The organism is Stenotrophomonas sp. MYb238, from assembly GCF_009496535.1.
In the GTDB taxonomy this organism is placed as follows: Bacteria; Pseudomonadota; Gammaproteobacteria; order Xanthomonadales; family Xanthomonadaceae; genus Stenotrophomonas.
In genome coordinates, this window is record NZ_WIDL01000026.1 from 1 (window position 1) to 53344 (window position 53344).

The 53344-nt window shown below is 68.7% G+C and carries 44 protein-coding genes, 1 tRNA gene and 1 pseudogene; 23 read left to right on the forward strand and 23 right to left on the reverse strand.

Annotated elements, in window-relative coordinates; all coding sequences use genetic code 11:
• Positions 1 to 132: 132 nt before the first annotated feature.
• On the reverse strand, positions 133 to 3303 hold the full coding sequence (locus CQ393_RS15415; RefSeq protein WP_153192727.1) for an SIR2 family protein: 3171 nt from the start codon (positions 3301 to 3303) through the stop codon (positions 133 to 135).
• Positions 3304 to 3819: 516 nt separating this feature from the next.
• Here CQ393_RS15415 and CQ393_RS18435 point away from each other — a divergent pair.
• Positions 3820 to 4086 carry a SymE family type I addiction module toxin gene (locus CQ393_RS18435; protein ID WP_343200001.1) on the forward strand — a complete coding sequence of 89 codons (267 nt, stop codon included), beginning with the start codon at positions 3820 to 3822 and terminating at the stop codon, positions 4084 to 4086.
• 134 nt (positions 4087 to 4220) lie between these two features.
• Here the strand turns inward: CQ393_RS18435 and CQ393_RS15425 are convergent, their stop codons facing one another.
• From CQ393_RS15425 to CQ393_RS15435, 3 genes are all read right to left on the reverse strand, one after another.
• Positions 4221 to 5039 carry a nucleotidyltransferase domain-containing protein gene (locus CQ393_RS15425; RefSeq protein WP_153192728.1) on the reverse strand — a complete coding sequence of 273 codons (819 nt, stop codon included), beginning with the start codon at positions 5037 to 5039 and terminating at the stop codon, positions 4221 to 4223.
• A 74-nt stretch (positions 5040 to 5113) separates the two neighbouring features.
• Positions 5114 to 7003 carry a tRNA uridine-5-carboxymethylaminomethyl(34) synthesis enzyme MnmG gene (mnmG, locus tag CQ393_RS15430; protein WP_153192730.1) on the reverse strand — a complete coding sequence of 630 codons (1890 nt, stop codon included), beginning with the start codon at positions 7001 to 7003 and terminating at the stop codon, positions 5114 to 5116.
• Positions 7004 to 7563: 560 nt separating this feature from the next.
• Entirely contained in the window at positions 7564 to 8127 is a 564-nt protein-coding gene (locus CQ393_RS15435) for a hypothetical protein (protein WP_228114609.1), read from the reverse strand.
• Between the two features lie 139 nt (positions 8128 to 8266).
• On the opposite strand from CQ393_RS15435, the gene CQ393_RS15440 reads away from it, so the two are divergent.
• From CQ393_RS15440 to CQ393_RS15450, 3 genes are read left to right on the forward strand one after another with little or no spacing between them, the layout of a single operon-like run.
• The gene (locus CQ393_RS15440; protein WP_153192732.1) at positions 8267 to 9229 is read left to right on the forward strand and encodes a pyridoxal-phosphate dependent enzyme; all 963 of its coding nucleotides are present in this window, start codon (positions 8267 to 8269) and stop codon (positions 9227 to 9229) included.
• Complete coding sequence (locus CQ393_RS15445) at positions 9226 to 9828, forward strand: YdcF family protein (protein ID WP_153192733.1); 603 nt, start codon at positions 9226 to 9228, stop codon at positions 9826 to 9828. The genes CQ393_RS15440 and CQ393_RS15445 overlap by 4 nt, the downstream gene beginning before the upstream one ends.
• A gap of 25 nt (positions 9829 to 9853) precedes the next feature.
• On the forward strand, positions 9854 to 10282 hold the full coding sequence (locus CQ393_RS15450; protein WP_153192735.1) for a ketosteroid isomerase-related protein: 429 nt from the start codon (positions 9854 to 9856) through the stop codon (positions 10280 to 10282).
• Positions 10283 to 10625: 343 nt separating this feature from the next.
• On the opposite strand, the gene bioC is transcribed toward CQ393_RS15450, so the two are convergent.
• The 5 genes from bioC to bioB all read right to left on the reverse strand — a co-directional run bounded on the left by bioC (position 10626) and on the right by bioB (position 15555).
• Positions 10626 to 11513 carry a malonyl-ACP O-methyltransferase BioC gene (bioC, locus tag CQ393_RS15455; RefSeq protein ID WP_153192737.1) on the reverse strand — a complete coding sequence of 296 codons (888 nt, stop codon included), beginning with the start codon at positions 11511 to 11513 and terminating at the stop codon, positions 10626 to 10628.
• Positions 11514 to 11536: 23 nt separating this feature from the next.
• Positions 11537 to 12319 carry an SDR family oxidoreductase gene (locus CQ393_RS15460; RefSeq protein WP_153192751.1) on the reverse strand — a complete coding sequence of 261 codons (783 nt, stop codon included), beginning with the start codon at positions 12317 to 12319 and terminating at the stop codon, positions 11537 to 11539.
• Positions 12320 to 12379: 60 nt separating this feature from the next.
• Entirely contained in the window at positions 12380 to 13147 is a 768-nt protein-coding gene (gene bioH, locus CQ393_RS15465; RefSeq protein WP_153192753.1) for a pimeloyl-ACP methyl ester esterase BioH, read from the reverse strand.
• 16 nt (positions 13148 to 13163) lie between these two features.
• Positions 13164 to 14375, reverse strand: a complete 1212-nt coding sequence (bioF, locus tag CQ393_RS15470; protein ID WP_153192755.1) for an 8-amino-7-oxononanoate synthase — start codon at positions 14373 to 14375, stop codon at positions 13164 to 13166.
• Between the two features lie 151 nt (positions 14376 to 14526).
• Complete coding sequence (bioB, locus tag CQ393_RS15475; protein ID WP_153192757.1) at positions 14527 to 15555, reverse strand: biotin synthase BioB; 1029 nt, start codon at positions 15553 to 15555, stop codon at positions 14527 to 14529.
• 94 nt (positions 15556 to 15649) lie between these two features.
• On the opposite strand from bioB, the gene CQ393_RS15480 reads away from it, so the two are divergent.
• Together CQ393_RS15480 and CQ393_RS15485 are read left to right on the forward strand one after the other, a co-directional pair.
• Positions 15650 to 16333: a ComF family protein gene (locus CQ393_RS15480; protein WP_343199996.1), complete on the forward strand. Its 684-nt coding sequence runs from the start codon at positions 15650 to 15652 to the stop codon at positions 16331 to 16333.
• Between the two features lie 74 nt (positions 16334 to 16407).
• Positions 16408 to 16983: an HdeD family acid-resistance protein gene (locus CQ393_RS15485; RefSeq protein ID WP_153192761.1), complete on the forward strand. Its 576-nt coding sequence runs from the start codon at positions 16408 to 16410 to the stop codon at positions 16981 to 16983.
• A 55-nt stretch (positions 16984 to 17038) separates the two neighbouring features.
• On the opposite strand, the gene ubiA is transcribed toward CQ393_RS15485, so the two are convergent.
• The gene (gene ubiA / locus CQ393_RS15490) at positions 17039 to 17932 is read right to left on the reverse strand and encodes a 4-hydroxybenzoate octaprenyltransferase (protein ID WP_153192763.1); all 894 of its coding nucleotides are present in this window, start codon (positions 17930 to 17932) and stop codon (positions 17039 to 17041) included.
• A gap of 149 nt (positions 17933 to 18081) precedes the next feature.
• On the opposite strand from ubiA, the gene CQ393_RS15495 reads away from it, so the two are divergent.
• The 6 genes from CQ393_RS15495 (at position 18082) to CQ393_RS15520 (ending at position 24809) form a co-directional block, all read left to right on the forward strand.
• Positions 18082 to 18158, forward strand: a tRNA-Arg gene (locus tag CQ393_RS15495).
• 172 nt (positions 18159 to 18330) lie between these two features.
• Positions 18331 to 18633: a DUF3892 domain-containing protein gene (locus CQ393_RS15500; protein ID WP_153192765.1), complete on the forward strand. Its 303-nt coding sequence runs from the start codon at positions 18331 to 18333 to the stop codon at positions 18631 to 18633.
• A gap of 276 nt (positions 18634 to 18909) precedes the next feature.
• Positions 18910 to 19515 (forward strand): transcriptional repressor LexA, encoded by a 606-nt coding sequence (lexA, locus tag CQ393_RS15505; protein ID WP_153192767.1) that lies wholly within the window; start codon positions 18910 to 18912, stop codon positions 19513 to 19515.
• Entirely contained in the window at positions 19516 to 20139 is a 624-nt protein-coding gene (gene imuA / locus CQ393_RS15510) for a translesion DNA synthesis-associated protein ImuA (protein WP_153192769.1), read from the forward strand.
• A 9-nt stretch (positions 20140 to 20148) separates the two neighbouring features.
• The gene (locus CQ393_RS15515; protein WP_153192771.1) at positions 20149 to 21570 is read left to right on the forward strand and encodes a DNA polymerase Y family protein; all 1422 of its coding nucleotides are present in this window, start codon (positions 20149 to 20151) and stop codon (positions 21568 to 21570) included.
• Positions 21567 to 24809: an error-prone DNA polymerase gene (locus CQ393_RS15520; RefSeq protein WP_343199997.1), complete on the forward strand. Its 3243-nt coding sequence runs from the start codon at positions 21567 to 21569 to the stop codon at positions 24807 to 24809. The genes CQ393_RS15515 and CQ393_RS15520 overlap by 4 nt, the downstream gene beginning before the upstream one ends.
• Positions 24810 to 25287: 478 nt before the next feature.
• Here CQ393_RS15520 and CQ393_RS15525 read toward each other — a convergent pair whose 3' ends face one another.
• From CQ393_RS15525 to CQ393_RS15535, 3 genes are all read right to left on the reverse strand, one after another.
• Complete coding sequence (locus CQ393_RS15525; protein ID WP_153192773.1) at positions 25288 to 26811, reverse strand: hypothetical protein; 1524 nt, start codon at positions 26809 to 26811, stop codon at positions 25288 to 25290.
• A 618-nt stretch (positions 26812 to 27429) separates the two neighbouring features.
• Positions 27430 to 28944, reverse strand: coding sequence for a YifB family Mg chelatase-like AAA ATPase (locus CQ393_RS15530; protein WP_153192775.1), 1515 nt, complete (start codon positions 28942 to 28944; stop codon positions 27430 to 27432).
• Positions 28945 to 28954: 10 nt separating this feature from the next.
• Positions 28955 to 29209, reverse strand: coding sequence for an accessory factor UbiK family protein (locus tag CQ393_RS15535; protein WP_055773016.1), 255 nt, complete (start codon positions 29207 to 29209; stop codon positions 28955 to 28957).
• A 176-nt stretch (positions 29210 to 29385) separates the two neighbouring features.
• On the opposite strand from CQ393_RS15535, the gene CQ393_RS15540 reads away from it, so the two are divergent.
• Both CQ393_RS15540 and CQ393_RS15545 read left to right on the forward strand, forming a co-directional pair.
• Positions 29386 to 29724, forward strand: coding sequence for a P-II family nitrogen regulator (locus CQ393_RS15540; RefSeq protein WP_054662546.1), 339 nt, complete (start codon positions 29386 to 29388; stop codon positions 29722 to 29724).
• Between the two features lie 3 nt (positions 29725 to 29727).
• Positions 29728 to 30096 (forward strand): DUF6404 family protein, encoded by a 369-nt coding sequence (locus CQ393_RS15545; protein ID WP_153192777.1) that lies wholly within the window; start codon positions 29728 to 29730, stop codon positions 30094 to 30096.
• Positions 30097 to 30386: 290 nt separating this feature from the next.
• On the opposite strand, the gene speE is transcribed toward CQ393_RS15545, so the two are convergent.
• On the reverse strand, positions 30387 to 31244 hold the full coding sequence (gene speE / locus CQ393_RS15550; RefSeq protein ID WP_153192779.1) for a polyamine aminopropyltransferase: 858 nt from the start codon (positions 31242 to 31244) through the stop codon (positions 30387 to 30389).
• 247 nt (positions 31245 to 31491) lie between these two features.
• Between speE and speA the strand changes: the two genes are divergently transcribed.
• The gene (speA, locus tag CQ393_RS15555) at positions 31492 to 33381 is read left to right on the forward strand and encodes an arginine decarboxylase (protein WP_153192781.1); all 1890 of its coding nucleotides are present in this window, start codon (positions 31492 to 31494) and stop codon (positions 33379 to 33381) included.
• A 320-nt stretch (positions 33382 to 33701) separates the two neighbouring features.
• On the forward strand, positions 33702 to 34862 hold the full coding sequence (locus CQ393_RS15560; RefSeq protein WP_153192782.1) for a GGDEF domain-containing protein: 1161 nt from the start codon (positions 33702 to 33704) through the stop codon (positions 34860 to 34862).
• 35 nt (positions 34863 to 34897) lie between these two features.
• Here the strand turns inward: CQ393_RS15560 and CQ393_RS15565 are convergent, their stop codons facing one another.
• The 4 genes from CQ393_RS15565 to radC all read right to left on the reverse strand — a co-directional run bounded on the left by CQ393_RS15565 (position 34898) and on the right by radC (position 39700).
• The gene (locus CQ393_RS15565; protein WP_153192784.1) at positions 34898 to 35650 is read right to left on the reverse strand and encodes an SDR family NAD(P)-dependent oxidoreductase; all 753 of its coding nucleotides are present in this window, start codon (positions 35648 to 35650) and stop codon (positions 34898 to 34900) included.
• A gap of 550 nt (positions 35651 to 36200) precedes the next feature.
• Positions 36201 to 37064 carry an SPOR domain-containing protein gene (locus CQ393_RS15570; protein ID WP_153192786.1) on the reverse strand — a complete coding sequence of 288 codons (864 nt, stop codon included), beginning with the start codon at positions 37062 to 37064 and terminating at the stop codon, positions 36201 to 36203.
• A 19-nt stretch (positions 37065 to 37083) separates the two neighbouring features.
• Positions 37084 to 38772: an arginine--tRNA ligase gene (gene argS, locus CQ393_RS15575; RefSeq protein ID WP_343199998.1), complete on the reverse strand. Its 1689-nt coding sequence runs from the start codon at positions 38770 to 38772 to the stop codon at positions 37084 to 37086.
• A gap of 253 nt (positions 38773 to 39025) precedes the next feature.
• Positions 39026 to 39700 (reverse strand): DNA repair protein RadC, encoded by a 675-nt coding sequence (gene radC, locus CQ393_RS15580; RefSeq protein WP_153192790.1) that lies wholly within the window; start codon positions 39698 to 39700, stop codon positions 39026 to 39028.
• 94 nt (positions 39701 to 39794) lie between these two features.
• Here radC and coaBC point away from each other — a divergent pair, with 94 nt between their 5' ends.
• From coaBC to CQ393_RS15595, 3 genes are read left to right on the forward strand one after another with little or no spacing between them, the layout of a single operon-like run.
• Positions 39795 to 41048, forward strand: coding sequence for a bifunctional phosphopantothenoylcysteine decarboxylase/phosphopantothenate--cysteine ligase CoaBC (gene coaBC / locus CQ393_RS15585; RefSeq protein WP_343199999.1), 1254 nt, complete (start codon positions 39795 to 39797; stop codon positions 41046 to 41048).
• Positions 41045 to 41515 carry a dUTP diphosphatase gene (dut, locus tag CQ393_RS15590; protein ID WP_153192793.1) on the forward strand — a complete coding sequence of 157 codons (471 nt, stop codon included), beginning with the start codon at positions 41045 to 41047 and terminating at the stop codon, positions 41513 to 41515. The genes coaBC and dut overlap by 4 nt, the downstream gene beginning before the upstream one ends.
• Positions 41516 to 41530: 15 nt before the next feature.
• The gene (locus tag CQ393_RS15595) at positions 41531 to 43879 is read left to right on the forward strand and encodes a phosphomannomutase/phosphoglucomutase (RefSeq protein WP_153192794.1); all 2349 of its coding nucleotides are present in this window, start codon (positions 41531 to 41533) and stop codon (positions 43877 to 43879) included.
• A 615-nt stretch (positions 43880 to 44494) separates the two neighbouring features.
• Here the strand turns inward: CQ393_RS15595 and CQ393_RS15600 are convergent.
• The 3 genes and pseudogenes from CQ393_RS15600 to pyrE all read right to left on the reverse strand — a co-directional run.
• Positions 44495 to 44710 (reverse strand): annotated as a pseudogene (locus tag CQ393_RS15600) (hypothetical protein); the annotation flags it as partial.
• Between the two features lie 11 nt (positions 44711 to 44721).
• Entirely contained in the window at positions 44722 to 45354 is a 633-nt protein-coding gene (locus tag CQ393_RS15605; RefSeq protein WP_153192813.1) for a hypothetical protein, read from the reverse strand.
• 75 nt (positions 45355 to 45429) lie between these two features.
• Positions 45430 to 46089 carry an orotate phosphoribosyltransferase gene (gene pyrE / locus CQ393_RS15610; protein WP_153192796.1) on the reverse strand — a complete coding sequence of 220 codons (660 nt, stop codon included), beginning with the start codon at positions 46087 to 46089 and terminating at the stop codon, positions 45430 to 45432.
• A gap of 110 nt (positions 46090 to 46199) precedes the next feature.
• Here pyrE and CQ393_RS15615 point away from each other — a divergent pair, with 110 nt between their 5' ends.
• The 3 genes from CQ393_RS15615 to CQ393_RS15625 all read left to right on the forward strand — a co-directional run bounded on the left by CQ393_RS15615 (position 46200) and on the right by CQ393_RS15625 (position 48732).
• On the forward strand, positions 46200 to 47015 hold the full coding sequence (locus tag CQ393_RS15615; RefSeq protein ID WP_153192798.1) for an exodeoxyribonuclease III: 816 nt from the start codon (positions 46200 to 46202) through the stop codon (positions 47013 to 47015).
• 41 nt (positions 47016 to 47056) lie between these two features.
• Entirely contained in the window at positions 47057 to 48388 is a 1332-nt protein-coding gene (locus CQ393_RS15620) for an MFS transporter (RefSeq protein ID WP_153192815.1), read from the forward strand.
• A 113-nt stretch (positions 48389 to 48501) separates the two neighbouring features.
• Entirely contained in the window at positions 48502 to 48732 is a 231-nt protein-coding gene (locus CQ393_RS15625; protein ID WP_153192800.1) for a hypothetical protein, read from the forward strand.
• A gap of 231 nt (positions 48733 to 48963) precedes the next feature.
• On the opposite strand, the gene CQ393_RS15630 is transcribed toward CQ393_RS15625, so the two are convergent.
• Positions 48964 to 50088 (reverse strand): anhydro-N-acetylmuramic acid kinase, encoded by a 1125-nt coding sequence (locus tag CQ393_RS15630; RefSeq protein ID WP_153192802.1) that lies wholly within the window; start codon positions 50086 to 50088, stop codon positions 48964 to 48966.
• A gap of 75 nt (positions 50089 to 50163) precedes the next feature.
• The gene (locus CQ393_RS15635; protein ID WP_153192804.1) at positions 50164 to 51615 is read right to left on the reverse strand and encodes a peptidoglycan DD-metalloendopeptidase family protein; all 1452 of its coding nucleotides are present in this window, start codon (positions 51613 to 51615) and stop codon (positions 50164 to 50166) included.
• Between the two features lie 162 nt (positions 51616 to 51777).
• Between CQ393_RS15635 and tyrS the strand changes: the two genes are divergently transcribed.
• Entirely contained in the window at positions 51778 to 52989 is a 1212-nt protein-coding gene (gene tyrS / locus CQ393_RS15640; protein ID WP_343200000.1) for a tyrosine--tRNA ligase, read from the forward strand.
• Positions 52990 to 53344: the final 355 nt, after the last annotated feature.

The following is a 53344-nucleotide window of genomic DNA, read 5'->3' on the forward strand; positions in this document are numbered from 1 at the left end:
GTCGAGGAAGGGGCGGAGGGGGGGCATAGGTTAGTTGGGTATGAAAACGAACGAATAGTACGTGGTGGAAAATCGGTTTGCTGATGGAGAGATCGGGTCTTACCCAATAGCGGTCTTCTTATGACTGTAGCTTCAGTTGCTTGCCGCAACGTTGCGACAAGCAGCACTGACATCCCCTTGGCCGACGTAAAGCTTTACGTCCTTCGCAACTGGGCCACGGAATGAAAAAAAGACTGAGAACTCAAGTTGAACTCCTCTGTGCAGCTGTCCCCACAAACTGCTGGCCGCTCTCTTGGATATATATACGTCGCATCCGAGACCCACGCAACGCACGAATGAAAAGCTAGGCCTGACTGTGCCGATACTGCCCACAAATCTCCTCACTCGTCCCGCTTCCCTCACAGGCTCGGATGCAGTGTCGATTAGCTCAGGTGACACCTTTGCGCGAGCGAGAGATCTAAACAGATCCTCTGCTTTAGAGCGATCCCCGTAAAGGAAGCTAAATCGCGCAAAGAGGAACTGTGCCTGATATCTATTGTCACCGTCAGAGAAGCTCCGACGGAGATGTTCAATAATATCCTGTGCGCGATCTTCCTCAGCGAATGCCCGAATGGTTTCCGCTAACGCAAGATGTACCTCCTTATTAGGCCCGGCGGCACGAAGCGTCTCAGACAGAACCCGCTCGGCCTCATCAAACCGTCCCTCGGCTGTGTATCGTTCGGCCAAGCGAATGGCCAAGAAGCTTGTGTGCTTGTCTGTTTTGTGCGCCTGCTCAAGAATGAAGGTGGCCTTGGGGTGCTCACTCATGGCAGTTGCAAGTCTGGACTCAACCGTCGAAATAAAAGCATCACGTGGGAAGGACTGCCTGCAGCTGGATAGTACGGACTGAATATCACGAAGGAGGGTTGTTATAATATTTGCTGAGCTGTCAGATGCGTCATTGAGTCGATCCTCCAGCTCATCTATTAGTAGGTCAGCTTTTAGGACAAATGGGTAGGAGTCTCGGCGATCAGAGATCAGCCTATTAAGAATTGCAGAGGCTTCCTGTCTCCGTTTGTCCCGTTCAAGTACATTTTTGCTCTCTCTCGCTTGCCTCCTAAGAACAGAAGCTTTGACATGGAGCGTCGATTTGGTTGGCCGAAGATTTCTAGATGCGGCGATAGCCTGGTCAATCAGATGGCTTGCCCGCTTTACATCACCGTTCTTGTGCTGTAACTCAAATTGCGCAAGATGCTGATCAACCACCTCGTCTGGCACCCCAGCATCTCGCGCCGCCTTGAATACTGCGTATGCAAGAGACTTATCCGTGAAGTCTTTAGCTAATTGTCTCGCACGAATTAGCTTAGTTACGGCCTCATTGTCGGTATTATAGCCAGTGTTTAGAGACTGAATTATCCTTACGAGCTGCGCACTACGAGCATTTTCTCCAGGCACTGCAGCATCAAATACGATGTCTGCGATGCTTGGATGACGCGACTTGTACACGTAATCCCCAAGCGATCCCCAGAACTGCGTATGCACGACGTGCTCCAGAGGCTGAAAGAGTCGCTCGTGAAAGTCCTCCATCCTTATCCCGCTGACCCGCGATATCGTTCCAGCGCGGACGGGAACTCCCACTCGATGAACAGTGCAGATGTCCAAGTACAGTCTTTGAGCTTCCGTGGGGACGAGTTGGGTATATTCATCTGCGACAATTTCGGCAAAGGATCTGCCGGACGTAGCTTCGTGCAATGCGACAAGAAGTTGGTTGTTTAGCTTGGATTTTAGGTATACGACAGCATCTTCCAAGGTGAATTTGGCCATGTAGCCAAGACAATTTGATTTCTTTAATTTCAGTATTAACTCGCCAACTTCTGTCTCCGACAGGTCAAGGACGTCATATGTCTCATTAACAAAAGGCGTGAGCTCGGCGCCATCTACGTTCCATTGATTGGTTCTTTCAGCGCATACGATCTTCAACTCAAGTCGCTGCTTCTTGGCCTGTCGCATCAGCTCCGTTAGATCCTCAACATGATCTAAGGCTTCGTCTACAACAATATAGATCGGCTCATCTATTAACTGGTAAAGCTCTTTCACAAGATCAAAATTAATGCGCGAGCCCTGCGAAACGTAGAAGGTTGGCTTGCCATAGGTGATCGCAGCTTCCCACGCAAAACGCTTGAGCGCGATCGTCTTGCCGCTGCCGGCATATCCAAGCAAAGCAAAGAACTTCGGGCCGTCTTCCCTGACGTCGCCGATTACCAAGTCCAGTAGCAGTTCTTCCGTGGTGCTTCTGGTGACATCGAGATTCCCAGGTATCCATGCGAACCCATCACTGGAGCCGCGATAAAAATCCTGCGGTGACACGGTCTCCAGCTGCATGTCAGGGTGGATGTGAATTAAATCGTATGCCAAGTACGCAAGAAGTTCAGGGGATGGGGTGCCGTTTCCAGAGATGTGCTTAGATATGCTTCCTCTTTCTCCCTTCCGTAGCGCCGCGAGGGTAAGGTTTGCGTCCGTAACTGCCGTGCGGAGGTAGGTGAACAACTCGTCAAAAGTAGCTGGCACCGCATCAACTCTTCTCGACTCCCACAATGCCACTTCTTCTTCAATCAAATCAGGATTCGCGTACACAAATCGCTTGTGTGATATGGCGTTATCAAATATATCGAACATGATATCGCGGACATTTTCGTCAGCAAGCGAGTAACCGCTGAAGATGATTGGGTGATCGAATGCCCAATCTTTTAGATAGTTGAATAGGCGCGTACGCCTGTTTCTGAATCGCGAATACTCTGTACTGCTCAGAATGAGAGGAAGGTGGGTGTCAGCTGCCCGCGTTACGCAGCCGTGCAGTTTCAGTAATGGGACAGATGCCCCGCCGCTACTTATCGTGCCCTTAAAATCGTCGTCGTCGCAGATGATGGGTACAAGCTTCTGTTGCGGGCTTTTGTAGCGCTCATAAGCCCGTTCTATGGCGAGGTCATAGTTTGTAGTGACGATAGCCTTCCAGCGGTACCTTGGTATCTCGAGATGAGATCGAGTCGCCTCAAGCGAATAATACTGATCACGAACGAGACGTTGCATGTCGAGCATCCCCGCTGCGGAGGTTACGAGATCCCCCACTGCGGCCAAACTCTTGTTCTTTCCCTTTCCCCCAAGGAACTCATCGCAAAGCTTGTCCCGCAAGCCTGTCGCAGATGGCGCCTTTGAGCCATCACTTGCTCTGCACTCAAAAGACGCTCCAGAGCCTAGGAAGAGAATGGACTCCCCTTTTGCTATGAGATCAAGTGTGTGCGATGGAATCTTCCATGCTTCAAGCATATCCGCCTCTCTATCTTAAGTTCCTTTCCATTCATCTTATACCTCCAGATATCGCAAGCTTCTAGTTGGTACATCTACAAGAGCAATCGCCAGTTTTTCGTGGACAGTAGATTTCCGCTGTGTCGGAATGGAGAAGTCTGATTGACTTCTGTGAAGACTAGGCAGCACCATCAACCCGCTGCGGCGAAATCCGCAGCCGGGTTTGACAGCCTGAAACCACAAGGCGCACCAGCGCCCATCTTCGATGCCGGCGCTTTTCTTCAGCCCGGCGATTTGCATGGGCGAAGCAGCCAGTTCGACGGCGGGCGGTGTGCGGAGGCCGAAAGGCCTGCCGGTTCCTTGTGGCCGGTCTGTCAACCGCGCACCGTCCGCCACCCTCGATTGACAGCGAGGCGGCGGATTCCTCATCGCACAAGGAGTCCGACATGAGCCGTTCCAAGGAAGTCACACGCGTTTCCACCGTTGCGTCCAACCGCAGCCCATCCAGGCACGAGGCACACACGCCGCGGATGATCGATTCCGCGCCGGTTCCGGAGTTGTTTTCGCCCCCGTTGCCGGCGCCGCCCGCTTCCAGCGGCTGGGCGCGCATACCCAAGCGCTGCACGATGGGTTACCTGCTATTACGACGAGCGCCGGGGCCAACAAATCGTCGGCCGTGCCGTGCCCAGTCTGCGCCTGTCCGGCCGTTGGCTGGAACGCTGCGGCTTTGCCGTGGGCGATGCATTGGAGGTGACGGTGGGTGATGGGTTGTTGTTGATCAGCCGTCACAAGGGCGGCGCCTGAGAAAGTCCAAAGCAGCTGTTCCAGCTGCAATGCGAAGGAAAACGAAGAAGCCCGCTTTGGCGGGCTTCTTCACCGATCACCTGGGCTGTCCTCGATCCTGCCGGCGTCGAGTTACGAGCTGAGGCTGGGTGTTCTCACTCGGGCGCATGCTCCCGCAGCATCTGCCTGAAGCGGGCATCCAGCGCTTCGCTGTCGCCGTGCCCAGTTGGAAGCGAGGGCGCGGCGTTGCTGCGGCGTTGCAGTTCTGTGTCGATGTAGTCGCTGATGGCGGCGATACGCGCACCATCGGCCACTTCGGCGCTGCGGCGTTTCACTTCCAGCAGCGCGTCGATGGCCGAGCGGACGGGGCCTTCTGGCAGCAGGCGATCGAGCAGGTCTTCGAAAGCCATCGGCGGCGGGGTGGGATCGTTCTCGATCCACTGGCAGGCCAGCAAGGGCCGCAGTACGTACAGATACTTCTTGGTGCGTACGCGCTCGCCCTTCAGGTAGCCGCGATGGTTGGCGGTGGCCATGTTGAAGTAGTGCCACCAGCTGCCGAGCGGTGAATGGAACTCGGTGACGGCTTCGCGCAATGAGGCGATGGCTCGCGCATCGCCGCGATACAGGATGGGGGAACGCAGCCACTCCGACAGCGTGGGATTGGATTTGGACACCAGCCGCAACGCTTTGCGCAGATCCCAGCCGCTGACGTCGAGTTCGTCATCGATAGGCAGTTCGATGACATCCCGCTGTGGCTCGTCGGGACCGCTGCGCTCGTTGACGCTCAGGTACCACGGTTGACGGTGCACGTAGACGAAGCGCGCGTCGTAGTCGCTGTCTGGAGAGGAAAATCCCCAGCCGCGGCTGCCGGATTCGCAGGCCATCAGTATGCGTACGTCGTGCCGGCGCTCGATGCCTTCCAGCGCGGCCAGTACGGCTTCACGCTTTTCCGGGTCTATCGGATGGATATCCATATCCTGCGGTACTCGTTGTGGAGAGTGGCGAGTCTAGGCGAACTCATGCACTGCCATCCGCTACTCGGCTGGAATCAAGCCACCTTCCCGCGCCGCGCCCGCTCCAGGTGCACCAACAACAGCGAGATCGCGGCCGGGGTCATGCCGGGGATGCGTTGGGCCTGGCCAATGGTCTGCGGGCGCACGCGTTCGAGTTTCTGCAGCACTTCGGCGGAGAGGCCGCGCACGGCGGCGAAGTCGAAGCCTTCGGCAATGGCGGTGTTCTCGTGACGCTGCTGGCGTTCGATTTCCTCGCGCTGGCGGTCCAGGTAGCCGGCGTACTTGACGCTGATTTCCACCTGTTCGGCCACACGCGCATCATCCACGCCGGGGCCGAGCGAGGGCACCTGCATCAGTTTGGCGTAGTCCAGTTCCGGGCGCTTGATCAGGTCGAGCACGTTGGTTTCGCGGCTCACCGCCACGCCGGTGGTTGCCTGCACTTCGCGGCCCAGGGCGTTAGCGGGTGTGGCCCACAGGCCGCGCAGGCGCGCGCTTTCACTGGCGACGGCGGCCTGCTTGGTTTCGAACGCGTGCCAGCGGCGGTCGTCGACCAGGCCCAGCTCGCGGCCGGTCGGGGTCAGGCGCGCGTCGGCATTGTCCTCGCGCAGCTGCAGCCGGTATTCGGCGCGGCTGGTGAACATGCGGTAGGGCTCGCTGGTGCCGTGGGTGATCAGGTCGTCCACCAGCACGCCGATGTAGGCCTCGTCGCGGCGCGGGCACCAGCCGTCGCGGCCCTGCACGAACAGCGCGGCGTTGACGCCGGCCAGCAGGCCCTGCGCGCCGGCTTCCTCGTAGCCGGTGGTGCCGTTGATCTGGCCGGCGAAGAACAGGCCGGCGACCTGGCGGGTTTCCAGCGTGTTCTTCAGCCCACGCGGGTCGAAGAAGTCGTATTCGATGGCGTAGCCGGGGCGGGTGATGTGCGCGTGCTCGAAGCCGCGGATGCTGCGCACCAGTTCCAGCTGCACGTCGAACGGCAGCGAGGTGGAAATGCCGTTGGGGTAGATCTCCACCACGTCCAGGCCTTCGGGCTCGACGAAGATCTGGTGGCTGTCCTTTTCGGCGAAGCGCACCACCTTGTCCTCGATGGATGGGCAATAGCGCGGGCCGATGCCTTCGATCTGGCCGGAATACAGCGGCGAGCGGTGCAGCGCGTTGCGGATGATCTCGTGCGTGTGCTCGCTGGTGTGGGTGATCCAGCAGCTCACCTGCCGCGGGTGCTCGGCGATGTTGCCCAGGTAGGACATCACCGGCAGCGGGTCGTCGCCGGGTTGTTCCTCCATGACGCTGTAGTCGAGCGAGCGGCCGTCGATGCGCGGCGGCGTGCCGGTCTTGAGCCGGTCGATGGCGAACGGGCGCTCGCGCAGGCGCGCGGCCAGCGTGGTGGCCGGCGGGTCGCCCATGCGCCCGGCGGTGTACTGGGTTTCGCCGATGTGGATCTTGCCGGCGAGGAAGGTGCCGGCGGTGAGCACTACGGCTGGCGCATGGAAGGTCAGCCCGGTCTGGGTGATGGCGCCGCGCACGGCGTCGCCTTCGATCACCAGGTCGTCCACCGCCGCCTGGAACACGGTCAGGTTGGGCTGCGATTCGACGATGCGGCGGATCGCCATGCGGTACAGGTTGCGGTCGGCCTGGCAGCGGGTGGCGCGCACCGCCGGGCCCTTGGAGGCGTTGAGCGTGCGCCACTGGATGCCGGCCTGGTCGGCGGCGTGCGCCATGGCCCCGCCCAGTGCGTCGATCTCCTTGACCAGGTGGCCCTTGCCGATGCCGCCGATGGCCGGGTTGCAGCTCATCGCGCCCACCGTTTCCACGTTGTGGGTCAGCAGCAGGGTGCGGGCGCCGCCGCGCGCCGCGGCCAGTGCGGCCTCGGTGCCGGCGTGGCCGCCGCCGATGACGATGACGTCGTAACGATGGAAGGAGTCGGTCATGAAGGGGATAGGAGGCTTGAAGTGTGAAATCCGTCGTCGGCCCGCGGTATGCGCCCGCGGCGACGGCGTGGTGATTTTACCGCCAATGCCCGACGGGCATAGGCGCAGGCCTAAAGTTGGCACGCAAACTGCAGCTAACGTATTTGCACCCGGCGTGGCATGCGACCAGGGCGCAGTGGCTGGAATTGGAACAGGGGCCAGCCGAAGCGCACACCGGGGAAGCATGGGGCCGGCAGTCGGGGGACTGCCGGCCCTTCTTTCATTGCGGGGTTCCCACGGCCGGGCAGGCGGGCCGGAGCGTTGCGGCGTCATGCCTCACGCGGCCCGGAGCCCGGATGGAAGCCTTCGCCCGTACCCGGAAAGACAAAGCCCCGGCCATGCCGGGGCTTTGTCGTTGTAGGCGCCGATGTCCGGCAGGGCCGGAACAGGGGGGATCCAGATTTCCTGACGGACATCGACATTGAAGCGGTCGGACGTGAGGGGCAGTTCGGGTCAGTTATCGACGCTGCCGGTCACCCGGTCCGACAAGATTGCCTGGTTTTTCGGCAATTGCAAGCGCCTTAGAGTTCCTGTTGCCGTGCCGACTCCCGTGGGCGGGAATGTGACGGCGGTCGGGCCGGTGCCGGGCGCTGCATCATCGGACGCGGCGCGTCGGCGCGTGGCGCCGGCATTGCCCGCGGGACCGGCTGGGTCGGGCGCGGCTGCGGACGCTGCTGCCGGTCCATGTCGCGCCACGGCGATTTGCCGCCGCCTTCCACCGGCGGGCGTGGCGGACGGGGCGGGGGGCCGTTGCCGTCGCCGGGACGCGGCGGCGGGCGGTGGCCGCCATTGCCGTTGCCATGGGCCGGCGGGCGGGGACCATTGCCCCAGTGGCCGCCATGCGGCGGACGCGGGTTGTACGGCGGCCGGTAGACCGGGTACGGATAGCGGTAGTCGTAATACCCGTAGCCGCCATAGCCGTAAGGGTCATAGCCGCCGCCATAGGGATAGCCGTACGGGTAGATGCGCTGCACCGACGTCACACCGCGGTAATAGCCGCCCGCGCCGCCACCGACATAGTCGTAGGTGGCGCAGCCGGACAGGCCGAGCAGCAAGCCGGCCGAAAGGATCAGGCGCTTTTTCATGACAGTCCCCCTGTTGGGTGCGGAGCCAGCTTCGGGCCCGCGCATTGAATCGGTCCTTAACCCTGCCGGCAGGGACTGAACACAGGTCCAGCGATGGTTCGAGATGGTCCGGCACCGGGGCCTACGTTAACCTTTCCCCATGGTTGAACTCACCCTGCCAGGGCCGGCCGACGTGCTGGCCGCCGCGGCCCGCATCGCGCCGCATGCCACGGTCACCCCGGTCCTGCGTTCGCGCGAACTGGATGCGCTGTCCGGCGCCCGCCTGCATTTCAAGGCCGAGCACCTGCAGCGCGGTGGCGCCTTCAAGTTCCGCGGCGCCTGCAACGCGGTATGGGCGCTGGACGAGGACCAGGCGCGGCGCGGCGTGGTGACCCATTCCTCCGGCAACCACGGCGCGGCGCTGGCCCTGGCGGCACGCTCGCGCGGCATTCCCTGCCACGTGGTGGTGCCCGAGGGCGCGGTGGCGGCCAAGCTGGCCAACATCGCCCGCCACGGCGCGACGCTGTGGCGCTGCGCACCGACCCAGGCCGCGCGCGAGGCCGAATGCGCGCGGGTGCAGCGGGAAACCGGGGCGACCCTGGTCCACCCCTATGCCGATACGCAGGTGATCGCCGGCCAAGGCACGGCGACGCTGGAACTGCTGCGCCAGGCCGGCACGACGCTGGACGCGGTGGTAGTGCCGGCCGGCGGCGGCGGGCTGGCCTCCGGCACTCTGCTGGCGCTGCGCCAGGCGGCGCCGGACTGCGAGCTGGTGCTGGCCGAACCGGCCGGCGCGGCCGATACCGCGCGCTCGCTGGAGGCGGGAAGGCGGCTGGTCGATTTCGTGCCCGACACCGTCTGCGACGGCCTGCGCGGCGCGCTGGGCGAACCGAATTTCGCGTTGCTTGCAGGCAACGCCACCGTCATCACCGTAGCCGACGCCGCCACCGTGGCGGCGATGCGCCTGCTGTGGCAGGTGCTCAAGCAGGTGGTGGAACCCTCCTCGGCCACGGTGCTGGCGGCGGTGCTGGCGCAGCCGCAGCGCTTTGCCGGGCGCGACGTGGGCCTGGTCCTGTCCGGCGGCAACGTCGACCTGGACGCGCTGCCGTGGATGGATGCATGAGCCGCAGGCGCACCCGCCTGTTCGACTGGCTGTGGCGCCTGTGCGTGCTGGTGCTGCTGTGGCTGCTCGGCGTGGCGGCGTGGATCATCTGGGTGGGCGACCGCGACCAGGCCGCGCCGGCCGACGCGATCATCGTGCTGGGTGCGGCGGCCTACGACGCCAAGCCGTCGCCGGTGTTCGAGGAGCGCATCCGCCACGGGCTGGACCTGTACCGGCAGGGCTACGCGCCCAAGCTGATCTTCACCGGCGGCTTCGGCGGCGCCGGCGCGCGTTTCTCCGAATCGCAGGTGGCGCGCCGCTATGCGCTGAAGCAGGAGATTCCCGCCAAGGACATCCTGATCGAGAACCGCTCGCGCACCACCCGCCAGAACCTGGTCGAGGCCAAGCGGCTGATGGATGCGCACGGCATGCACCGCGCCATCCTGGTCAGCGATCCGCTGCACATGGCGCGCGCGCTGCGCCTGTCCAGGGAACTGGGCATCGATGCGCTGGCCTCGTCCACGCCGAGCACGCGCTTCCGCAGCTTCCACACCAGCTGGCGGTTCCTGGCGCAGGAAATCTATTTCTTCCACCGCGACCTGTTCGCCGGCGGTACCTGAGCGCCGCCGCTCCTCGAGAAATCCCATGAGCCACGACGTTTCCCCCGCCCAGCAGCAGGCCATCGACCTGGTCCGCGGCTACTACGATGCCTTCAACCGCGGCGACTGGGCCGGGATGCTGGAGCGCCTGGCCGACGACGTGGCGCACGACCTGAACCAAGGCGCGCGCGAAAGCGGCCGCGAGGCGTTCGCCGCGTTCCTGCGGCGCATGGAGGCCAGCTACCGCGAGCAGCTGCGCGAGGTGATGGTGATGGCCAGCATCAATGGCACCCGCGCCGCCGCCGAATACGTGGTGCACGGCGAATACCACCACACCGACGAAGGCCTGCCGCCGGCCAACGGCCAGCGCTACGTGCTGCCCGGCGGCGCGTTCTTCGACATCCGCGACGGCCGCATCGCGCGCGTCAGCAACTACTACAACCTGCAGGACTGGATCGCGCAGGTAGGCGGCTGAGCCGCCCGTAGGAGCGCACCTCGGTGCGCGAGGGGCTTTCCCGGTACCCGATCAGCCCCGACTGTCAGCAGCACGGAAACACTCCCTCCCTCTCGTGCGAAGCATGAAGGGGAGGGCTGGAGGGGTGACTTGATGTCCGCATGGAGCCAAAGCACCTTCTCCCATCCCTTCGGGCCCGGCCCGCCGGCATGACCAGCGGGCGTTCAAGCGCGTGCGAGCCGATGGTTCGCAAACCAACGCGCTTTCACCTCCCTGCTCGCTCGGCGAACAAGGGAAGGGGCAAGAACGGCACTCGATGCTGAGCCGGTTTCGGTAAGGCCCCATCGCGCACCAAGGTGCGCTCCTACGAGGGATTTTTGCGCCGGATCGGGATCGCCGACACCGGCACTGCGGCGATGTCGTGGCCGTGTTCGCGGATCGGCGCGCCCGGCTCCGGCGCCCAGGCGTGGGCGTAGATGACTTCCCAGCTGCTGGGCAGTTTGCCGTCGGGCCGGCGCAGCGGTTCGTAGGCCGCCTGGGCGGCGTTGAAGCGGCTGCGGCCGGTGAGCGTGTGGCGGCGTTCGCTCAGCGCGTTGGTCGCGCCGATAGCCTTGAGTTCGCGCATCAGCGCCGGCAGGCCGTCGTAGGTGAGGGTGAACAGGTCGCGGTCCAGCACCGGGTCGCGGAAGCCGGCCATCATCAGCGCGTCGCCGAACTGCGCGATCTGCACGAAGCGGCTCACGTGCGGGGTGGCGTCGGCCTGCGCGAACGCCTCGCGCAGTTCGATCAGCGTGTCCGGACCGAAGGTGGAGCACACCAGCAGGCCGCCGGGCCTGAGCACGCGGCGGAAACCGGCGAACACCGCCGGCAGGTCTTCCACCCACTGCAGGCACAGGTTGCTGAAGATCACGTCCACGCTGTTGTCGGCCAGCGGCAGCGCCCGCGCGTCGGCGCACACGCGCGAGAACGGGCGCCACCAGCCGGCCTGCTTCTTCGCCTCTGCCAGCATCGGCAGGGCCAGGTCCAGCGCGATCACCTGCGCCTTGGGCCAGCGCTTCTTCATCGCCGCGGTCGAGTGCGCCGGGCCGCTGCCGACGTCCAGCACCACCTGCGGTTGCCGCTGCTCCAGGTAGTCCAGCGATTCCAGCAGGCGTTTTGCGACCTCCTGCTGCAGCACGGCGGCGGCGTGGTAGCTGGAGGCGGCGCGCGAGAAGGCGCGGCGGACGTGCTTGGCATCGAACAGGGAGGGCATGGGAATACGCGCTTGCAACAGGGTCAGAAGGTACCGGGGTAGGCGCCGCCGTCGAGCAGCAGGTTCTGCCCGGTGATGTAGCCGGCGTGCACGCTGCACAGGAAGGCGCAGGCCGCGCCGAACTCGTCGGGCGTGCCGAAGCGGCCGGCGGGGATGCCGGCGCGGCGGCGTGCGGCCACCTCATCCAGCGGCTGCTGCTGCCTTTGCGCGCTGGCTTCCAGCGTGCCGCGCAGGCGGTCGGTGTCGAACGCGCCCGGCAGCAGGTTGTTGATCGTGACGTTGCGCGTCAGGTGGGTGCGGGCGACGCCGGCGACGAAGCCGGTCAATCCGGAGCGCGCGCCGTTGGACAGGCCGAGGATGTCGATCGGCGCCTTCACCGAACTGGAGGTGATGTCGACCACGCGGCCGAAACCGCGCGCGGCCATGGCGTCGACGGTGGCGCGGATCAGCTCGATCGGGGTGAGCATGTTGGCGTCCAGCGCGGCCAGCCACCGCTCGCGGTCCCAGTCGCGGAAATCGCCCGGTGGCGGGCCGCCGGCATTGGTGACGAGGATGTCCACCTGCGGGCAGGCGGCGAGCGCGGCGGCGCGGCCGGCGGCGGTGGTGATGTCGGCGGCGACGGCGAGCACCTGCCCGGCACCGGGAAGGGCGCGCAGTTCCGCCGCGGCCGCTGCCAGCGCGTCGGCGCCGCGGGCGACGATGACCACGTTGGCGCCCTCGCCGGCCAGCGCGCGCGCGCAGCCCAGCCCCAGCCCCTTGCTGGCGCCGCAGACCAGCGCCCAGCGCCCGGCGATTCCCAGATCCATCGGCCTACTCCCGGTGTGTTCGGTGGCCGCACATGATCGGCGATGCGTGCACGCGGCGGCTCACATGCAGTCCGCAACGAAGCGTTGCAGCAGCCCGGCGACGTCGTCGGCGTGGCCGAGGAACGGCGCGTGGCCACCGCCGTCGATGGTATGCGCGGCGTGCAGGCCGGCCGGCGCCAGCGTCGCGGCGCTGTGCATGGCCTTCGCCGGCACCAGCCGGTCGCGCTGGCCGCCGATCCACAGGCCGGGTGTGCGCAGGTCGCGCAGGGCGCCGCGCAGGTCGCTGCGGTCCAGCAGAGCCAGGCCCTCGTGCAGGGCGCGCGGGGCCGGCTCGCCGCGCTCGACCAGGGCATCGCGCAGGGTGCGCAGCTCGCTGCGCGCGTGCTGCGAGCCCATCACGTCCAGCGCGAGGAAGCGTTCCAGCGTGCCGCGATAATCCTGTTCCAGGTCGTGGCCGAACTGCTCGAACACGCTGCGGTCCACCGCATCGGGCCAGTCGGCGTCGCGCACGAAGCGCGGCGTGGCGGCGAGCATCGCCAGCCCGCGCACCTGCGGCAGCGTGGCCGCGGCGTGCAGCGCCACCAGCCCGCCCAGCGACCAGCCGCACCACACCGCCGGCGGCGTGGCGGCGGCGATGGCGTTGACCAGGTAGGGCAGGCGCAGCGGGGTGTCGTCGTCGCGGCTGAAGCCGTGGCCGGGCAGGTCCACCACGTGCAGCTGGAAGCGCGGCGACAGGCGTTCCACCAGCGGCGCGAAGATGCCGCCGTGCAGCGCCCAGCCGTGGATCAGGACCAGTGCCGGGCCGGTGCCGGTGACGTCGATATGCATGCGTGGAAGGCGTTCTTCAGGCGCTGACGGCGTTCAGCGACTGCTCGTAGGACAGCAGGTCGCGCGCGCGGGCGGTGGCATCGACCAGCGCCTTGACCTGCTCCAGGGTGTGCAGCGCCGAGAGCGTGATGCGCAGCCGTGCCTTGCCTTCGGGCACGGTCGGCGGGCGGATCGCGCCGACCAGGAAGCCGGACTGCTCCAGCGCGGCGCCCAGCGCCATCACCGTGGCCTCGTCGCCGCACAGCAGGGGCTGGATCGGGGTTTCCGAGGGCATCAGTTCCAGGCCGTTGCGGCGCGCGCCATCGCGGAAGGCGGCGATCAGCTCGACCAGCTTCTCGCGGCGCCAGTGGTCGCGGCGCGCCAGCTTCACCGCCGCCAGCGAGGCGGCGGCCTGCGCCGGCGGCAGCGCGGTGGTGTAGATGTAGGGACGCGCGGTCTCGGCCAGGTGCTGGATCAGGTGCTCCTCGCCCAGCACCACCGCGCCGTGGCCGCCGAGTGCCTTGCCCAGCGTGGCCAGCTGCAGCGGCACTTCGTTCACGCCCAGCCCGGCGTCGGCCACGCAGCCGCGGCCGTGTTCGCCGACCACGCCGACACCGTGCGCGTCGTCGACATAGAACAGCGCTTCCTGCATGCGCGCCACCAGCGACAGCGAGCGCAGCGGGGCGATGTCGCCGTCCATGCTGAACACGCCATCGGTGGCGAGCATGGCCGCGCCGTCGGCGGCGTTCTTCAGCTGGCGCATGGCGCCTTCGCTGTCCAGGTGCGGGTAGCGGCGCAGGCGGCAACCGGCCAGGCGGGTGGCGTCGAGCAGGCTGGCGTGGTTGAGGCGGTCCTGCACGCAGACGTCGCTGTCCTCGGACAGCAGCGCCTGCTGCACGGCGAGGTTGGCCATGAAGCCGCTGTCGAACAGCAGCGCGCGCGGATAGCCGAGCCAGTCGGCCATCTCGCGTTCGAGCTGTTCGTGCAGCACGTGGTGGCCGCAGACCAGGTGCGAGGCGGTGCTGCCGGCGCCTTCGCGGCCGGCGGCATCCTGCAGTGCGGCGACCACTTCGAACTGCTGCGACAGGCCCAGGTAGTCGTTGCTGCAGAAGCCGGTGAGCCACTTGCCGCCGACGTCCAGGCGCACGCCGTCGCGGCGGATGACGCTGCGGCGGACGCGGATGCGCCCCTGCGCTTGGCGGAGCTTGCGCTGGTCCTGCAGGCGGGCAAGGAGGTCGGGGCGGGCCATGGCGTCAGTTCATGGGCGGGTGGGCGGCTAGCGTAACCGGTTGCCGGTGGAACCGCTTGCGGCGCGGGTCTTCGGCGTAGGAGCGCACTTCAGTGCGCGATGAGGCTTTTCCGGTGAAGCCTCATCGCGCAGCAAGCTGCGCTCCTACGGGTCAGGCCGCGCAGCCGCACTGCGGGGCGATGTCCAGGTGCACCGTGCCGGGATGGTCGTGGTCGTCGGCATCGACGTTCACTTCCATCGGGCGGATGCCCAGCCGCGCGAACAGCGCCTGGTCGCGCGCGGTGTCCGGGTTGCCGGTGGTCAGCAGCTTCTCGCCGTAGAAGATGGAGTTGGCGCCGGCGGCGAAGCACAGCGCCTGCAGCTCGTCGCTCATGCTCTCGCGCCCGGCCGACAGCCGCACCATCGAGCGCGGCATCGCGATGCGCGCCACCGCGATCATGCGCACGAACTCGAACGGATCCAGTTCGGCGCTGCCGTGCAGCGGCGTGCCGGCGACCTGCACCAGGCGGTTGATCGGCACCGAATCCGGGTGCGCCGGCAGGTTGGCCAGCGCCAGCAGCAGGCCGGCGCGGTGTTCGCGGGTCTCGCCCATGCCGACGATGCCGCCGCAGCAGGTCTTCAGGCCGGCGTTGCGCACGTGTTCGAGCGTATCGAGCCGGTCCTGGTACTGGCGGGTGTGGATGATCGAGTCGTAGTAGTCCGGCGCGGTGTCGAGATTGTGGTTGTAGTAGTCCAGCCCGGCGTCCTTGAGCGCGCGGGCCTGGTGGCCTTCGAGCATGCCCAGGGTGGCGCAGGTCTCCAGGCCCAGCGCCTTCACCTCGCGGATCATCGCCGCCACCTTGGGGATGTCGCGGTCCTTGGGCGAACGCCACGCCGCGCCCATGCAGAAGCGCGAGGCGCCGGCCTCGCGGGCGGCGCGGGCGCGGGCGACCACGCTGTCGGTATCCATCAGCTTCTGCGCATTGACGCCGGTGTCGTAGCGCTGCGCCTGCGGGCAGTAGGCGCAGTCTTCCGGGCAGCCGCCGGTCTTGACCGACAGCAGGGTGGAGACCTGCACCTGCGCCGGGTCGAAATGCTCGCGGTGCACGCTGGCGGCGCGGAACAGCAGTTCGGGGAAGGGCAGGTCGAACAGCGCCAGCAGTTCCTCGCGGCTCCAGTCGTGGCGGATGACGGCAGACATGGGTGTTTCCTGACAGATCGGGCAACGGAAGCGGGGCAGTCTGGTGAGCATGCACGCCACTGTCAACAAATCGCTATCAAGTTTGGTTTACGGCGTGGGTGGGTGGCTGTCCGACCTGCTGTTCCCGCCTGTCTGCCTTGTATGCGGGGAACCGGGTCAGCCCGGCCGCGACCTGTGCCCGGCCTGCGCCGCCACGCTGCCGTGGCTGGAAAGCGCCTGCCGTGGCTGCGCCCTGCCGCTGCCGGCCACCGAGCCGGCCGGCACGCTGTGTGGCGCCTGCCGCCCGGGCCGCTCGCCGTTGGCGGGGGTGCATGCCGCGTTCCTGTATGCCGCGCCGGTGGACGGGCTGCTGCGCCGCTTCAAGTTTCATGGCGACCTTGCCGCCGGGCGCCTGTTGGCGCAGCTGATGCACGCGCGGCTGGCGGCCGTCGAGCGGCCGCAGGCCCTGGTGCCGGTGCCGCTGCACCTGTCGCGCCTGCGCCGGCGCGGCTACGACCAGGCGTTGGAACTGGCGCGGCCGCTGGCCCGTGCGCTGCGCCTGCCGCTGCTGGCCGGGCTGCGCCGCACCCGCGCCACTGCGGCGCAGTCGGAACTGGACGCGCCCGCCCGCCGCCGCAACCTGCGCGCTGCCTTCGCCGCCCGCGGAACGCTGCCGGTGCACGTGGCTTTGGTCGACGACGTGATGACCACCGGCGCCACCCTGCAGGCCGCCGCCCGCGCGCTGCGCCGGGCCGGTGTGGCGCGGGTCGATGCCTGGGTCTGCGCACGGGTGCCGTGAACACGGCGGGGGGACGCGCCCGGGTCTATGCTCGGCCGGCAAAGGTTTCCCCCTGATCAGCAAGGAGCGATGACATGAATGGCAACCCGGATTTCCCGGCCGGCCCGTTGTTCGGCACGCTGTCCCGCCACTGGTGGGTGGTGCTGCTGTTCGGCCTGTTCGCGGTGGCTTTCGGCGTGCTGGCGCTGATGGCGCCGGTGCGCACCGCTGCGGTGCTGGCGATGTGGCTGGGCGTGATGGCGATCGTCGAGGGCGTGGTGGCGCTGGCATCGGCGGTCGGCGGTTCGGCGCCGGTCTCGCGCGGCTGGGCGGTGTTCTACGCGCTGGTGTCCATCGCCTTCGGCGTGCTGGCCATCCTCAACCCGCTGGCGACGGCGAGCGTGCTGCTGCTGTTCCTGGCGGCGTGGCTGGTGGTCGGCGGCATCTACCGCATCGTCTTCGCCATCCGCGTGCGCAGGCATATCCGCGGCGAATGGCTGCTGGTCCTCAGCGGCCTGCTGGCGGTGGCGCTGGGCGTGATGTTCGCGCTCAACCCGCTGGGCGGGCTGATGGTCACCTCGCTGTGGATCGGCGCGATGGCGCTGGTCTATGGCGTGCTGCAGGTCGTGGTCGCGTTCCGCCTGCGCCGCCTGGGCAGGACCGCCGTCTGAGCCATCGGCACGGTCGTTCAAGCATGCGGCCCGCCGTGGGGCGGGCCGCTGCGTGTCAGTGCAGGTACTGGCTGGCGACGATGCCAGCGAACAGCGCGGCCCCGACCCAGTTGTTGTGCAGGAAGGCGCGGAAGCAGGCTTCGCGCTCGCGCCTGCGGCACAGCCAGAACTCCCACATCACCATTGCCGCCGCCACGCCAAGCCCGGCCCAGTACATCGTGCCAAGTCCGGCGCGCTGCCCGACCAGCGCCATCGCCGCGAAGAACAGCGCGTAGAGGATGCCCTGGATCACCAGGTCCAGGTCGCCGAACAGGATGGCGGTGGAATGCGAGCCGACCTTCAGGTCGTCGTCTCGGTCGACCATCGCATACCAGGTGTCGTAGGCGGTGGACCACAGGATGTTGGCCGCGTACAGCACCCAGCCCAGCGCCGGCACTTCGCCCTGCACCGCGGCGAAGGCCATCGGGATGCCCCAGCCGAAGGCCATGCCCAGGTAGACCTGCGGCAGGTGGGTGTAGCGCTTGAGATAGGGATAGGTGGCGGCCAGGAATACGCCGACGAAGCTCAGGCCGATGGTCAGCGCGTTCAGGGTCAGCACCAGCGCGAACGCGACCAGCATCAGTCCGGCGAACAGCGCCAGCGCCTGCCGCCCGGACACCGCGCCTGTGGCCAGCGGGCGATCCTTGGTGCGCTTGACGTGCGGGTCCAGCCAGCGGTCGGCGTAGTCGTTGATCACGCAGCCGGCCGAGCGGGTCAGCCACACGCCGGCGGTGAACACGAACAGCGTCCACGGCGCCGGCAGGCCGCCGGAGGCCAGCCACAGCGCCCACCACGTAGGCCACAGCAGCAGCAGGGTGCCGATCGGCCGGTCGGCGCGCATCAGTTTCCAGTAGCTGGCCAGCCGCGAGGACGCGGGCGCCGGCTCTCGTTCGTATCGTTCGTAACCCATGCGCACAGGTTACCAGCCGGGCCTGGCGGCCCGTTGCGAAGCGAAGGCGCGACGGGGGCAGACCTGCGCATGCATTTGCCGTTAGAATGCGCCTCCGCCCGGCAGCGCCGGTCGGCAGGGAGCCATACGCTCCCGCTGCGACACACAACGCGCCCGTAGCTCAGCCGGATAGAGTAGTGGCTTCCGAAGCCATTGGTCGGGGGTTCGAATCCCTCCGGGCGCGCCATCTTTTCCAGAGCGCCAATCACTTGCGACGCTCTGCGTGATCCCGCCCCTATGGGGTGCTTCCGGGGTCGTGTGGGAAGGCCGCTCATCGAGGCGGCCTTCTGTCTTTACGTCGCAGCCCATGGGATGCCTCCCCATTACAACTGCCCTGCCAATCAAATGCAGGAGGCAACATGACCAAGTGGGCGGATTACGGCATTTCGGCTGTCCGGTACGACGCGGCACATACGCACATCGACCGGGTACGCATCCATCAGGACAACGGCGACAGCTTCGGGCCGCCTGCCGAGCATGAGCGCGCGGTCATCGTCAAAGCGATCAAGGACGGGGTCACGTTCATCACCATCCCCCAGGCCAACGGCCAGTGGCAGAAGGGGCAACCGGTCTACGTCATCAGGGTCAACGGCGTCGAATACATCAAGACCGTGGATAACGGCTTGCCCCGGGACAATCTCGAAAACCTGCCGGAGTTCTGAGCGGCAGGAACTCTGACCATCCTGCAAGCCTGGCGTGCAGGCATGGTCCCTGCCGATCAACTCAGCACGACCGCCCTTTCGACAATGGCGAGAAGAAAGCCGGAGCAATGGCTCCGGCTTTCCTGGTTGTGCCCATCAGGGGTGGCGGGCATCTTCCGGGCCATCGGCAGGTGATCCCGGAAGCGCGCCAGGGGATTGTCTGCTGCCGTCATCCGCAGTTCCCCTCTGCGGCTTCCACTGGCCCCGGCAAGGCGATGGGTGTACAAATGTACACCCATGATCCCCGCCGACCTGCCACCGCAACGCGCCGCCGTCCTCGCCTTCCTGCGCGGGGAGCTGGCGGCCGGGCGCGCGCCCAGCCTGGCCGAGATCGCCGCGGCTTTCGGCTTTTCCTCGCGCAACGCCGCGCAGAAGCATGTGCAGGCGCTGCTGGCCGAGGGCCTGCTGGAGCAGGTGCCGGGGCGCAAGCGCGGCCTGCGCCTGCCCGGCGGCGATGCCGACCTGCTGCCGCTGCCGGTACTGGGGCGGGTGGCCGCGGGCCAGCCGATCGGCGCCGACATCGGCCTGGACCAGCAGTTCTGGCTGGACCGGCGGCTGTTCGCGCTGCGCCCGGACTACCTGCTGCGGGTGCAGGGCGATTCGATGATCGACGACGGCATCCTCGACGGCGACCTGGTGGGCGTGCAGCGCACGCCGGAGGCGCGCGACGGCCAGACCGTGGTGGCGCGCGTGGATGGCGAGCTGACCATCAAGCGCCTGCAGCGCGGGCCGCGCCGCATCCGCCTGCTGCCGCGCAACCGCGCGCATGCGCCGATCGAGGTGCGGCCGGGCCAGGACTTCGCCATCGAAGGCGTCTACTGCGGGCTGGTACGCCCGGGTTGAATGGGCACGGTGGTCGCCCTCGACAGCCTGCTGGCCGCGCAGACGCTGTGGCATGCCGGGCGTGCGTCGGCCGCGGCGCTGGGCGAGCCCACCGGCCATGCCGCGCTCGATGCGCTGCTGCCGCAGGGCGGCTGGCCGCGGCATGCGCTGACCGAACTGCTGCTGCCGGCCGATGGCGTGGGCGAACTGGCCCTGCTGCTGCCGACCCTGGCGCGGTTGAGCGAGGCCGGCGCGACGGTGGCGGTGGTGGCGCCGCCCTACGTTCCCTATGCACCGGCCTGGCAGGCCGCGGGCGTGGCGCTGGAGCGGCTGGAGATCGTGCAGGCCACGCCGCGCGATGCGCTGTGGGCATTCGAACAATGCCTGCGCAGCGGCGCCTGCGCCGCGGTGCTGGGCTGGCCGCTGCACGCCGATGCGCAGGCGCTGCGACGCTTGCAGGTGGCCGCCGACAGCGGCCAGTGCCTGGGCTTCGCCCTGCGCGACCGCCGCCATGCCGCCAATCCCTCGCCGGCCGCGCTGCGCCTGGAGGCGGTGCGCGACGCGCACGGCGGCAGCGCCTGGCAGGTGCGCAAATGCCGTGGCGGTCCGGCGCCGGCGCGCGTCTTCGCCCTGGCCGCGCGCTGAGGCGCGGCCATGCTCTGGGCCTGTGTACTGCTGCCGCAGCTGGCGCTGGACGCCGTCCTCCGCCGCTGCCCCGATCCGCAGGCGCCGCTGGCGCTGGTCACCGGCCCGGCGCAGCTGCGCACCCTGCATGCGGTCAACGCCGCCGCGTCCGCCGCCGGCGTGCAGGCCGGCATGCGCCTGACTGCCGCGCATGCGCTGCTGCCCGGGCTGGCCCTGGTCGAGCACGATCCGCAGGCCGAGGAACGCTGGCAGCGTTTCCTCGCCGCGTGGGCCTACCGGCACAGTTCGCTGGTCAGCGCGCAGTGGCCTGGCTGCATCGTGCTGGAAGTGCGCGCCAGCTTCGCCCTGCTCGGTCCCTGGCCGCGCATCGAGGCGCGGCTGCGCGAGGAACTGGAACTGCTGGGCTTCAGCCACCGCATCGCACTGGCGCCGACGCCGCGCGCCGCGCAGGTGTTGGCTGGCCTGCGCGACGGTCTGGCGGTGACGCAGCCGGCGGCGATGGCAGCCCTGCTGGACCGCGTGCCGGTGCGCCGCGCGCGGTTGCCGGAGGATGGCGGCGAGCGCCTGCGGCACATGGGCATCGGCGACCTGCGCACGCTGCGCGCGCTGCCGCGCGACGCGCTGCGCCGCCGCTTCGGCCTGGCGCTGCTGGAACACCTGGATCGGCTCTACGGTCAGGCCGACGACCCGCTGGCGTACTACGCGCCGCCGGACCACTTCGACGCGCGGCTGGAACTGGGCTACGAGGTGGAGAGCCATACCGCGCTGCTGTTCCCGCTGCGCCGCCTGGTCGGCGACCTGTGCACCTATTTGTCGGTGCGCGATGGCGGCGTGCAGCGTTTCGTGCTGCGGCTGGAACACGAGCAGGGCCACAGCGACGTGGCGGTGGGGCTGCTGGCCGCCGAGCGCGAGCCGGCGCTGCTGTTCGAGCTGGTGCGCAACCGCCTGGAGCAGGTGCGGATCGACCAGCCGGTGGTCGCGCTGCGCCTGCTGGCGCGCGAGCTGCCGCCGTTCGTGCCGGCCTCGCGCGACCTGTTCGATCCGCGCGCGCGCCAGCAGCAGCCGTGGCCGCAGCTGCGCGAGCGGCTGCGCGCGCGGTTGGGAGACACCGCGGTACACCGCATCACGCCCACCTGCGACCCGCGTCCGGAACGCGCCTGGCGGCCGCTGCAGGGCGACGACGGCCGCATCGGCGATGCGGCACCGGGGCTGCCGCCGCGGCCGGCCTGGCTGCTGCCGCAGCCGGTGCCGCTGCGTGATCCGCGCCCGCGCATCGTCGCCGGCCCGGAACGGCTGGAAAGCGGCTGGTGGGACGGCGACGACGCGCGCCGCGACTACTACGTGCTGGAAACCTCGCAGGGCCAGCGCGCCTGGGCGTTCGCACCGCCGGGCGAGCAGGGCGGCTGGATGCTGCACGGGTGGTTCGCGTGAGCCGGCGCGAATCGCGCGATTCGCATGCCGGCACCCGCGCGCCGCGCGCCTGGGAGGTGGCGCAGCGGCTGGGCCGCGAAGCCGCCAACGACGGCGCGCCCGGCGAGGAAAACCTGCCTGCCTACGCCGAACTGCACTGCCTGTCCGACTTTTCCTTCCTGCGCGGCGCGGCCAGCGCCGAGGAACTGTTCGCGCGCGCGCGCGACTGCGGCTACGAAGCACTGGCGATCACCGACGAGTGCTCGCTGGCCGGCATCGTGCGCGCCTGGGAAGCGGCACGCGCCAGCGGCGTGAAGCTGGTGGTCGGCAGCGAGTTCGCCCTGGCCTGCGGCCTGCGCTGCGTGCTGCTGGTGGAAACCGCCGCCGGCTACACGCGGCTGTGCGAACTGATCACCCGCGGCCGCCGCGCCGCCGGCAAGGGCGATTACCTGCTCGCGCGTTCCGACGTGGAAGCGGTGCTGGACGGCATCGATCCGGACGCTTCGGGTCTGTTCGCCCTGTGGCTGCCTGCTGCACAGCCACAGGAGGAACAGGGCAGCTGGCTGCAGGCGCGGTTCGGCGCGCGCGCGCACCTGGCGGTGGAACTGCACCGCGAACAGGACGACGCCGCGCGGCTGCAGCGACTGCTGGCGCTGGCCGAGGTCCTGCGGATGACGCCGCTGGCCAGCGGCGACGCGCACATGGACGTGCGCCGCCGCCGCATGCTGCAGGACACGATGACCGCCATCCGCCACAACCTGCCGCTGGCCGACTGTGGCGCGCACCTGTTCCGCAACGGCGAGCGCCACCTGCGCACCCGCCGCGCGCTGGGCAACATCCATCCGCCCGAGTTGCTGGACAACGCGGTGCGGCTGGCGCGCCGTTGCACTTTCGACATGAGCCAGCTGCAGTACCGCTACCCGGCCGAGCTGGTGCCCGACGGGCACACGCCCACCACCTGGCTGCGCGAACTGACCGAACGCGGCATGCGCGAACGCTGGCCGGAAGGAACGCCGCCCGATGTGGTCCGGCAGATCGACAGCGAACTGGAACTGATCGCCTACAAGCAGTACGAGGCCTTCTTCCTGACCGTGCAGGACATCGTGCGCTTCGCGAAGGAACGCGACATCCTGTGCCAGGGTCGCGGCTCCTCGGCCAACTCGGCGGTGTGCTTCGCGCTGGGCATCACCGTGGTGAATCCCTCCGAGAGCCGGCTGCTGATGGCGCGCTTCCTGTCGCGCGAGCGCGACGAGCCGCCGGACATCGACGTGGATTTCGAGCACGAGCGGCGCGAGGAAGTGCTGCAGTACGTCTACGCCAAGTACGGCCGCCACCGCGCCGCGCTGGCGGCCACCGTGATCCGCTACCGCGGCAAGAGCGCGGTGCGCGACGTGGCGCGCGCTTTCGGCCTGCCGCCGGACCAGATCGCGCTGATGGCCGGCTGCCACGGTCACAGCCATGGCCAGGTGCCGATGGCGCAACGGCTGCGCGAGGCCGGCTTCGACTCGGACAACCCGCTGATCCGGCGGCTGATGGCGGTCACCGCGCAGCTGCGCGGCCACCCGCGCCACCTGTCGCAGCATGTGGGCGGTTTCGTCATCGGCGATGCGCCGCTGTCCACCGTGGTGCCGGTGGAGAACGCGGCCATGGACGGGCGCACCATCATCCAGTGGGACAAGGACGACCTGGAGACGATGAAGCTGCTCAAGGTCGACTGCCTGGCGCTGGGCATGCTCACCTGTATCCGCAAGGCGCTGGAGCTGGTGGAGCGCCATCGCGGCCATCGCGTCGATCTGGCAGCGCCTGCCGACGACTCCAATACCTACGACATGATCGAGGCCGCCGACACCGTGGGCGTGTTCCAGATCGAATCGCGCGCGCAGATGAGCATGCTACCGCGGCTCAAACCCAGGTGCTTCTACGACCTGGTGATCGAGGTGGCGATCGTGCGCCCGGGGCCGATCCAGGGCGGCATGGTGCATCCCTACCTGCGGCGGCGGCAGGGCAAGGAGAAAGCGACCTGCCCGGACGCGCTGGCCGAAATCCTCGAGCGAACCTGCGGCATTCCGCTGTTCCAGGAACAGGTGATGGAACTGGTCATCGTTGCGGCCAAGTACAGCCACAGCGAAGCCGATGTCCTGCGCCGTTCGATGGCGGCCTGGGGCCGGGGCGGCGACATGGAGCCGCACCGTGTGCGCATCCGCGAACGGATGCGGGGCAACAACTACTCCGACGAATTCATCGACCAGATCTTCGAGCAGATCAAGGGTTTCGGTTCCTACGGTTTTCCGCAGAGCCATGCCGCTTCGTTCGCCAAGCTGGTCTACATCAGCAGCTGGCTCAAGCGCCACGAACCGGCGGCCTTCGCCTGCGCCCTGCTCAATGCGCAGCCGATGGGCTTCTACTCGCCCAGCGAGATCGTGCAGGACGCGCGCCGCGAGGGCCGCGGTGGACGCCGCGGCGTGGAGGTACGGCCGGTGGACGTGACCTGCAGCGAATGGGACAACACGCTGGAAGGCGGGCGGATGCGCCGCGGCAAGGACGACGACGAAGGCCAGGCGGCGATCCGCCTGGGCCTGCGCCAGGTGGCCGGGCTGTCGGAAGCCGTGGCATCGGCCATTGTCGCCGCGCGTGTCCGGCGCCCGTTCGCCGACGTGCGCGACCTGTGCCTGCGCGCCGGCCTGGACGACCGGGCGCGGCGCGCGCTGGCCGAGGCCGGCGCGCTGCAGGCCCTGGCCGGGCACCGCCACGCCGCGCGCTGGGACGTGGCCGGGATCGAGCGGCAGCGGCCGCTGCTGCCCGGCAGCCCCGACGAGGACGCCGTGGAGCTGCCGCCACCTTCGGCCGGCGAGGACGTGCTGGCCGACTACCGCACGCTCGGCCTCACCCTCGGCGAACACCCGCTGTCGCTGCTGCGCGCGCGGCTGCGGCGCGAGCGCGTGCTCGACATCGCCCAGGTCCGGCAGCTGCCGCATGGGCGCGGCGCGCACGTGGCGGGCCTCGTCGTGCAGCGGCAACGCCCGGGCACGGCCAAGGGCACGGTGTTCGTTACCCTCGAGGACGAACACGGCCCGCTCAATGTCGTGGTGTGGCAGCACCTGGCCGCGCGCCGGCGCAAGGTGCTGCTGGGCGCGCGGCTGATGGCGGTACGCGGGCGCTGGGAGCAGGTGGACGGCGTGCAGCACCTGATCGCCCGCGACCTGCACGACCTCAGCCACCTGCTGGGCGACCTGCAGACCCGCTCGCGGGATTTCCACTAGCGCGGCGCACGGGGAGTACCCCGACGGGGCGACGCAGGCGATGCGCTACCTTCGCAGCGCCCGACAGAGCCGACGACCGGGCGCTGCGTGCCGCCCGGTTCCAGTGCGGAGAGGCGCTGAACACCGCACGGTTTGCAGCCACCGTCGGCATCGGCGTGGTACGTAGCGGGCCCGGCATCGGCAGCATCTGCGGCTTCTCGCCTTCGGCCAGCGCCAGCAGCGTCCGCCCGCCCTGCAGCTTGACCAGCAGCGTGTCGGCGCGCTGCATCACGCTGGCCTGGGCGCGGTTGTGTACGCCCAGGCGCTAGAAGATCGCCGACACGGGCCCTCGACCACTTCACGCTGTTTCAGGTTGAACACTTCGCGAGTCCGCGAGTCGCGTGCCGACGTGGCGCTGGGCGGCGCGACGTGGGCTTCCCCCGTCCATCCGCTCCGGCACCCGCAAGGACGCGCCGCCTTCAGTGGCCTGTTTCCCGCCTCACTCCCAATCCGACAGTGCGATCTTCAGCTCCGCCGCGAAGCCCTTGGCCGAAGACAGGGGCACCGTGAACACATTGGGCGACTGCTGGCTGATGCCGATCGCCCGGGCCTTGGCGCTGTCCAGCTCGGCCGGCGTCTTCGGTCCGCCGGCCCATTGGTCGTCGCCCCAGACATAACGCAGCCGCCAGCTGTCGCCGTCGGGTTTGGCGAACAGCACCAGTGTGTTGCGGAACAGGTACTCGCCGGGAATGTGGTTCTTCAGGAACAGCGCGCCATCGACCTCGTAGCCGGCGTTGCATACCGCCAGCTCGATGGAGAAGGCGACTTCGCTGCCGGCCAGGATGCGGCGGCTGTCCAGGAACACCGAAAACAGCACCGGCGCGCGTGCGTCGCGGCGTACGTTGCCGTCCGCATCGAAGATGTCGCTGTATTCGCGGCGCACCGCGCACTCGTTGGCCTGGGTGCGCGCGGTGAGCTGGTAGGTATAGGCGCCGCGCGGGGCCACGGTGGCCTCGATGTAGTACGAGGAACGCACCTGCCTGCCGCGTTTGCGCGCGGCCTCCACTTCCGGCGGCAGCGCCAGCGCGGTGATGTCCAGCTGCGCGGTGGCGCAGATGTCGCCGAACAGGAAGCGCGACAGGTTCTGGTAGCCCTCCTCGGAATTGACGATGCCGAAGTAGCCGCTGTGGCTGCGGTTGACGAAGGCCCGCGGCGCGCCTTCGACATAGGCGTTGGCGATGCGCACCAGGCCGTCGCTGAACGCGCCGACCGCGAACGAGGACAGCCCGCGCGCCACCGCGTAGTCGCGGCTGTTGGTGCCGATCAGGCAGAACATGCGCTCGGGCGGGAAGCCGGAATCGCCCAGCGTGTTGGCCTTGTCCCTGGACACCTTCAGGTAGCGCGCCATGTTGCCGCGGTTGAAGTTGTTCATGTCGTTGATCGACAGCAAGTCGGGCACGTTGATGCCGGCGATGTCGATGCCGTTGTGCGGGGTGGCGTAGGTGAACACCTTGTCCACCAGCGTGCGCGCCTCGGCGCTGGCGACCTCCGGGTTCTGCAGCAGGCAGCGGCAGATCAGCCCGCCCATCGAATGCGCGACCAGGTACACGCGGAAGTCGCGGCGCTGGTTGGCGTTGTCGCCGCATACGCTGTCGCGCAGTTCCAGGATGCGCCGGCCCAGGCTGGCGGCGGCCTCGGTGATCGACGGCGCCTTGCCGTCGCCGAACGCCGGGTCGGCCACGTCGTAATAGCGGTGGATGACGATGCTGCGCGGCGAAATGCCGCCGCGCAGCTCGGCGCCGCCGTCGTAGACGTCGCGGTAGCCGTAGTCCTTCATCAGCCGCACCAGCGGCGACTCGAACACGAACTTCACCACCGAGCCGTCCTGCGCCTGGCGGATCTTGGTGGAGCCGGCCTCCAGGCCCATGTACGGCGTGGAGGTGGTCTCGACGATCTCCGAGCGGGTCATGGCGTAACCGCGCACGTAGATGATCGGGAAGAAGGGGCGTTCGATCCTGTCCATGTCCGGCTCCGCGGGAGGGGAAGAGGAAGGGGATGTTGGGCCATTGTCGTCGCATCCGGGGCGACCGTGGGCGGGCTGGGCGGTGCGATAGGCCGGACAGGCCGTGGCCCGGGATCGTTGGCGTTCCTTGTTGGCCACATGGAGCGGGGTGGATGGCGGGCGCGAGCCGGCGAATTCAGCAAGCGTGCCCTGCTCGACGGCAGGCCCGGCTGGAGTCCGGCGGTATTGCCGCGCTTTACCGGATACGCACGTTTCGATAGCCCGCGTGTCCCGTAGCGCCGGAGCGGTGCCTGTTCATCGACACCCTGCCGCCGGGCACTGCCCGCTCCGGGACATGTCGGGGAGGTGCGATCCCAGCGACTTGCGGCGTTGTGTAGCGCCGGGCGTCGCCTGGCGGGGCTGTGCCGGTAAGGCCCCATGCGGGGCGAGCCCCGCATCTACGGGTGTTCGCGGCTGAAGCCGCTCTTACGGGGATTCCATCCGCCGAAAGGGGTTTCGTGAAGCCACGCTGCTTGGCCGGTGGCAATCGCGGAACCTGCAGCTGCAGGTCGGATGTGTGGCGTGGAGTAACGCCGTCAGAGCATTCCCGTCGGCGTCCGCGGCGGTAGATTGCCTGCCTTACTGCGAACCGTCCGGAGAGCCGCGATCCAGCTGGCGGTAGCCGATGGCCTCGGCGAGGTGCGCGCGTTCGATGGGGCCGCCACCGGCCAGGTCGGCGATGGTGCGGGCCACGCGCAGGATGCGGTGCATCGAGCGCGCTGACAGCTGCAGGCGTTCCATTGCCTGTTCGAGCAGTGCCTGGTCGGCCCGGGCCAGCACGCAGTCGCGCAGGGTCTGCCCGGGTTCCAGCCGGGCATTGGGCCTGCCCGCCCGCTGCAGCTGGCGGAAGCGGGCCTGCGCCACCCGCTCCCGTACGGTGGCGCTGCTTTCCCCGGGCGGCGCATCGCCGTGCAGTTCGGCCGGCGGCAGGCGCGGAACCTGCAGCTGCAGGTCGATGCGGTCCAGCAGCGGACCGGAGATGCGGGCGCGATAGCGGGCGATCGCATCCCCGGAACAGCGGCAGCGACCGCTGCGGTCGCCGGCCCACCCGCAAGGGCACGGGTTCATGGCCGCCACGAGCTGGAAGCAGGCCGGAAACTCGATGCTGCGCGCCGCCCGCGAGATGGTGACCACGCCCGATTCCAGCGGCTCGCGCAGCACCTCCAATGTCGGTCGTTTCCACTCGGGTAGCTCGTCGAGAAACAGGACACCGTTATGGGCAAGCGACACTTCGCCGGGACGTGGAAACGAACCCCCGCCGACGAGCGCCACCGCGCTGGCCGTGTGGTGCGGCGATCTGTATGGCCGCTGCCGCCAGCGCGCCGGGTCCACGCCGTGCCGGCCGGCCGAGGCGATGGCGGCGGTTTCCAGCGCTTCGGCCTCGCTGGCTTCGGGCAGGATGCCGGGCAGCCGCGAGGCCAGCAGGGTCTTGCCGCAGCCGGGCGAGCCGACCAGCAGCAGATGGTGCCCGCCGGTCGCGGCGATCTCCAGCGCACGCCTTGCCTGCGCATGTCCGCGCACGTCGGCAAGATCCGGCAGCGGGGCGGGTTCGGTGGCGGCGACCTGCGCGTCCGGCAGCGCCTTCTCGCCGGTGAGGCAGGCGCAGACTTCCAGCAGGGTACGCGCGACCTTGACCGTCGCCTGCCGGGCGAGCGCTGCCTCTTCGGCGTTGCCCGGCGCCACCACCAGCGTGCGCTGCTCCCGCGCCGCGGCGATGGCGGCCGGCAGCGCGCCATCCACGCCGCGCAGTTCGCCGGTCAGCGCCAGTTCGCCGATGAATTCGTGGCCGGACAGCGCCTGGCGGTCGATCTGCCCGCTGGCGGCGAGGATGCCCAGTGCGATCGGCAGGTCGAAGCGGCCGCCGTCCTTGGGCAGGTCGGCCGGGGCCAGGTTGATGGTGATGCGCCGGGCCGGGAACTCGAACTGCGCGCAGAGGATGGCCGCACGCACGCGGTCGCGGGATTCGCGCACCGCCGCTTCCGGCAGGCCCACGATCTGGGTGCAGGGCAGCCCACCGGACAGATGCACCTCGACCCGTACCGGCGGCGCATGCACCCCGGCGCGTGCACGGCTGTGCACCAGCGCCAGGCTCATGGCCGGCGCCTCAGGCGTCGCTGGCGGGACGCTTTTCCAGTGCGGCGACGGCCTGTTCCAGCGCGTCCAGCTTCTCGCGGGTGCGCAGCAGCACGGCGCGCTGCACCTCGAACTCCTCGCGGGTGACCAGGTCCAGCCTGGCCAGGCCGGCCTGCAGCGCGCTCTTGAAGGTGGCCTGCAGTTCCTCGCGCGATTCGCGCAGTCCTGGCGGCACCAGGTCGCTCAGGCGGCGGGCCAGCGCATCGATGTGGTTCAGGTCGATCATGGGAAGTCTCCGCAGGGCAGGCTGGCAGGTTAGGCGCCGCCCGCAACCGCGGCCATCGGGCTCTGTTGCGTAGGGAGGTAAGGATAATCCCTTGGTGCCTGCGGCGGCACACCGGCCTGCCCGGCCGGGGCCGGGCAGGCTATCCTTCCACCGGCACACCGACAGGGAAACGACCGATGAAAATGATCATGGCCATCGTCAAGCCGTTCAAACTGGACGACGTGCGCGAGGCGCTCGCCGAACGTGGCGTGGCCGGCATCACGGTCACCGAGGTCAAGGGATTCGGCCGGCAGAAGGGCCATACCGAGCTGTACCGCGGCGCCGAGTACGTGGTCGATTTCCTGCCCAAGGTGAAGATCGAGGTGGCGGTCACCGACGCCCAGGCCGACGAGGTGGTGGAAGCCATCGTCAAGGCCGCCGGCACCGGCAAGATCGGCGACGGCAAGGTGTTCGTCTACGACCTGGGCAGCGTGGTGCGCATCCGCACCGGCGAGCTCGACGCCGACGCGCTCTGATTCATGGCCGCCACTGACGGGGACTTCGACCGGCGCCTGCAGCGGGCGCTCGTGCTGCTGGACGGCAAGGGCCTGCCACGCGGTACATCCGCGCCGCTGCTGTACCGGTTGCTGTGGAAGCTCGGCTTCCGCGTGCCGCCGCCGCCGATGGCGGGCTTCGCGCCCACCGCCCTGTTGACCGGCGCCTTCTTCGGGCCGGTGTGGGGCCTGGTGATGTGGTTGATGATGTGGCGCCGTTCGCAGATGCCGGCGGGCATGGCGCTGCTGGCGGCGGTGCTGGCCGGCGTGCTGTTCGGCCTGACGATGGGGCTGTACGGGCGCTGGAGCGCGCGCCGGCGCGGCATCCCGCTCTGGCGCGATTTCCAGGGCTGACCACGAACGGCCGCGACGGGTGTTGCCCGGCGCGAACGTGGAAACCGAGAATCGGCGTGCCCCGGATGTCGGCGCATGCCGTGCAGCGGGTTTGTCGGGGTTGCGGCTTCGTGATCCAAGGAATCCGCCCTCGCCGGGTGAGGTCATGGCAACCGGTCGCCACGAGAGGCGGCAATGAAAAAGCGGCAGGGCAGTCGTTTTCATCACGAAGCCGCCCGCAGGGTTGCACCCATCCCTGTGCGCCAGAAAAACCCCGCGTCGCCGCGGGGTTTTTCTGGCGAAGGCCGGACTTACTCTCCCAGCGCCTTGGCCACGAAGGGCGGGCTGACCAGCACGCCGGTGTGCAGCGGGGCGGTGTAGTACAGCGTGTCGAACGGCTTGGCGGCGGCGTCGGCCTGGCGGAAGCCGAAGCCGAAACCGGCCTGCTTGCTGGCCACGGTCACCGACCACCAGCCGGTCGGGTAGCACGGCTGCGGGAACGGCAGGGTCTTGAACGACTGGAAGCCGGCCTTGCCCATTTCCGCACGCATGTCCTTGATCAGGTCCAGCAGGGCCAGCGGCGACTCGCTCTGCTGCACCAGCAGGCCATCGTCCTTCAGGGCGCGGAAGCAGCTCTCGAAGAAGGCCTTGTTGAACAGGCCTTCGGCCGGGCCGACCGGGTCGGTGGAGTCCACGATCACCACGTCCACGCTGCCCGGGGCGCAGTTGGCCATGTAGGCCACGCCGTCGTCGAACAGCAGTTCGGCGCGGGCGTCGCCGTTGGATTCGCACAGTTCCGGGAAATGCTTCTCGGCCATGCGCGTGACCTGCTCGTCGATGTCGCACTGGGTGGCGCTTTCCACGCCCGGGTGCTTGAGCACCTCGCGCAGGGTGCCGCAGTCGCCGCCGCCGATGATCACCACGCGCTTGGGCGCCGGGTGGGTGAACAGCACCGGGTGGCTGATCATCTCGTGGTAGAAGAAGTTGTCCCTGGAGGTCAGCATCATGGCGCCGTCGATGACCATCAGCTTGCCCCAGTCGGTGCTGTCGTAGATCTCGATCTTCTGGAACGGCGACTGCACCTCATCCAGCTTGCCGGTGATGCGGAAACCGATGGCAGAGCCGGTCGGCTGGAAGTGTTCGATGAACCAGTTCTCGTTGGTGGTCATGGCGATGCTCCTGGGAGGAAGGGCTGTTCCTTCTCCCCCCGGGAGAAGGTGGCGCGAAGCGCCGGATGAGGGTGCGGGCGAAGCCTCGTGCAATCAAACACCGTGAGGCTTCGCCCGTACCCTCACCCCAACCCCTCTCCCGGTGGGAGAGGGGCCTGAAGGCGCGGGCGCGGATTGTAACGGACCCTTGCCCCGCAGGCGTTAGAATGCGCGCCATTCTTATCCACAGCCGAGAGTTGCTACGCCGATGAGCGATTGGTCCCTCGACCAGGCCCGCAAGACCTATTCGATCCCGCACTGGTCCGACGGTTATTTCGACGTCGATGCCGCCGGGCACGTCGTGGTGCGCCCCACCGGCGCGCAGGGGCCGGCCGTGTCGCTGCCTGAAATCGTCGATTCGGCCCGCGCCGCCGGCGCCAAGCTGCCGCTGCTGGTGCGTTTCCCGGACATCCTCGGCCAGCGCCTGGGCAAGCTGCAGGCGGCGTTCGCCCAGGCCCAGCGCGACTGGGACTACGCCGGCGGCTATACCGCCGTGTACCCGATCAAGGTCAACCAGCACCGCGGCGTGGCCGGCACCCTGGCCAGCCACCACGGCGAGGGCTTCGGCCTGGAGGCCGGTTCCAAGCCCGAGCTGATGGCCGTGCTGGCGCTGTCGCGCCCGGGCGGGCTGATCGTCTGCAACGGCTACAAGGACCGCGAGTACATCCGCCTGGCGCTGATCGGCCGCAAGCTGGGCCTGCAGACCTTCATCGTCATCGAGAAGCCCTCCGAGCTGAAGCTGGTGCTGGAGGAATCCAGGGCGCTGGACGTGAAGCCGGGCCTGGGCGTGCGCATGCGCCTGGCCTCGTTGGGCGCGGGCAAGTGGCAGAACAGCGGCGGCGACAAGGCCAAGTTCGGGCTGTCGCCGCGGCAGCTGCTGGACCTGTGGAAGTCGCTGCGCGACACCGAATACGCCGACTGCCTGAACCTGCTGCACTTCCACATGGGCAGCCAGATCAGCAACGTGCGCGACATCGCCAACGGCATGCGCGAGGCCACCCGCTACTTCGTCGAGCTGTCGCGGCTGGGCGCGAAGATCAGCCACGTGGACGTCGGCGGCGGCCTGGGCATCGACTACGAAGGCACCCGCTCGCGCAGCTACTGCTCGATCAACTACGGGCTCAACGCCTACGCCAGCAACATCGTGCAGCCGCTGGCCGAGGCCTGCGAGGCCAATGGCCTGCCGCAGCCGCGCATCGTCACCGAATGCGGCCGCGCGATGACCGCCCACCATGCGGTGCTGATCGCCAACGTGTCCGAGGTGGAGCAGGCGGCCGAAGGCCGCGTGCCGGAAGCGCACGACGACGAGCCGGCCGCCGTCCGCCACCTGCGCGAGATCCATGACGAACTGGACCAGCGCCCGGCGGTGGAGCTGTTCCAGGAAGCCCAGCATTTCCACGCCGAAGGCCTGAGCGCCTACGCCTTGGGCCAGATCGACCTGCCGCAGCGCGCGCGCATCGACGACCTGTTCTACGCCATCGCCAACGGCGTGCGCGCGCGCCTGAGCTATGACGAAAAGAGCCACCGCCCGGCGCTGGACGAACTGAACGACCGCCTGGTCGACAAGTACTTCGTCAATTTCAGCGTGTTCGAGTCGATCCCGGATGCCTGGGCGATCGACCAGGTGTTCCCGATCATGCCGATCGAGCGCATGGACGAGCGCCCGCAACGCCGCGGCGTGATCGCCGACATGACCTGCGACTCCGACGGCATGGTCAAGACCTATGTCGAGAACGAGAGCCTGGACAGCTCGCTGCCGCTGCATGCCGTGCGCCATGGCGAGAGCTACCGCATCGGCTTCTTCCTGGTCGGCGCCTACCAGGAGATCCTCGGCGACATCCACAACCTGTTCGGCGACACCGACGCGGTGGAAGTCACGGTCGATGGCGCCGGCTATCGCATCGCCCAGCAGCGCCGCGGCGACACCACCGACGTGATGCTCGACTACGTCGGCTACCGACTGGACGAACTGCGTGCGGCCTATCGCCAGCGCGTGGCTGCCGCCGACCTGCCGGCCGCGCGCGCGGCCGAACTGGATGCGGCGCTGGAAGCCGGCCTCACCGGCTATACCTACCTGTCGGACGAACCGCTGGGCTGAGCACCGCGGCGGCATGCGGCCCGGTCGATCAGGCGGCGGCGGAAGCCGCCGCCTTCGTGTCTGCCGTCCCTGCGTTCGCCCGCGTAACCCGCCGCCCATCGCGTGCGCGGCAACCGGGCGGATGCTGCGGGGCCATCCATGCCGCGCCGGGTTCCGGCTGCGTCGAATAGAGTGACGATAGTCGCAGAAGACTTGTAATGTCCGTCACATTGGGCCGATAGTGCGGCAGGGGAACGAAGGAAGCGGCATCCCATTCCGGGACAGGCCTGCCTGGCATGGATCGCGCTTACGTGTGGAAAGGCACAACAGGGGGTGCCCACATGCCGTACGAGATCGTCCATACGATCGGTTCAACCGTCTATTTCGTCTTCTTCCTGCTGTTCCTGTGGGTGCAGCGCACGCCGCGGATCAATCCCGGTGCCGGCTGGTGGGCCGTGGCGATGCTGTTCGCGCTGGCCGCGCGGCTGGCGCTCGTCGTCGTGTTCGACGACCGGAGCGGACATGACGCCGCGGTAGCGGTCTATGCCTCGATCAACGTGATCGAGAAGTTCTGCCTGGTGATGGGGCTGGTGCGCTTTTTCGAAGTGCCGGCGCGTCCACGCGGTTTCTGGATCGCGCTGCTGGTGATCGAGGCGTGGATCGTGCTGGCCTGGGCCGGCGGGATCTCGCCGCTGCTGCGCGATGGCGGAGTGGCGCTGTTCAATGCCGTTTTCCAGGTCTATGCCGGCTGGGCCGTATGGAGCCGGCGGCAGCTGCTGGCGCCGCGGCTGCTGTCGATCACCGCCTCGGCCAGCCTGCTGCTGGCGCTGCACTGGGCCACGTTCCCGTTCATGGCGCGCATGCCGGACTGGCTCACCCAGGGCTTCATGATCGGTACGGCGCTGGCGCTGACGCAGTACTTCTCGTTGCTGGCCGCGGTGTTGCTGAGTTTCCAGAAACGCCTGCTGGAAGCCGAGTCGCGCGCGCTGGACATGGCCTTCCAGGATCCGCTGACCGGCCTGAGCAACCAGCGCTACATGCGCACGCTGTTCGAGAATGCGCTGATCCTGGCCCATCGCCCGCATCAGCTGGCCGCGGTGATCTACATCGACGTCGACAACTTCAAGCCGGTCAACGACCGCGCCGGCCACCGGGTCGGCGACGAGGTGCTCAAGCGACTGGCCGCGCGGCTGCGCCAGTCCACGCGCAGCACCGACATCTGCGCCCGCATCGGCGGCGACGAGTTCGTCGCCATCTGCACCCAGCTGGAGGATGCGGACCATGCCCACAGCATCGCGCAGAAGCTGCTGCGCGAGTTCACCGCGCCGCTGCTGGTGGAGGGACGCGAGTACGTACTGGGCGCGAGCATCGGCGTCAGCCTGTATCCGCTGCACGGCGATACGCTGGGCGACCTGCTGGAGTGCGCGGACCGGGCCATGTACCAGATCAAGGGCGGCGGCAAGAACGGCTACCGCATCCACGCCGGCGAAGCGCCTGCCTGAAGGGCGTCGCGCCGCCCGCTTGCCGAGCGGGCGCGTCAGCTTTCGCGCGCGACCTGGAAACCGGCGAACGACTGGCTGACCGGCATCAGTTCCAGGCGGTTGACGTTCAGGTGCGGCGGCAGGCTGGCGACCCAGAAGATCTGCTCGGCGATGTCCTGCGCGGTCATCGGGTTGGCGCCCTTGTAGAGCTGGTCCGAGGCGGCCTGGTTGCCATGGGTGCGCACCAGGGTGAACTCGGTCTCGGCCATGCCCGGCTCGATCGCGGTCACGCGCACGCCGGTGCCATGCAGGTCGGCGCGCAGGCCCAGCGAGAACTGGCTGACGAAGGCCTTGGTGCCGCCGTAGGCGTTGCCGCCCGGATACGGGTAGATCGCGGCGGTGGAGCTGATGTTGATGATCGCGCCGCGGCGCTCGATCAGCTGTGGCAGCAGGCGGTGGGTGAGGGTGACCAGCGCGGTGATGTTGGTGTCGATCATCGTGCGCCAGTCTTCCAGGCTGGCATGCTGGGCGGCGGCGGTACCCTGCGCCAGCCCGGCGTTGTTGACCAGCAGGTCGATGCCGCGGAACGCCGGCGGCAGCGCGGCCAGCGCCGCGTCCATCGCCGCGGCGTCGCGCATGTCGAAGGCGGCGGCATGCACCCGCTCGGCGCCGAATTCGTCCACCAGCGGCTGCAGGCGTGCGGCACGGCGGCCGGTGGCGACCACCTTCCAGCCGGCCGTGGCGAAGCGGCGTGCGGCGGCGGCGCCGAAACCGGACGTGGCGCCGGTGATCAGGACGGTCTTGGACATAGGGCAGGCTCCGTGTGCGGGGACCGGGAATTCTCGCACCTTCGCCGGACGCGGGAATCGCTGGGCACGCGGAGACGCAGGAGCAACTCCAGCCATGACCGGCTTCCCCGTAGGAGCGGCTTCAGCCGCGAAGGGGCTTTCCCCCGGAACCCAGTGCGGCAGCGCCTGCATCTACGTAGGCAGATTTCGGCAAAGCCCCATCGCGGCTGAAGCCGCTCCTACGAGGGCTTGCTGGAGCAACAGCCCCTTGAATCAAGGGCGCACCCACAGGCGCTGGGGTATGGGGATAACAGGCGCGGGACCCAAGGATTGCTTCGTAAATCGTTGGGTGATGCACCGCCAAGCGGCACTACTGCCAACCATCGCGACTGAAGTCGCTCCTACGCAGTGGGATCCCAAGGGGGCATCCAGAACGCATGCAGCCCACCCACCGAAGAAACAGCCCCCTTGAGTCAAGGGGCGCGCCGACAGGCGCGGGGTTGTGGGGATAACGGGCACGGGGCCCAAAGTTTGTTTCACAAACTTTGGGGTGAAGCCGCCATAGGCGACTTCACTGCGCCTTTATGGCCATGGCCTGCAGGCCGCTGCCATTGAGCTTGGCCTTGGCCTCGGCCAGTTCGCCGGCGGTGCCGTAGGGCCCCATGCGCACGCGGTAGACGGTATTGCCGTTGATCTGCGCCGATTCCACGCGTGCGGCCAGGCCCATCATCGCCAGCTTGGCCTTGGTCGCCTCGGCATCGCCGGAAGCGCCGAAGGCGCCCGCCTGGAGGATGTAGCGGACGTTGTCGCTGGTTGCGGCGGTTGCCGCAGGTGCCGGTTCTGGCCGCTTCGGCGCGGCATCCGCCGCCGCTGTCGTTGCCGGCGGGGTGGTGGCGGCCACAGCGGTGCGGGCGGGCGCGCCTTCGCTGGCTGCCGTCGGGCGGGGAGCTTCGTTGACCGGCGCGGGCAGCGGTGCGGCGGTCGGCGGTACCGGACGGCCTTCCAGCGCGGCCTGCGCGCGCTGGGCTTCGCTGGCCTGCGCCGTACGCGCGGCCTGGGCGCGACGCTGCTCTTCGGCCCGGGCGCTGGCGGCCAGTTCGGCATCGGACATCTGCACTTCCTTGCCTGGCAGCAGGGTGTAGAAGTCGTACTGGGTCGCGGCCGGCTTGTCCGCCGGCGTCGCGCCGTCGCGCCCGGCCGGACGCGGCAGGTCCGCGCCGGCATCGATGTCGGCATCGGCGACCGGCGCCGGCTGCGCATCGGGATTGGGCTGCGGGCCTGCCCGCAGGAAACCGTCGCCGTCCTTCTTGAACAGGTTCGGGGCGGCCAGGAACGCCACCGCCGCGATCGCCGCACCGGCGACCAGCCATACCCAGCCGGGCGTGCCGTTGCCGCTGTTGCGCCGGGCCTGGTTCTTGCCGCGTCGTGCTGCCATTTCTGCCACTTCTCCTTGCTTACATCTTTTCCGGTGCGCTCACGCCCAGCAGGCCCAGGCCGTTGGCGAGCGTCTGGCGGGCTGCGCAGGCAAGGGCGAGCCGGGCGTTGCGTGCGGCGGCATCGTCCACCAGCACCGGCGTCCCGTGATACCACGTGTGGAAGGCGTGCGCCAATTCACGCAGGTACTGCGCGACCAGGTGCGGTTCCAGCGAAGTGCCGGCGGCCTCGACCACTTCCGGGTAACGCGAGATCTCGTTCATCAGCTCCAGCGACGCCGCGTCGTCCAGCTGCGCCAGCGTGGCCAGCCCCTGCGCCTGGTCGACCTCCAGTCCCTTCTCCTGCGCCTGGCGCAGCAGCGAGCAGACGCGCGCATGGGCGTACTGCACGTAGAACACCGGGTTGTCGTTGCTCTGCTGGCGGGCCAGGTCGATGTCGAAGGTCAGCTGCGAATCGGGCTTGCGCGCGATCAGGAACCAGCGCACGGCATCGCTGCCGACTTCGTCGATCAGGTCGCGCAGGGTCAGGTAGCTGCCGGCGCGCTTGGACAGCTTCACTTCCTCGCCGCCGCGCATCACCGTCACCATCTGGTGCAGCACGTATTCCGGCCAGCCCTGCGGGATGCCCACGCCCAGCGCCTGCAGGCCGGCGCGCACGCGCGCCAGCGAGCCGTGGTGATCGGCGCCCAGCTCGGTGATGGCGCGCTCGTAGCCGCGCTGCCACTTGCTCAGGTGGTAGGCCACGTCCGGCAGGAAGTAGGTATAGGTGCCGTCGGACTTGCGCATCACGCGGTCCTTGTCGTCACCGAAGTCGGTGCTGCGCAGCCACAGCGCGCCGCCTTCCTCGTAGGTATGGCCCGAGGCGATCAGCTGGTCCACCGCCTCGGCGACCTTGCCGTCCTTGTACAGCGAGCTTTCCAGGAAGTAGATGTCGAAATCCACGCCGAACGCGGCCAGGTCCTGGTTCTGCTCGTTGCGCAGGTAGGCCACGGCGAAGCGGCGGATGGCGTCGATGTCCCCGGCATCGCCGGCGCCGACCACCTGGCTGCCTTCCAGTTCGACGGTCTGGCCGAGCAGGTAGGCCTTGGCGACGTCGGCGATGTACTCGCCGTTGTAGGCCTCGGCGGGCCACTGTTCGTCGCCCGGCTTGACGCCGCGCGCGCGCGCCTGCACCGAGCGGGCCAGGTTCTCGATCTGCACGCCGGCGTCGTTGTAGTAGAACTCGCGCTTGGCGTTCCAGCCGTTGGCTTCCAGCACGCGCGCGATGCAGTCGCCGATGGCGCCGGCGCGGCCGTGGCCGACGTGCAGCGGGCCGGTTGGGTTGGCCGAGACGTATTCGACGCCGACGCTGCGGCCGTTGCCGCCCAGGTTGCGGCCGTAGTCGGCACCCTCGCGCAGCACGCTGGCCGTCTCGCGCTGGAAGGCCACCGGTGCCAGCTTGAAGTTGATGAAGCCCGGACCGGCGATCTCGACGCTGGCGACGTCGTCGCTGGGCGGCAGCGCGGACACCAGTGCCTGCGCCACGGCGCGCGGGTTGCTGCGCGCGGCCTTGGCCAGCAGCATCGCGGCATTGGTGGCGAAGTCGCCGTGCTCGCGGGTCTTGGGCCGTTCGACCACGAAATCCGGCGGCAGGGTGTCGGCAGGCAGAGTGCCGTTGGCGCGCAAGGCTTCGATGCCTTGGCCGATCAGGGCGCGGAGTAGGGATTTCACGTGACTGTCTGCTTGGAGCGCGGAACTGCGCATTTTACCCGACCGGCGGGGTGGCTGCTCCCGGGGCCGGGACGGCGGTCAGCGAAGTCAACGCGGAGTGCAGGACCGGGTTGCGGACCGCATCGGGGAGGAGGACGCGCGTGGCGGCTGGCATGCATCTCCCCCGCCCGTGGTGCCGGCCCGCCGCCACCGGCCTGGCCCGCAGCGCTCCGCTGAAGGACCGTGGCCGGGGCAAACCGGCACCGCGCCGCTGCTACATCCAGCCGCGGGCGGCAAGCGACACGGGCAGGCCGTCGCCGATGACGAAATGGTCCAGCAGCCGGACCTGCACCAGGGACAGGGCGTCGCGCAGGCGCAGGGTGACGGCGCGGTCGGCCGTGGAGGGCTCGGCACTGCCTGAAGGGTGGTTGTGGCCCACGATGACCGCCGCGGCGTTGTGGGCCAAGGCCCGGCGTACGAGCTCGCGCGGGTACACCTCGGCGCTGTCGATGGTGCCGCGGAACAGTTCCTCGAAGGCCAGCGCCCGGTGCCGGGTGTCCAGGAACAGGGCCGCGAAGACCTCGTGGGGCTGGGGCCGCAGCCGCTGGACGAAATAGCGGCCGGCCGAGTCCGGGTCGGTCAGGGTGGTGCCCCGCGCCAGGTCCGACGCCAGATGGCGCTGGCCCAGCTCCAGTGCCGCGACCAGCCGGCAGGCGCGGGCCGGGCCGAGCCCCGGCACCCGCATCAGTTCGCGCGCGCCCCGGTCCATCAGCTGCCGCAGCGACCCGTGCGCGTGCAGCATCTCGCGCGCGGTCCGTATCGCATCCTGGCCGGGCAGGCCCGAGCCCAGGAAGATCGCCAGCAGTTCCGCGTCGGAAAGGGCGCGGGCCCCGTGTACCAGCAGCTTTTCGCGGGGACGTTCGGAGTTGGGCCAGTGGCGGATGTGCATGGCTGCAAGGTGACTGCGAACCGTGCGCAAGGTAATAAGTCGCCACGGACCCTTCGGGTAAGCTAAAGATTCTTGTGCAGGTAGGATTTCCCAAGTGACCGGCTTTCCCCACAGTGTCCATGCGCCGTCCCGGCCGCTGGACGGACAGAAGCTGCTGCTGTGCGTCGGCGGCGGCATCGCCGCCTACAAATCGCTGGAACTGGTGCGCCGTCTGCGCGACGCCGGCGCCGGTGTGCAGGTGGCGATGACCGACGGCGCCCAGCAGTTCGTCACGCCGCTGAGCTTCCAGGCCCTGTCCGGGCAGCCGGTCCGCACCACGCTGTGGGACAGCGCCGCCGAGCAGGCGATGGGCCATATCGAACTGGCGCGCTGGGCCGACCGCGTGGTCATCGCGCCGGCCACCGCCGACCTGCTGGCGCGGCTGGCGCACGGCCATGCCGACGATCTGGTCAGCACGTTGTGCTTGGCCACGACCGCGCCGCTGACGGTGTGCCCGGCGATGAACCACCGCATGTGGCTGCACCCGGCCACGCAGGCCAACATCGCGCTGCTGCGCGGACGCGGCGTGCAGGTGATCGGCCCCGAGGACGGCCCGCTGGCCGAGGGCGAATCCGGCCCGGGCCGGCTGAGCGAGCCGGACGTCATCGTCGCCGCGCTGGCCGGCAACCTGGCGCCGGCGGCGCCAACCACGCCGGACCGGCTGCAGGGCATGCGGGTGCTGATCAGCGCCGGCCCCACCTACGAGGACCTGGACCCGGTGCGCTACGTCGGCAACCGCTCCAGCGGCAAGATGGGCTATTCGCTGGCCGCCGCCGCCGCGCGCCGCGGTGCGCAGGTGGTGCTGGTCAGCGGGCCGGTGCAACTGCCGACGCCGCCCGGCGTGCAGCGGGTGGACGTGCGTTCGGCCGCGCAGATGCGCGAGGCGGTGCTGGCCGCGCTGCCGGCCGACATCTACATCGGCGCCGCCGCGGTGGCCGACTACACGCCGCGCCAGGTCTCGCAGCAGAAGCTGAAGAAGACCGCCGGCAGCCAGACCCTGACGCTGGAACTGGTGCGCACTCCGGACATCCTGGCCGAGGTGGCCGCGCAGGAGCAGGTGCTGAAGCTGGTGGTCGGCTTCGCCGCCGAGACCCACGACGTGGAGAAATACGCGCGCGGCAAGCTCGCCGACAAGCACCTGGACCTGATCGTCGCCAACCAGGTCGGCATCCCCGGCGGCGGCTTCGAGAGCGACCAGAACGCGGCCACCGCCTACTGGAACGACGGCCACCGCGAATTCCCCGGTACCGCCAAGACGCAGCTGGCCGAACAGCTGCTGGACCTGATCGCCGAGAGGTTGGACGCATGAATACGGACGCATTGCAGCCCCTGCAGGTGAAGCTGCTGGACCCCCGCTTCGGCGACGCCTGGCCGCTGCCGGGCTACGCCACCGAGGCCAGCGCCGGCATGGACCTGCGCGCGGCGATCGAGGCGCCGATGACGCTCGAGCCCGGCGACGCCGCGCTGCTGCCCAGCGGCATCGCCATCCACATCGCCGATCCCGGCCTGTGCGCGGTGGTGTTGCCGCGCTCGGGCCTGGGCCACCGCCACGGCATCGTACTGGGCAACGGCACCGGCCTGATCGACGCCGACTACCAGGGGCCGCTGCTGATCAGCGTCTGGAACCGCGGCCGCGAGTCCTTCACCATCGAACCGGGCGACCGCATCGCGCAGCTGGTGGTCATGCCGATCGCGCGGGTGGCCTTGCAGGTGGTGGACACTTTCGTCGACAGTGCGCGTGGAACGGGTGGATTCGGCCACACCGGAGTGCGCTGACAGGGGAAACGCACGATGAGCCAAGGGAACGAAAGCCGGCGCCCGGGCGTCGCGCTGGGCCGCTCGACGCCATTGCTGGCGGTTCTGCTGGCGCTGCTGGCCGGCTGGTTCGGCTGGAGCGCCTTCGAGCAGTGGCGGCAGGCCGATACCGGTGCCCGGCTGGAGCAGGCGCGCGACCAGGCGGTGGACGACCTGCACAAGGCCATCGCCGCGCAGGCCGCGCAGTTCGCCCGGCAGCTCGAGCTGGAACCGGTCAAGGCGGCGCTGGCAGGGGGCGACGCCGCCGTCGCCGCGGCCGCGCTGCGCGAGAAATGGAACGGCGTGGACGATGCGCAGGTCCTCGACGGCGCGCTGTCCGATGCCTATGCCGACCCCGCCGCGTTCGGTTATTCGCGGCTGGCCCTGCTGGAACTGGCGATGAGCCAGGGCAGGCCGGTCGCGCGCGTGGTGCGCGACGGCAACGGGCCGCGCCTGGGCCTGGCCGCGCCGGTGCGGTTGCGGGACCGGTCCGCGGTCGCCTACGTGCGCCAGCCGCTGACCCGGCTGTCGGCCGTGTTCGACGGGCTGGAGTCGCCGGATCCGGCCTTCCTCGGCCTGCGCCAGGGCGGCTACACCGTGCTGCAGAAGGGCGATGCCGCGCTGGGCAATGGCGCCGACGCGCTGGCCCGGCCGGTGGCCGATACCGGCCTGCGCGTGGTGGCCGCCGTGCCGGACGCGGTCGAAGGCCCGCTGGGACTCGGCATGGTGGCCTGCGCGGTGGTCGCGGCGCTGATGCTGGCGACGGCGGTGCTGCTGCTGGTCGGCCGCAAGCGCCTGCGCCTGCCGGCGCTGCGCCGCACCGGCGAACCGACGGTCGCCGACGACGGCGTCACCCTGAGCGAAGCGCTGGCGCAGGAACCGCTGCCGGTGGCGGCGGTGCGCGAACGCGACGCCGGGGAGGCGCCCGCCTCCGTCGAAGCGGACATCGCCGCGGTGGTTCCGGGCATTTTCCGCGCCTACGACATCCGCGGCGTGGTCGGCAGCGAACTGACCCCGGCCGTGGCCGCGCTGATCGGCCAGGCCATCGGCAGCGCCATGCAGGAGCAGGGACTGCGCGACGTGGTGGTCGGCCGCGACGGCCGGCTGTCCGGCCCGGAACTGTCCGCGGCGCTGATCGAGGGCCTGCGCCGCGCCGGCTGCGAGGTCATCGACATCGGCCTGGCGCCGACCCCGGTGGTGTACTTCGCCGCCTACCACCTGCGCGCCGGCAGCTGCGTGGCGGTGACCGGCAGCCACAACCCGCCGGACTATAACGGTTTCAAGATCGTCATCGGCGGCGAGACGCTGTCCGGCGAGGCGATCACCGACCTGTACCGGCGCATCGCCGAGGGCCGCCTGCAGCGCGCCGACATGCCGGGCGGGCTGCAGCAGCGCGAGGTCGTCGCCGACTACGTGCAGCGCATCGCCGACGACGTGCAGCTGGACCGCCCGCTCAAGGTGGTGGCCGATGCCGGCAACGGCGTCGCCGGCGCGGTCGCGCCGCAGCTGCTGGAAGCCATCGGCGCCGAGGTGATCCCGCTGTACTGCGACGTGGACGGGCAGTTCCCCAACCACCACCCGGACCCGAGCGAGCCGCACAACCTCGAGGACCTGGTGCAGATGGTCCAGCGTTTCGGCGCCGACCTCGGCGTGGCCTTCGATGGCGACGGCGACCGGCTCGGCGTGGTGACGAAGGAAGGCAGGATCGTGTTCGCCGACCGCCTGCTGATGCTGTTCGCCGCCGACGTGCTGGCGCGCAACCCGGGCGCGATGGTGATCTACGACGTCAAGTGCACCGGCAAGCTGTCCGACTACATCCTGCGCAACGGCGGCAGCCCGATGATGTGGAAGACCGGGCACTCGCTGATCAAGGCGCGCATGCGCGAGACCGACGCCGAACTGGCCGGCGAGATGAGCGGCCACTTTTTCTTCAAGGAGCGCTGGTACGGCTTCGACGATGGCCTGTACGCGGCCGCGCGCCTGCTGGAGATCCTCGCCCAGCGCGAGGACGAGCCGTCCGAGGTGTTCGACGAACTGCCCGACGCCGTCTCCACGCCGGAGCTGAAGGTGGCGGTGGCCGAAGGCACCCAGCACGCGCAGGTGGCGCTGGTCGTGGCGGCGGCGCAGGCCGTGGATTCGCCGTTCGCCGGCGCCCGCCTCTCCACCATCGACGGCCTGCGCGCCGACTTCAGCGATGGCTGGGGCCTGGTGCGCGCCTCCAACACCACGCCGGTGCTGGTGCTGCGTTTCGAGGCGGACGACGAGGCCGCGCTGGAGCGGATCAAGGCGCTGTTCCGCGAACAGCTGCGGCAGGTGCTGCCGGCGGAAACCGAACTGGGCTTCTGATCGGCGTGTCGTCGCGCATCCGGAGGCCGTCCGTGCCGTGCGCGGGCGGCCTTTCTGTTGAGGAGCGATGCTTCCTCAGAGCCGGGTGACGTGCCGGCTGCGTTCTTTCGGCGGATGCTTGTGCTATCAGCAGGCGTTGCCGATCTTCCGGCCCAGGTGGCCGCGCAGTTCCGCACTTGGGTGCCGCTCCGCCGCGTCCGGGCCGCCGTACACATCGCCTTGGCGCCGTCGCCGGCCTCGTTGGTGGACGTCATCATGTAACGCCCCTGCATCCGATGCTGGCCGGGTGCCACCGACACCGGGGGTAACGGAGGGAGCCATGCGCGAGGCTGTCACGGCATGCGCCCGATCGTGGAAGTCTCGCCCGGCATCGCAGGGAACCGACCGGCAGCGCGTGTCGCCCTTGCGCGGGTGCACGCGTATACGGACGCTTGAGACGAAGCCCGCCAGCAGGGGCCAGCCTCGCAATGGCTTCGATCACGGAAAGATCGGACTGGAGAACGGTGGGCCAGACGGTCCGAGGCCGGCGTCGCGCATCCGGCTGGCGGGAGCCAGCGCCGGACCAGCGCGCCGGATCGATCCAACGCCGTGGCGCGCGCGCGTGAAGCGGCGCGCTCACCCCTGCGGCGGTGCAGCCGTGTCCGTGGGCGCGGCGATGCCCTTGAGTTCGCTGTAGCGGGTCAGGGTTTCGGCAATCTCCACGTCCAGCGCCTTGCGCTGCTGCTCGAAGACGGCCTGCAGCCGCAATTGGGCGAGCAGTTCGGCGTGGCACTGGCGGATGTCGCCGGCCTGCTTGTCGGAGACCTTCTGCCCGGCCAGTTCGCGGTCGCCAAGCGGCGCGCTCACCCCTGCGGCGGCGCAGCCGTGTCCGTGGGCATGGCGATGCCCTTGAGTTCGCGGTAGCGGGTCAGGGTTTCGGCGATCTCCACGTCCAGCGCCTTGCGCTGCTGCTCGAAGGCGGCCTGCAGCCGCAGTTGGGCGAGCAGTTCGGCGTGGCGCTGGCGGATGTCGCCGGCCTGCTTGTCGGAGACCTTCTGCCCGGCCAGTTCGCGGTCGCCGGCGGTGGACAGCTGGGTGGCCAGCGCCTCGCGCAGGCTGGCCACGTTGTAGACCGCGGTCTTGATGTTGTTGTCGACGATGGCCGCGCGCTCGTTGAACACGCGCCGCAGCGCGTCCTCGCTGCCATAGGTGGACAGCATCGCCTGCTCGGTGCGCCGGCGGGTCTCGGTCGCCGCCTCGTCCACCTGCGCCTGCGCCGCCGCGAGCTCGGCGTCGGCGCGTTCCTCGGCGGTGAGCGCACGCTGCACCTCGGCGCTGCGCAGGCCGCTGCGCGCGCTGAACTCCTGGCGCGCGCTGTTGACGGCTTCCGGCGGCAGGGTATCCGAACAGACCCGCTCGCCGCGGGCGTTGTCCCAGCAGTACAGCTTCTTGCCGGTATCGGCCGGCTTGTTCTGCGCCAACGCCAGCGGCGGCATCGCCAGCGCGGCCAGCGCCAGCAGCATGCCCGCACCGGCGATGGACGGATTCGGCCTCATGGCAGCCCCCTGCGGTCAGCCCGTTGGATTGCTTCCGTAACGGGCCCGGTAGGCCAGCAACGGTTCGCGGTAGCCGACAAGTTCCGGGTTCCCGGAGGCGAATGCAAGCAGGTCGGCCAGGTTGGCCACGGCGATCACCGGGATGCCGGTCTCGGCGGCCACGGCCTGAGCGGCGGAGCGGGGGTCGTCCTCCGAGGCGATCTCCTGGCGGTCCAGCGCCACCACGATGCCGGCGGGGATGCCGCCCGCGGCGCGGATGATGGCCAGCGCCTCGCGGATGGCGGTGCCGGCGGTGATCACGTCGTCGACGATCAGGATGCGCCTGCCGGCCATGTCGGCGCCGATCAGGCTGCCGCCCTCACCGTGGTCCTTGGCTTCCTTGCGGTTGAAGGTCAGCGGCAGGTTGCGGCCGCGGTGCGAGAACTCGCAGGCGATGGCGGTGGCCAGCGGGATGCCCTTGTAGGCCGGGCCGAACAGCTGGTCGAAGGCGACCCCGGAGGATTCGACCGCGTCAGCGTAGCAGTTGCCCAGCTGGGCCAGCGCCAGACCGGTGTCGAAACGGCCGGCGTTGAAGAAATAGGGGCTTACCCGGCCGGACTTGAGGGTGAACTGGCCGAAGCGGAGGGCGTCGGCGTTCAGCGCCAGCTGCAGGAAGCGGGAACGGTGGTCACTCATGTAATGCGCTTTCTTGTCGTCTATAGAAGGCGTCTAGGGTAAAGCATGGCTTCGGGGAATGCTGGCGCGGGCGGTATGCTGTGCCGGTCCCGGCCTGTCAGTGGTTCTCAATGCGCATCATCAGTTTCAACGCCAACGGCATCCGTTCGGCCACCACCAAGGGGTTTGCCGGATGGTTCGCCCGGCAGCAGGCCGACGTGCTGTGCATCCAGGAGACCAAGGCGCAGGAGTCGCAGCTGGCCGATCCCCTGTTCCGCCCCGACGGCCACCACTGCTTCTACCGCGACGCCGTCACCAAGAAGGGCTACAGCGGGGTGGCGATCTGGAGCCGGCGCGAGCCGGACGAGGTGCGCACCGAACTGGGCTGGGCGCCGTTCGACGACGAAGGCCGCTACATCGAGGCGCGTTTCGGCAACCTGAGCGTGGTCTCCTTCTATATCCCGTCCGGTTCCTCGGGCGACCTGCGCCAGGGGTTCAAGTTCGAGGTGATGGAGTGGCTGCGGCCGATCCTCGCCCAGTGGCTGGCCAGCGGCCGCGACTACGTGCTGTGCGGGGACTGGAACATCGTGCGCACCGCGCTGGACATCAAAAACTGGAAATCCAACCAGAAGAATTCCGGCTGCCTGCCGGCCGAGCGCGACTGGCTCAACGGCCTGTGCGCCGACCTGCCCGGCGACCATGACCCGGCCGGCGGCCGCGGCTGGGTGGATGCCTACCGCGCGCTGCACCCGCAAGGCCAGGACTACACCTGGTGGAGCAACCGCGGCGCCGCGCGCGCCAACAACGTCGGTTGGCGCATCGACTACCAGTTCGTCACGCCCGGCCTGCGCGAACGCCTGCGCGGCTGCTCGATCTACCGCGACGAGCGTTTCTCCGACCACGCGCCGTTCATCGTGGACTACGACACCGCGGACTACGGCCTGTGAGCGAGACCGCAGTGAAGCGCCGCCAGGGCTGGCGGGAGGTGATGGGCAACCTGCGCCAGCGGAAAGTGCTGGCGATGCTGCTGCTGGGCTTCAGTTCCGGGCTGCCGATCTACCTGGTCGGCAACACGCTCGGGTTCTGGATGCGCAAGGAAGGCATCGAGCTGGACACCATCGGCTTCCTGTCGTGGGTCGGCCTGGCGTACTCGATGAAGTTCCTGTGGGCGCCGATCGTAGACAAGACCGACGTGCCGCTGCTGGGACGCCTGTTCGGGCGGCGTCGCGGCTGGATGCTGCTGTCGCAGCTGTTCGCGGCGGTGGCGCTGGTGGGCATGGCGCTGGTGCAGCCCAAGGGCGGCCACATCCTCGTGCTGGGCATGGCCATGGAGCACCTGCTGGTGTTCGGCGTGCTGGCGACCGTGGTCGCCTTCGCCTCGGCGACGCAGGACATCGTCATCGACGCCTGGCGCATCGAGGTGGCCGACAACAGCGAGCAGCTCGGCCTGCTGACCGCTTCTTCGGCGCTGGGTTACCGCACCGCGCTGCTGGTCACCGATGCGCTGATCCTGATCATCGCCGCGCGCGTGGGCTGGCAGGTGTCCTACGAGATCATGGCGGCGCTGATGGGCCTGGGCGTGGCCGCGGTGGTGCTGGCGCGCGAGCCGGCGCGGGCGGTGGTCGCCGTGCACGAGCAGGCCGCGCGCCTGTGGACGCCGCGCGGCCTGTTCGACGCGGTGGTCGGCCCGTTCGTGATGTTCTTCCGCGAATACCGCAGCGGCGCGCTGCTGATCCTGGCGGCGATCAGCATCTACCGCATGGCCGACTTCGTGATGGGGCCGATGGCCAACCCGTTCTACGTGGATCTCGGCCTGGACGAGGACACGGTCGGCGCGGTGCGCGGCTCGGTCGGCCTGGTGGCGACCTTCTTCGGCATCGCCCTGGCCGGCGTGATCTCGGTGCGCTGGGGGGTGATGGCCGCGCTGCTGGTCGGCGCCATCCTCGGCCCGTGTTCGAACCTTGCGTTCGCGTGGCTGGCCTACGTCGGGCCGGGCAAGCTGGAGTTCGCCGTCGCCATGGCGGTGGACAACCTGTCCAGCGGCTTCGCCGGCACCGCGTTGATCGCCTACATGTCCAGCCTGACCAGCATCGGCTACACCGCCACCCAGTACGCGCTGCTCAGCTCGTTCTACGCCATGCCGGGCAAGGCGCTGAAGGGCTTTTCGGGCGTGACCGTGCAGCACCTGGCGCAGGGCCGCACCCTGCTGGAAGGCTATGCGCTGTTCTTCATCGGCACCGCCCTGCTGGCGATTCCCGTGCTGCTGCTGTGCCTGGCGCTGGCGGCGATGCAGGCGCGCAGGGCGACCGTACCCGACTGAATGCGGCAAGGGCGGATGGATCGCCGGAATCTCCATCCGCCAGCCGTTGAATCCGGTCACCGCCTCGCCGATGATGCGGGCGGGGGGATCCGCTGCACTGCTGGCGGAATGACATGGCCGGCGTGATCTTGCGGGATGTCGACCCGCTGCTGCTCGAACGCATCCGCCGCCTCGCGGTGGCGCGCGGCTGGACCCGCGAACATACCTGCCTGGCGCTGCTCGAACAGGGCCTGTTCGCCGGCGAACACGAAATGAGCCACGGCTTCGAGCATCCGGAAGTGGATGTGCTGTCCGAAGCCATCCATGCTTTGCAGGCGCTGCCCGCCGGTGCGGAGTTCGGTTGAGCGCACTTCCGGCATAGGTTGCGGCTGCGCTCCCCGACGCTTCGACGTTCAAGTGAGCGTCTACGCGCCGATGCCTTGGTTTTCGAGCAGACGTCCATCGGTGAGGTAACCTCGACCTGCTGGGCTTCCGTAGATGCGGGACTTGCCCCGCATGGAGCCTTCCCGGCGAAACCTGTGCCGAGCATGCCCGACACTTGCCGCAGCGAATAGGTCGGGCGACACCCCAGCGTTTCAGGCCGGATGGATCGCGCCAAGGATCCGCGGTCCGCACGCGCCGCTGACGCTGGGCAGGTTGCCCGGGCGCCCGGCCAGGGTCTCGCGCGCCAGCCAGGCGAAGCCCATCGCTTCCATGTAATCGGGGTCGAGCCCGAACGCGGCGCTGGAGACCACCTCCACCCCAGGCAGGCGCACGCCTATGCGCTGCAGCAGGTGCGGATTGCGCGCGCCGCCGCCGCAGACCAGCAGCCGCTTCACCTCGGGCAGGTGCGCCAGCAGCGCATCGGCGACCGTGGCGGCGGTGAGTTCGGCGAGCGTGGCCTGCACATCGGCCGGTGCCGGCGGTTCGCCGTCGATCCGCGCGTCCACCCAGTCCAGGTGGAACTGCTCGCGCCCGGTGCTCTTGGGCGGCGGCAGCGCGAACCAGGCATCGTCCAGCAGCCGCGCCAGCAGCGTCGCGTCCACCCGCCCGCTGGCGGAGAAGGCGCCGCCGGCGTCGAACGCGGTGCCGAGATGGCGCTGGCACCAGCCGTCCAGCAGCGCGTTGGCCGGGCCGGTATCGAAGCCGCGCAGGCTGCCGTCGCGGGCGAGCAGGCTCAGGTTGGCGATGCCGCCCAGATTGAGCACCGCCCGGTCCTCGCTGGCGCTGCCGAGCATCGCCAGGTGGAACGCCGGCATCAGTGGCGCCCCGTGTCCACCAGCGGCCACGTCGCGGCGGCGGAAGTCGGCCACCGTGGTGACGCCGGTCAGTTCGGCGATGCGGTTGGCGTCGCCTATCTGCCAGGTGAAAGCGGGCTCAGAGGTGGGCCGGTGGCGGATGGTCTGCCCGTGCGAGCCGATCGCGCGTACCTGCGCGCGGTCGATGCCGGCCCGTTCCAGCAGGCCGTTGGCGGCGGCGGCGAAGGCGATGCCGACCTCGGCGTCCAGTTGCCCGAGCGCGTCCAGCGACGCTGGTTCGGCGCCCTGGCCCAGCGCGACCAGCGCGGCGCGGGTTTCCGCCTTCCAGCCGAAGGTGTGCCCGTGCACGAACCGGCAGCCGCCTTCGACCGGGAACTGCACCAGCGCGGCATCAATGCCGTCGGCGCTGGTGCCGGACATCAGGCCGAGGAACAGGGGCAGCTGCGGATCGACGGGGGTCATGCGGAGGCCGGAAAGAAGAAGGGCAGGGAAGCTTCGAGGCTCCCTGCCCTGGTCGTCAATGCGGCCGGGCCGCGGTCAGCCGCGCTTGTTGCGGGCCGTCGGGGCCGCGGCGGTGGCCGTGGTGGTGGGTTTGCCCTTGCCGGCATCGGCGTAGATCAGTTCCTCCATGCCCTGGATGCGCGCCATCGCCGGCGAGGTCTGGGCGCGGAACGCGGCCAGCTCGGCGCCCTTGAGCGGCTCCGGCGGCGGCATGGTCACCGACAGCGGATTGCGGTGCTGGCCGTCGACGCGGAATTCGTAGTGCAGGTGCGGGCCGGTCGCCATGCCGGTGGAGCCGACGTAGCCGATCACCGTGCCCTGGTTCACGCGCTGCCCGGTCTTAATGTTGCCGAAGCGCGACATGTGCCCGTACAGCGTGGTGTAGCCGCGGCCGTGGTCGAGGATCACCACGTTGCCGTAGCCGCGCTGGGTGCCGGCGAACTGCACGCGGGCGTCGCCGGCGGCCATGATCGGCGTGCCGGTGCCGGCCGCGTAGTCCACGCCCTTGTGCATGCGCATGGTGCCAAGGATGGGATGGCGCCGCGAACCGAAGGTGGAACTCAGCCGCGCGAACGGGATCGGCATGCGGATGAAGCTCTTCTTCAGCGGCCGGCCGTTGAGGTCGAAGTACTCGGCCTTGCCGCCGCGCTCGAAGCGGAAGCCGGTGTAGGTCTTGCCGCCGGTGCTGAAGGTCGCCGCCAGGATCTTGCTGGTGTCGATGCGCTCGCCTTCGCGCCAGGTCTCGTCCATGACCACGCTGAAGCGGTCGCCCGGCTGCACGTCCTTGGAGAAATCGATGTCGTACTTGAAGATCTCGTCGGTCATCGTGTTGATGGCCGAAGGCGACAGCCCGGCCTTCATCGCTGAGGCGTAGAGCGAACTGCGGATCTCGCCGCTGGCCACCACGGTGCGGGTCGTGGTGACGCGCTCCAGCACCTTCTCGCGGATCTGCTCGCCCTGCAGCGACAGCTCCACGCGGTGGCTGGGATCGCGGTCGAAGCGGATGGTGCGCAGCTGCCCGTTCACCGGCAGGTCGAAGGCGATCTCGGCGCCCGGGCGGAGCCGGGTCAGCGCCTCGCGGGTGCCGGGGTGGTCCAGCAGCCGGTGCATCACCGTCGCCGGCACGCCGGCCACTTCGAACAGGTCGCTCAGGGTCTGGCCGCGTTCCACCCGCAGGATCTGCCAGCTGTCGCCCGGGGTTTCGCTGCGCCGGGCAAGCGGGATCGGCGGCAGCGGCAGGGCCAGGGTCGAATGCGCCGACGGCAGCGGCGCGTCGATGGCATTGGAGAAGCCCGGCACGATGGTCGCGGCCAGTGCGCCGATGGTGGCGAACAGGCTGGCGTGGATCCAGTGGCGGCGGGTCCAGCGCTCGTTGAACGCGGCCGGCAGATGTTGCTTGAGCTTCCGATGCAGGGCGATGTCGTGCAGGACGTGAAGTCTTTCCTGGAAGCGCTGCTTGCGCGCCTGGCCGTGATCGGATTGGGACATCGCTCGGTTCTCTGGCCGGCCCGGATCGCGGGCCCAAACGCGGGTAACATAGTCACCCTTCAATACCGCGTCAAACCATTGAGCCGCATGGCTTTTTGATGAATTGGGCGGTTAACCTGCAATTAACACCCCATGTCTGACGGCGAAGCCGGGAGTTCTAGCGTGTCCTCGATTGATGAAGCCCTTGCCCTGATCGGCCGCGGTGCCGATGAAATCCTCAAGGTGGATGACCTGCGCCAGCGTCTGGAGAGCGGTCGTCCGCTGCGGGTCAAGGCCGGCTTCGACCCCACCGCCCCGGACCTGCACCTGGGCCACACCGTGCTGCTCAACAAGCTGCGCCAGTTCCAGGAACTCGGGCACCAGGTGATCTTCCTGATCGGCGACTTCACCGGCATGATCGGCGACCCCTCGGGCAAGAACGTCACCCGCAAGCCGCTCTCGCGCGAAGACGTGCTGGCCAACGCCCGCACCTACGAGGAGCAGGTGTTCAAGGTGCTCGACCGCGAGCGCACCGAGGTCCGCTTCAATTCCGAGTGGTTCGGGAAGATGGGCGCGGCCGACATGATCCGCCTGGCCGGCCAGCACACCGTGGCGCGCATGCTCGAACGCGACGATTTCGCCAAGCGCTACGCCGCCCAGCAGTCCATCGCCATCCACGAATTCCTCTATCCGCTGGTGCAGGGCTACGACTCGGTGGCGCTGGAGGCGGACGTCGAGCTCGGCGGCACCGACCAGAAGTTCAACCTGCTGATGGGCCGCGGCCTGCAGGAGCACTACGGCCAGAAGCCGCAGATCGTGCTGACCATGCCGCTGCTGGAAGGCCTGGACGGTGTCAACAAGATGTCCAAGTCGCTGGGCAATTACATCGGCATCAGCGAACCGGCCATCGACATCGTCACCAAGACCATGAAGATCGGCGACGACCTGATGTGGCGCTGGATCGACCTGCTGAGCTTCGACATTTCCATCGCCGAGGCGAAGCAGCTGCGTGCCGACGTCGAGGCCGGCGCGATCAATCCGCGCGAGATCAAGTTGCGCCTGGCGCGCGAACTGACCACCCGTTTCCACGATGCCGCCGCCGCCGAGCAGGCCATCGCTGGCTGGAATGCCGCGGTGACCGGGCAGGGTGACATCACCCAGCTGCCGCTGCAGGAAGTGGCGGTGCCGGCCGACGGCCTGCGCATCGGCGCCCTGCTGACCGCGGCCGGGCTCACGCCGAGCAACTCGGAGGCCTCGCGCAAGCTCAAGGAGCGCGCGGTGAAAGTGGACGGCAATGTCGTCGAGGATGCGCAGACGGTCCTGCAGCCGGGCTTCGAGGGCCTGCTGCAGGTGGGTAAGCGCACCTTCGCGCGCGTGCTGCTGGTCGCGGCCTGAAGTCATATCTATAGGTCGCCGGCAGGTGTGGCGCGGACGGCTGACTGAATGGAGGACTTCCGCCCTCCGGATTTCCTTCGCCGGCCCTTCACAAAACTGCAAAGAGGTCGCATACTCTCGCTCCTTCGCCGCCGACCCCGGTTGGCAGCGAAGGAAGCAGTTGAAGTCGCCCTCATCGAGGTGTTGACGGAAACGAAAAGGCTGCCATAATAGGCGGCTCGCTTCGCCGGAAGGCCCTTCGGGGTTGAGGATGAAGCAGCGGAGTCGGACCTCGAAACGAGGTGTTGACGAAGCGGAAAAGCCGGCTATAATGGGCGGCTCGCTGGACGGAAACGTCGCAGCCTACGAAGAAGGC

Bases quoted from the DNA above. Each gene is read 5' to 3' on its own strand.
- CQ393_RS15415 (WP_153192727.1), bottom strand. From the start codon at position 3,303: ATGCTTGAAGCATGGAAGATTCCATCGCACACACTTGATCTCATAGCA.
- radC (WP_153192790.1), bottom strand. From the start codon at position 39,700: ATGCACATCCGCCACTGGCCCAACTCCGAACGTCCCCGCGAAAAGCTG.
- CQ393_RS15570 (WP_153192786.1), bottom strand. From the start codon at position 37,064: ATGGCAGCACGACGCGGCAAGAACCAGGCCCGGCGCAACAGCGGCAAC.
- CQ393_RS15615 (WP_153192798.1), top strand. From the start codon at position 46,200: ATGCGCATCATCAGTTTCAACGCCAACGGCATCCGTTCGGCCACCACC.
- CQ393_RS15545 (WP_153192777.1), top strand. From the start codon at position 29,728: ATGGCCGCCACTGACGGGGACTTCGACCGGCGCCTGCAGCGGGCGCTC.
- CQ393_RS15425 (WP_153192728.1), bottom strand. From the start codon at position 5,039: ATGGATATCCATCCGATAGACCCGGAAAAGCGTGAAGCCGTACTGGCC.
- bioC (WP_153192737.1), bottom strand. From the start codon at position 11,513: ATGCCCTCCCTGTTCGATGCCAAGCACGTCCGCCGCGCCTTCTCGCGC.
- mnmG (WP_153192730.1), bottom strand. From the start codon at position 7,003: ATGACCGACTCCTTCCATCGTTACGACGTCATCGTCATCGGCGGCGGC.
- speE (WP_153192779.1), bottom strand. From the start codon at position 31,244: ATGACCACCAACGAGAACTGGTTCATCGAACACTTCCAGCCGACCGGC.
- CQ393_RS15630 (WP_153192802.1), bottom strand. From the start codon at position 50,088: ATGACCCCCGTCGATCCGCAGCTGCCCCTGTTCCTCGGCCTGATGTCC.
- CQ393_RS15565 (WP_153192784.1), bottom strand. From the start codon at position 35,650: ATGTCCAAGACCGTCCTGATCACCGGCGCCACGTCCGGTTTCGGCGCC.
- lexA (WP_153192767.1), top strand. From the start codon at position 18,910: ATGATCCCCGCCGACCTGCCACCGCAACGCGCCGCCGTCCTCGCCTTC.
- imuA (WP_153192769.1), top strand. From the start codon at position 19,516: ATGGGCACGGTGGTCGCCCTCGACAGCCTGCTGGCCGCGCAGACGCTG.
- CQ393_RS15535 (WP_055773016.1), bottom strand. From the start codon at position 29,209: ATGATCGACCTGAACCACATCGATGCGCTGGCCCGCCGCCTGAGCGAC.
- CQ393_RS15445 (WP_153192733.1), top strand. From the start codon at position 9,226: ATGAGCCGCAGGCGCACCCGCCTGTTCGACTGGCTGTGGCGCCTGTGC.
- CQ393_RS15595 (WP_153192794.1), top strand. From the start codon at position 41,531: ATGAGCCAAGGGAACGAAAGCCGGCGCCCGGGCGTCGCGCTGGGCCGC.
- CQ393_RS15540 (WP_054662546.1), top strand. From the start codon at position 29,386: ATGAAAATGATCATGGCCATCGTCAAGCCGTTCAAACTGGACGACGTG.
- CQ393_RS15620 (WP_153192815.1), top strand. From the start codon at position 47,057: ATGGGCAACCTGCGCCAGCGGAAAGTGCTGGCGATGCTGCTGCTGGGC.
- CQ393_RS15605 (WP_153192813.1), bottom strand. From the start codon at position 45,354: ATGCCGCCGCTGGCGTTGGCGCAGAACAAGCCGGCCGATACCGGCAAG.
- CQ393_RS15440 (WP_153192732.1), top strand. From the start codon at position 8,267: ATGGTTGAACTCACCCTGCCAGGGCCGGCCGACGTGCTGGCCGCCGCG.
- speA (WP_153192781.1), top strand. From the start codon at position 31,492: ATGAGCGATTGGTCCCTCGACCAGGCCCGCAAGACCTATTCGATCCCG.
- ubiA (WP_153192763.1), bottom strand. From the start codon at position 17,932: ATGGGTTACGAACGATACGAACGAGAGCCGGCGCCCGCGTCCTCGCGG.
- CQ393_RS15525 (WP_153192773.1), bottom strand. From the start codon at position 26,811: ATGGACAGGATCGAACGCCCCTTCTTCCCGATCATCTACGTGCGCGGT.
- bioB (WP_153192757.1), bottom strand. From the start codon at position 15,555: ATGTCTGCCGTCATCCGCCACGACTGGAGCCGCGAGGAACTGCTGGCG.
- CQ393_RS15560 (WP_153192782.1), top strand. From the start codon at position 33,702: ATGCCGTACGAGATCGTCCATACGATCGGTTCAACCGTCTATTTCGTC.
- CQ393_RS15485 (WP_153192761.1), top strand. From the start codon at position 16,408: ATGAATGGCAACCCGGATTTCCCGGCCGGCCCGTTGTTCGGCACGCTG.
- bioH (WP_153192753.1), bottom strand. From the start codon at position 13,147: ATGCATATCGACGTCACCGGCACCGGCCCGGCACTGGTCCTGATCCAC.
- dut (WP_153192793.1), top strand. From the start codon at position 41,045: ATGAATACGGACGCATTGCAGCCCCTGCAGGTGAAGCTGCTGGACCCC.
- CQ393_RS15625 (WP_153192800.1), top strand. From the start codon at position 48,502: ATGGCCGGCGTGATCTTGCGGGATGTCGACCCGCTGCTGCTCGAACGC.
- pyrE (WP_153192796.1), bottom strand. From the start codon at position 46,089: ATGAGTGACCACCGTTCCCGCTTCCTGCAGCTGGCGCTGAACGCCGAC.
- CQ393_RS15500 (WP_153192765.1), top strand. From the start codon at position 18,331: ATGACCAAGTGGGCGGATTACGGCATTTCGGCTGTCCGGTACGACGCG.
- CQ393_RS15530 (WP_153192775.1), bottom strand. From the start codon at position 28,944: ATGAGCCTGGCGCTGGTGCACAGCCGTGCACGCGCCGGGGTGCATGCG.
- CQ393_RS15450 (WP_153192735.1), top strand. From the start codon at position 9,854: ATGAGCCACGACGTTTCCCCCGCCCAGCAGCAGGCCATCGACCTGGTC.
- CQ393_RS15635 (WP_153192804.1), bottom strand. From the start codon at position 51,615: ATGTCCCAATCCGATCACGGCCAGGCGCGCAAGCAGCGCTTCCAGGAA.
- CQ393_RS15435 (WP_228114609.1), bottom strand. From the start codon at position 8,127: ATGAAAAAGCGCCTGATCCTTTCGGCCGGCTTGCTGCTCGGCCTGTCC.
- CQ393_RS15460 (WP_153192751.1), bottom strand. From the start codon at position 12,319: ATGGATCTGGGAATCGCCGGGCGCTGGGCGCTGGTCTGCGGCGCCAGC.
- bioF (WP_153192755.1), bottom strand. From the start codon at position 14,375: ATGGCCCGCCCCGACCTCCTTGCCCGCCTGCAGGACCAGCGCAAGCTC.
- CQ393_RS15515 (WP_153192771.1), top strand. From the start codon at position 20,149: ATGCTCTGGGCCTGTGTACTGCTGCCGCAGCTGGCGCTGGACGCCGTC.